This window comes from Arthrobacter sp. P1_B3 (genome assembly GCF_056406615.1).
The window spans coordinates 56,255-112,976 of record NZ_JBFTZV010000011.1 but is presented as its reverse complement, the minus strand read 5'-3'; the positions used below and the strand labels follow the sequence as shown (position 1 = coordinate 112,976).

Sequence of the window (56,722 nt, the reverse complement as noted above, 5' to 3'; positions counted from 1 at the left end):
GGCGGAAGCGCTGGACCTGCCCGCCGAGGGCCGCATAGGCAGCCACCATGAACTGGTTGCCGGTCTGCTCCGCGATCAACCGGTGGAACCGCTCATCGGCTTCCAGATAGTCGCGGTATTCGGCAAACGACGGGCCGCGCGGCGCCTTCTTGAGGTCGGCGACAGCCCTGGCCAGCTCGGCTTGGTGCGCCGGTGTCTGCCGGGCGCACGCCAGGCGGGCATTGACGGGCTCGATGGCCAGCCGCGCTTCCATGAGTTCGGCGAAGTCCTCCCGGGTGAACATCGGCGCCACCCGGTAGCCCTTGAGCGCGACACGGCGGACCATTCCGGTGTGTTCGAGCCGGGCAAGCGCCTCGCGCACCGGCGTCGGGGAAACATCGAGCTCCCTGGCGGTGCCATCGATGCTCACAGCGGCCCCGGGTTCGAGCCGCCCGTCCATCAGTGACGCCAAAAGCTCCTCGTAGACGTGGTCGGCGAGGACCTGGCGGCTGACGGGACGGCCCGCGTAGTGGCCCTCAGGGCGACTCCCGGAGGAAGCTGGTTGCATCTTCAGATCCTATAGGACGCCGGACATGCCCATTCTTTAACGCAAAGAGTGGGCAGAACGGTGTTCTGCCCACTCTTCGTTGCCACGGCTGGACATGTCCAGCCGTGGCGGTGCTGGCGCTGCCTTAGTTCTGGTAGGCCGGGTAGTCGGTGTAGCCCTCGGGGCCGTCGGTGTAGAACGTGGCCGGATTCGCCTCGTTGACCGGCAGGCCTTCGCGCCAGCGGCGGACCAGGTCTGGGTTGGCGATGGCGGGGCGTCCGACGACGACGGCGTCAGCGTGGCCGTCTGCGACCAGTGCGGTCGCCTCGTCGCGCGTGGTGACGATGCCGAAGCCGGTGTTGATCAGGAACGTTCCGTTGAACCGTGCGCGCAGGTCCTGGACCAGCTCGCTGGTGGGGTCCTTGTGCAGGATGCTGAGGTAGGCCAGCTTCAGCGGAGCCAGAGCGTCCACGAGGTGGGCGTAGGTGGCCCGGACATCTGCTGCGTCGAGTTCGAGGGCACCCTGGACATTGTGCTCCGGCGAAATGCGGATGCCGACACGGTCCGCGCCGATGGCGTCCACCACGGCCTGGGTCACTTCAATCACGAAGCGCGCCCGGTTCTCCGGGGAGCCGCCGTAGACGTCGTCGCGCTGGTTGGCGGCCGGAGTGAGGAACTCGTGCAGAAGGTAACCGTTGGCCGAGTGAAGCTCGACGCCGTCGAATCCTGCCTCTACTGCCTTGCGGGAGGCCGTCACGAATTCCTGGACGATGCCCGGCAGTTCCTCGGTGGCCAGGGCGCGCGGGACAGGGAACGCCTTCTTGCCTTCGTACGTGCGGGTCTCGCCGTCGATGGCAATGGCACTGGGGGCGACTACCTCGTAGCCACCGGTCGTGTCCTGGTGGGTAACCCGGCCGGCGTGCATGACCTGGGCGAAGATGCGGCCGCCCTCAGCGTGCACGGCGGCTGTGACGTTGGCCCAGCCCTTGAGCTGCTCGTCGGTCACGAGCCCGGGCTGGCCCGGGAAGCCTCGGCCTGCGTGGCTGGGGTACGTGCCCTCACTGACGATCAGGCCGAGCGAGGCGCGCTGGCGGTAGTGCTCGACCACCAGCGGGCCGGGGATTCCTTCTTTGCCGGAGCGGACGCGGGTAAGCGGCGCCATGACGAGTCGGTTGGGCAGCTCCAGCTCGCCGAGGGTCATCGGGGAAAACAGCATGCGCAGTTCCTTTCACAATGGATTGGTTCATTGACGGTAACTGCACAGCGTTTGCAACTATTCCATCTGAGACTCGAATCACGACGGGTGGACGATAATCTTCACCGCAGTGTCGTTGTGGTTGATCAGCGTGTCGAACCCCTTGTCCACCAAGTCGTCCAGGGCGATTCTCCCGGTGATGAAGGGCTTCAGGTCTACTTTTCCTTCCTGGACGAGCTTGATGGCGGCTTCATGGTCGCCGCAGTATGCGATGGTGCCGCGCAGATCAATTTCCTTCAGCACCACTTTCTGCATATCCACTGTGGCCGGGTGTCCCCAGATCGAGACGTTCACGACGACCCCCGCCGGCTTCACGACGTCGAGCATCGTGTCCAACACGGCATTCACGCCGGCACATTCAAACGCCGCGTTGGCCCCCGCGCCGTTGGTCAGTTCCAGCACGCGCGCCTTGACGTCGTCGGCACTGGGGTCGAGAACGTGATCCGCGACCCCCGACGAAGCCGCCTTCTCCTTGCGGGCGGCCGACAGCTCAGTAACGATCGTGGTGATGCCGATGCCTTTGAGGACCGCGGCGGTCAGGAGCCCGATGGGTCCGGCACCCCCGACGACGGCGACGTCCCCGGCTGTGAGGCCGCTCCTGCCGACGGCGTGGTACGCCACCGCGAGGGGTTCGATAAGTGCGGCCTCGTCCAGGGGAATGTCGCCGACAGGGTGCACCCACCGGGTATCGACAACGATTTTCTCGCTCAAGCCGCCGCCACCGCCCGCCAAACCGATGAAGCCCAACTTGGTGCACAGGTTGTAGTGTCCGCTGAGGCAGGGACCGCATTCATTGCAGACGACGTACGGTTCAACGACGACGTTGTCTCCGACCGCTAGACCGGTGACACCTTCCCCAAGTTCCTCGATAGTGCCGGAGAACTCGTGTCCCAGGGTGACCGGGGCGGCCTCGTGGGTAAGCCCGTGGGGGTGGCCGGGCGGAGGGGTGAAAATGGGTCCTTCGAGGAATTCATGGAGGTCGGTGCCGCAGATACCGCACCAGGCCACGGCGATCTTCACCGTTCCCGGACGGAGTTCGGGCTCTTGAATTTCCTCGATCCGGAGATCCTCGCGGGCGTGGAATCGTGCTGCTTTCATGGGGTTTCACCTTCGGATTCCAGGCCATGGATGCGCCCGATCAGACGCATCCACGGAATGTCGTTGGTTTTCAAAGCGGGGCCGTAACCCCAGTCTGGTGGCCGTACCTGGGATTGTCACGACCCTTGTCACTCAGCGGGTGTGGTCAGCGGGTGTGGTGCGTGGGCTGCAACTCGAAGACCGGCGTCGGCAGTCCTTCCATCCTTGCCTTGAGCTGCAGCGCCAGATAGTTGGAGTAGTGGCGGCTCTGGTGCAGGTTGCCGCCGTGGATCCAAAGGTTCTCCACGTTTGTTGGCTTCCACATGTTGCGCAGTTCCCCCTCCCACGGCCCTGGATCCTTGGGCGTGTCCGATCCGAACCCCCAGCACTTGCCAACGGCGTCGGCCACCTCGGGCGAGACCAAATCAGCCAACCAGCCGTTCATCGACCCATAGCCGGTGGCGTAAATGATGACGTCGGCATCCAGTTCCGTGCCGTTGGCCATCACGACGGAGTTGCCGGTKATCTTGCTGACCTCGCCATTGGCCAGCTTGACGCGGCCGTCGATGATCAGCTGGGAGGCACCGACGTCGATGTAGTAGCCGGAACCGCGCCTCAGGTACTTCAGGAACAGGCCGGAGCCGTCAACGCCGAAGTCCAGGTCAAAGCCGGCAGCCTCGAGCTGGGAGTAGAAATCCGCGTCCCGCCGGGCCATCTCCGCATAAACAGGGATCTGGGCCTCGGGCAGAATCCGGTACGGCAGCGAAGCGAACAGCAGATCGGCTTTCTCCGTGGTGACGCCGTTGGCCAGCGCTTTTTCGGAGTACAGATCGCCGAGGGCCAAGTCCATGAGGGATTCGCTGCGGGCAATATGGGTCGAGGACCGCTGGACCATGGTGACGTCGGCCCCGTGTTCCCAGAGGTCGGCACAGATATCGTGGGCGGAATTGTTGGAGCCGATGACCACGGCCTTCTTGCCGCTCCAGTCTCCGCCGCCCGGGTGCTTGGACGAGTGGTACTGCTCCCCCAGGAAGGACTCGGCGCCGTCGAACGTGGGGACGCTGGGGTACCCCGAAACGCCCAGGGCGAAGACGAGCTGCTTGGGGCGCAGGGTGACCGGTGCGCCGTCGCGCATCACTTCCACCACCCACTCCGCCGAGGATTCATCGAAGCGGGCGTTGGTGCACTCGGTCTTGGACCAGTAGTTCAGCTCCATGATCCGCGTGTAGTTTTCCAACCAGTCGCCGATCTTGTCCTTGGCAGCGAAAACCGGCCAGTCGTCCGGGAACTTCATGTAGGGCAGGTGGTCGTACCAGACCGGATCGTGCAGGTGGAGGGACTTGTAGCGGTTGCGCCACGAGTCTCCCGGGCGCTCGTTCTTCTCGATGATGATGGTGGGCACGCCGAGCCTGCGCAGCCGCGCCCCCAGCCCGATCCCGCCCTGGCCGCCGCCGATGATGACTGTGTAGGGCTGGTCTTCGTACCCGAGGCGCGCCTCTTGCTCTTCCTTCAGTTCCAGCCAGGATTTGCGGCCCTTGGTGATTTCATGGGCGACGCCCTTCGACCGGTTGGGTCCCCTCTTTTCCTCGTATCCCTTGAGCTCCTGCATGGTGGTGAGCAGGGTCCAACATTTGCCGTTCCGGAGGCGCAGATGCGCGTAGCCGCGGGCCTGGGCGGTCTCGAAGTTCACCCAGGCCTCGGCGTTGGCGGCGTCCCCGGTGGCGTCTTCGGCGAGGGTCCAGTTGCTTGGCTGCACGTCATCCAGGGTCGCGTCGAGCATGCGTCTGATGTCTTCCTTGCCCTCAAGGGTCTTGAGGTTCCAGGTGAAGGAGACGAAGTCGCGCCAGTACGAGTCGTCGTCGAAAAGTTCAAGTGCGGCGTCCGTGTTGTGGCCGCGCAGTGCCTCATCGAACTGCGCCAACCACGCCCCGACGACGCCGTTTGGTGTCTCAGGCATGATTCCTCTTTCCGTTGCTGACAGTGGGCCGCTTCCGTTGCGTGACGCCTAGACCACGCAGTGACCCGCATCACAAGTAAAGGTGGCAGGGGGTTACAATCGGGTTACACGGAGCTCTCAAGCTGTCGGCCGGCGCGCACGGTGACCGACGGCGGCAGGGAACCGGCCGGGTGCGACGATTCGAGGGCGAGTTGGGAGAATGAGGATGCGGCAGGGCAACGGCTCCATCACGCATCCCTCAGACCTCAGGTTTTCAGCGCCGGCAGAGTACGCCCGGATACTCCGCGCGGCGCACGAGACCACCATGTCCGGCACTCCGGATTCGCACCTGTCGCCGTCGCTCATCAAGTCCTGGCAGCGTTCCCTCGCGTTGGGCATCAATCCGGACCAGCACCGTCCGCTGCACCGGCACGAAGTCTCCGAGGCACGATCCCTCAGTGCCGGCCATCGGCTGGCTGCGGTCATGCCTGCCCTGTCACAGCTGCTGGCCGATGAGACCGTGACCGGGCGCCATTTGCTCATTGTGACTGACCACGAAGGTGAAGTGCTGTGGCGCGTTGGTAGCAAACAGGCGCTGCGGCTTGCGGACTCCCTGGAGTTCGTGGAGGGTGCCGACTGGTCCGAGTCAGGGGTGGGCACCAACGCCATTAGCGAAGCCTTGGTGACCGGCGCCCCGGCGCAGCTTTTCTCGGCCGAGCACCTCGTGCGGACCCACCATGACTGGGCCTGCACGGCCTCTCCGATTCGCGACCCTTTGACCGGCCAAATCGTTGGCGTCCTCGATGTCTCCGGCCCGTTCGAGTCGGTCACGCCTGACAGCCTGCGGCTGGTGCGTTGTGGAGTGCGGCTTGCGGAGGAGCTCCTGAAATCGGCTCCGGTTCCCGACGCCGGCGTCGGGCGTTCAGGGCAGCTGACACGACGTAATAAGGGGACAGCGCGCGACGGCGGCACCCGGGCACAGCTCATGCTGCGGCTTTTGGGGCACGCGCCGTCCGCGGCGGTCGATGGCGGCAGCAGTCGCCCGCTGACACTCCGCCGTGCCGAGATCCTGGCCCTGCTGGCCTCGCGTGACCAGGGCTGGAGTGCCGATGAACTGGCTTGCGAGATTCATGGCGACGCGGGCACCGGCGCGGCGATCCGGACCGAGATGCACCGGATACGCAGCATGCTGGGCGATGTCCTGGAGGCGAACCCCTACCGATTCTCGTCAACCGTCAACGTCGTGACCGACGCCTCGGTTGTGGCAGCCCATCTTCGGGACGGCCGGGTTGCCGAGGCATTCGCGGCCTACCCGGCAAGGCTTCTCACGCGTTCGGTCAATCTGGCGGTCGGGTTCATGCGCGACGAGCTCAACACAGCCGTGGGAGCGTCCGTACGCTCCAGCGGTGATGCCAGGCTGATGCTGCAGTGGTGCACGAGCGACATGGGGTCCTTCGATACCGCAACTGCTGCTGCCGCGGTGGCACTGATCGGATCGGACGATCCCCGTTGCCAGCTCGTGAGCGCCCGGATGGCACGGGTGGACCGCGAGCTGCGAGCCTAGCCACGAACTGCGGATTAGCGAGGCATTAGGGCGGAGGCGGGGCGACGCCGGGGCAGCCCTGGCCCTGGGGGTTCTGCAGACAGGTATCTGCGTAATTCCTGGTGATCGACCGCCACACGCTGACGGTTTGCGGCGGCGAGCTGAAGGAGCCTTGGCCCGGGATGGGAAGGGGTGGGCCGCCATTGACGGAGTATGTGCCTTGGAAATGCGTTGTCAGAACCACCGGGAAGTCGCCGGTCTGGGCGTAGACGTGGCTCGTCAAGGTCTTCTCGCCCCAGCGGTCCTGCGGCAGCGGTCCACCGGACGCCGTTTGCGGCCCCAGCGAAGTGCCGTCGCCATAGCTCCACGTGTACTGCACGGGCCTGGCAACGATGGCGACATCTTGGCCCAACATGTCCACGCTGAAAGTCTGCTCGGCGGCTTCCGCATAGAAATTTGTCTCAGCGCCTCTGAGAGTGTGCGGACTCGGCTGCGTAACACTGCTTCCCGAGTTGATGGGAAGTTGCTGAAATTTGGTCTGAATCTGGGCGGCAATCTGGCCCAGCACGTCCACGGGTTTCTCAAGGTAGACGCAGCGGTCAGGCGAGATGCGGCTCCAGTCATTCGGTCCCGCAACTACCAGCTTCCACCACCATCGAACTGGGCGGCCGTTTTCGCCAGCGTTACACTCTGCGGTCGCGGCGAGACACGGGAGATCAAAGTTGTTGTTGTTATTTATCAGACACAGGTAGTCAAACCTGTATTGAAATGGGCTTTCAGGAACAGACCCGGGCGCATCCACCCAAACTCCGAACCTCGAGTCATACCGCCACACGCCCACTCCCGTCTCGTTCCAAAAAACGTCGGATGCCCCGGCGTTGGCCGAAGGGCCAAAAGCTAACGAAAATGAAGTGACAGCGGCGAATATAGTCCCGACACCCCACCACCTTCGTCCTGAGCGCGGGAGGCGATTCATGCACCGATCCGGTCAATATCCATCGCCATCCAACGACCGTCAGAAAAGCGGAGAATCATGATATCTGCGAGCACTTGTGAGGCGGGCACGGATTTCTCGACACTTGAGTCAGCTCGATACAGGGTTCCAGCCGATTGCTCCAATTGTGTGGTCACTTGGTAGCCACCCTGGGATGTCTTGACGAAGTTGGTGTAGGCCCCCTTCGCTCGGACCAGCCCTCCCGCGATCCATCGTCCTTCCGAGTTCCACTCCACAATTCCCGGACGCACCTTGGCGCATAATCTGCACGATGAGTCGGTGACCTGATCCATCAGTCGGAATTCCCCGGTCTGATACGCGTAATTCAGCAGTGTGTACCAATGTTTTGCAAAGGCAATGGCCCCTTCCTTCGTCTCCGCCTTAGCAGCTTCCGGCAGCTCGGGAACCGGGACGTTCTGCGCTCTGCCGGTCGCGTCGGCCGGTTTGTAGCTGGCGGTGGGCGTCGGAGCTGCACTCGGAGTGGACGATGCTGACGGACTTTGCGAATCAGCAGGTGGAGACCCGGGAGGTGGCGTTCCGCCCCCGTTGCAAGCTGTGACCGACATCAGCGAGATCGACACCAAAGCGACCGCACAGGCTCGCCAGGGACCGGAAAGCGAAGTGCGAGATGTCATGGTCAGCTACTCCCCCGATAGAAAATCAAGACGCGCGAGTCCAAACAATGCTTAAGAGTAACCGACGTCACATTTTAGACGTCAAAGTTATCCACAGCAGCGCCCAGTCTCGGAGGAGGCCCGATAGAGACCGGCAGTCTGCCCGTCTTGAGTCCTTTAGCCCCTAGCCATCTCCCCATCGAGGCCAGAACAATAGGCCCATGATGTTTGAACACGCAGACGGCGATCCCATCCTCAAGCTGGACGACGAGCAATCCTGGAAGCTGATTGACAGTACAAAACACGGCAGGCTCGTGGTCACCGTGGCCGGAGAGCCCGACATCTTCCCGGTGAACTACGTGACCAGCGGCCGGAAATTGTTCCTACGCACCGCCCCGGGCAACAAGCTCGCCGAGCTCACCATCAACTCCAAAGTGCTATTCGAAACCGATGGAATCCTGTCCGAGGAAGCGTGGTCAGTGGTCCTGCGCGGCACTGCGCGGGTGCTCGATCAGTCGGCGGATATAGCCGACGCCGAGGCCCTCGGACTCAAACCGTGGGTTCCGACGTTGAAGGACTTCTACGTGGAAATTACGCCGACCTCGGTCAGCGGACGCCACTTCCAGTTCGGCGAACACCCGGAGCGGGAGATCTAACGCCCGACGGCGCCCGACGGCTGCCAACACTTGGCACCGGCCTAGACTTAAACAATGGCGGACAGGCTGACCCCGGAGCGGCGCAGCTGGAACATGTCCCGGATCCGGGGTAAGAACACGAAACCGGAAATGCTGGTCCGCAGGCTGCTGCACGCGAAGGGATACCGCTATCGCCTGCACGGCACCGCGGGTGGCGGCAAACTCCCGGGCAACCCCGATATTGTCTTCGCCGGCCGCCACAAGGTCATCTTCGTCAACGGCTGCTTCTGGCATTTCCACGACTGCCGGGTGGGACAGCACGCACCCCAAGCAAATGCCGAGTTCTGGGAAACCAAGCGCACACGGACCCGGAACCGCGACGCCGACCAGCGGATTCAGCTCGAACGCGACGGCTGGGATGTGCTCACGGTGTGGGAGTGCGAGCTGAAGGATCGATCGGCGTTGGAGCTCCGGCTGGACGCATTCCTTCGGGGCCTGCCAACGGACGAACCCACTGAGGACGCCCGATGACCAGCAGAAATCCCGCGTGTCGCAGTGCCCGCTTCCGATGCAGTCTGAACTGCCTCAGCTAATATTCGACTCCGGGGGCCTTAGGCATTATTCGGTCAGTACCACTGCGTACTGCAAACACGGGAGAGCGCACATGCCCCACTTGCTGATGTCCAGCGATGAGCCCGACATGGCTGCTACGCCAGCCGATTCCAGTCCCACGGTTCTTGAGTTCCCCCGCTTCGGCCACACCAGAAACCGGGCCGTTCGGGTCCGCCAGTTCCGCGGAGCGGACCCTGATTTGGAGCCGCTGCGCCGGCAGGCAACCTCGATCATTGACGAGGTCCTCGCGGACACCAACCCGGAAGATGCGCCCGTGCGGGAGAAACTTCGGTGGCATGTCGCGAACAACCCGGGCCAGCCGGAAAAGGCGCTCCTGGATCATCTGCGGACAGTGGCCGACCAGCAAGCATCCGCCTAGCTGGCTGAGCGGTTTAGCTGGCTGAACGATTTAGCTGGCTGACCTGTCGATACTGGCCTGCCGGAGCACTTCGCCCCAGGACTGCTGGGCAAGATCTGCCACGGAGGCCAGGATTTCCGACGGCGGCAGGGACAGATCCAGCGGGAACTCGACAATGTCGATGTCGGTATTGAGAATCCGGCGCAGCTTGATTTCCCCTGCACCCGGGTAAATAATCCACGCCGTCGGCACCCGCAAGGATGTGCAGTAGGCGAGCATCCGGTAGTGGTCGCCCGAGATGGACGCGCCGGTGTCAGCGGCGGCCTTGTACTTGGCGTCGTACACCATCACGGGCCGGCCGCCGAGGAAGTGGACGGCGTCCGGCTGGACCACAATCCGGTCCGAGTCGCGGACGGCCTCATTCAGCAGTGTGTTGTAGCGCAACCGCATTTCCCCTGGGTAGGCGGCCATGGCTTCGCGCAGCGCCGTCCCCACGAAGTCCTCGAACACCTTTGCCATGTCCACTACGAACGACGCCGACTGTTGCTTGCCGTCGCCGGCCTCCGCCGAGGCGTTCCGCAGGATCAGTTCGGCGAGCCGGAGGGCCGCGTGGTAGCGGGTGTTCATCCGGCTGGGCCGCCACTGTGGCAGCGGCGCGCCGGACTGCAGGCGCGTCACGGCGTCGAGCTTTCCCTTCAGCTGGCGCAACCGGCTAAGGACTTCGGGCCGAACGCGCGGCACTTGGGACATCCGTTCCAGCGCGGCGCGCAGAATCCGGTTCTCTGCGATGTCCTCGGTGAACTCGTCGTAGGAGACTTCCAGTGGGACCAGCATCCCCGGCCGGCGGGAGATCTGGTCCGACATCCGGATCCGGCCCTTAACGGTCCTGAGGGATTCTTCCACCATGAGGTACCCCTGCAGCACGCCGCGGCTCAGTGCCCGGTCCGCAAGCTGCGCCAGGGATTCGGCCAGGGCGCTCCAAAGGTCGGTATGCTCCACCGCGGCGACCGAATCGTCCCGGAACCCCTGGTCCCCCGCGTAGCCGAGGAGGAACAGCAGCCGGTTCAGCCCGAGCCGTCCCTTCGGCCGCACCTCCAGCTGCACGGTGGGGGTCCGCACCGAGCCCACGCTGCCCACGGGTTCGATCCGGTACAGTCCCATGCCCATCGGCGAGGCTTTCGCCAGACCGCTGGCGTTGACGTAGGCCGCAGTATCCGGATCAAGCCGCTCCACGACGCCTGCGGAGAGCTCGTCGAGGACAATGTGCCGGCAGGGGTCCTCCGCGCCGCCGCGTCCGGACAAACCCCGCCCGGACAAACCACGCCCGGACAAACCAGATCCGGATAGGCCACGCCCGGCCGAACCGCGGTCCGATGCATTGCGGTCCAGCGCGGCCCGGTCGGCGCCACGGTCCGACGATCTGCGCTCGAGCGCTACGGCATCCCCGGCCAGCCTAGGCATTCGCCAGGCGGCCCATGAGTTGTTCCAGCCCGAACCGTTCCTCGAGCTGGGCACGGTTGAGCTGGCCGTGATAGTGCTCCTCCAGCAGCGGCATGAGCTCGTACTTCCAGATTCTGCGGAGGCCCTTGGGCGTCTGCGCAGACTTCTTCATGAAGTAAGAGGGCCCGATCATGAGGTCGCGGTCCCATTCGTCGATCGCGTTGTTCAACGCGTCAAGCAGCAGGGCCGGCGTCGTGTCCAGGTCGCGGGCCTGGAGGAAACGCAGCAGGGAGCCTTTCACGGGTTCCGTCTTCGGGTGGAGCTCGATGAAGGAGAACCGCCGGCGGATTGCCGCGTCCATCATCGCGATGGAGCGGTCCGCGGTGTTCATGGTGCCGATGATGTAGAGGTTGTCCGGCAGGGTGAACGGCTCGTTGGGGCTGTACTGGAGGTAGATGCGGTCATCGCGGTATTCGAGCAGGAAGTACAGCTCGCCGAACACCTTGGCCAGGTTCGCCCGGTTCATCTCGTCGATGATCAGGAAGTACGGTTTGCTCTCGTTGCCGGGCTTGGCAGCTTCCTCGGCGAGCCGGCGCAGCGGACCTGCCACGAGCTTGAAGGACACCTGGCCCTCGTCCGTCTTGTCCGGCCGGAAGCCCTCGAAGAAGTCCTCATAGGCGTACGACGGGTGGAACTGGACCAGCTTGACCCGCTCGTCCGTGGTGTCGCCGGCGAGCTCGGCGGCGAGGTGCTTGGCAAGGTACGTCTTGCCCGTTCCCGGCGGACCGTAGAGCACCAGCTGCCGGTTCTCCTCGAGGAGTTCGGCGATTTCCTGCAGCGGGTCCAGGTCCATGTGCAAGGACGCGGCGAACTCCGGTGTCAGCGGCCGGAAACCGTCATAGGCAGGTTCGACGGCGGCATCCGGCTCGGCGCCGTCGCCGTCCTCGGCTTCCGCTTCTGCCGGCAGGAGCGTCTCGAGCGCCTGGATCACGCGGGTGATGTCCACGATGTTGCCGGATGTGGTCAGCTGGCGCTGCACGTGGCGGGGCAGCCCGGTGACGTCGTGTTCCTCATCGAACCAGCGGACCTTGCGGCGGAGCTGGCGGTTGTCCTTGCCATGCTCCGGTTCGCCCAGGACCACGCCGATCCGGACCTTGCCCGAACTCTGGAAGAGCGCGAGGTCTCCCGGCTTCATCACGGTCAGGAAGGCGAAGACGGCGGTCTTGGTGTCCTCACGCTCCACGTAGCCGAGGTGCTTGTAGTCCTCGTCCACTGCGTTCTGGACCAGCCCGGCGGTAACGCCGGGGTCCAGCAGGCGGAGGTGTTCGACGTCGAGCGTCACCGCTTCCTCGTCCCGCCACTCCCCCAGCCGCTCGGCGTTGTCGTGGTGGGTGCGCAAAAGCCAGGCGCGGCGGCCGGGGTCGCCGACCTTCCGCCACTGGCTCACCAGCTGGCGGGAGTACCAGTCGATCCGCTGCCCGGCCTGCTGGTCCAGGTGCAGGCGGATCCTGTGGATGTCGGCGGAAATGTCCTCGTCGCTGTCCCCCTTGGCCCCGCCCACCAGGGAAGCGAAGGCGTCTCGGATCTCCTGCCGTTCAACATCGGCCACAACGGGTTCGAAGTAGCTCGGCCAGACCAGGAACTCAATGCTGCGGCGGATGGCCGGCTGGTCATCCGGGGTGCCGGCGACCAGCCGGTGGAAGGCCAGCGGATCCTTCACCGCAGCCTGGACGACGTGGGCCGGCCGCTGTGCGACGTGCTGCACGAAGCGGCAGAGCCATTTCAGGTGGTCCCAGATGGTCCAGTTGAATTCCGCGGTGCGGTCCCGGATCACGCCGTGGTCCGTCATTCCCGCGTAGAGCTCGTCCGGGAGTTCCAGCGCAGGCTCCAGCCAGGACGCCGCCTCGGCGACGCGCGCCCGCTTGACCTTCAGCGACTTGACCTCGTGGGCCAGCGGCAGCGACTGGAGGAAGAGCAGCTCCACGGCCAGTTGCTTCGCCCCGCGGGTGGCACCTTCCAGGTTCTGACGCAGGTTGGTCATCATCGGCGCTTTGGGGTCGGGAACGCCACGTTCGAGGCGTTCCAGCAACTCCGCGGCAGCCTGGACCGACCAGGTTTTGGTGCGGCCGTCCAGGGCGGACGCCTTGCCCAGCAACCCCGGGCCCAGCACAAACCACGCCGCGTCTTCTATCTCCTTGGAGATACCGAGGGCACGGTGCAGGGCAGGCTTCTTGGCTGGGGTCATACGTTCAATTTACAGGCTTAAACTGAACGCGCGCATTTAACGCCGCCCCAAAGCTACCGTCCGGTAAATCTCGCGCGGGCAGCCTGCGGGGCCGATTTCGTGGTAGGGCGGCGCTTCACACCGACGGTGAAATACGTGGCCGGGCCGATGAAGTTCACGAAGGTGGCAACCCGCCACAGCGCCTTGCTGCCCCGGATCTCCCCGGCCGGCCGCCGCGAGAGATCCCGCTGGGCAGCGATGAGCAGCGTCAGCTGAACGGTGGCCGTGACAATGGTTCCGAACCGTGCCATCGGCGAGAGTTCGCTCCACTTCTTCTTGCGTGTGTGCCTCGTGTGCATGTTCCCGTGCACGTTCTTGCCCATGTTCACAGCGACCACTGCTCCTTAAGCGTCGGGAATGAAGCGTCGGGATTGTTCATTCTAGGAGCCCCACCGGCACCGGGGTAGAGGCTATGGGACCGGGTGGGCGCGGGTGTACGGGGCCAGCCTCTCCTTCTGTTCCGGCGTCAGCCGCAGCACCCGGCCGGTTGCCTCATTGACGAAGGCCAGATGGCTCGTGGCCCGGACACAGTCCTCCCGCGTGACGGGATCCTGGACCAGATAGTGGATGTCGAAGCTGGCGCCCTTGACCGCCCCGATCCACAGCTGGACGACGGCGGGCACGTTGCGGTATTCCAGCGTCTTGACGTACCTGATCTTGTGCTCGACCACGAGCGCCAGCGTCCCTTCCGGGATTTCGTTGAAGAGCGACACCAGGGGTTCGGTTCCCGGTAGCCCTGGACCCTGGGGCGGGCCGAACGCCGCGATCCGCGCTTCCTCCAGGATCCGGACAATCTGGACGTTGTTGATGTGCCCATAGGCATCCATGTCGCTCCAGCGCATCGGCACCTCCACCTCGAGGCGCCGAGGCTCCATGCCTGCACTCTCCCCGGGGGTGCCCGCCCCCGCTGTGCCCTCCCCAGCGGCGGGCCCGGCGGCGCTCAGCTGTGCACCGCCGTCGCGTCCTCCGCGGAATCCAACAAGGCGTCGTCCGCGTCCTCGCCGGCGAACTGGGACATGTACAGCCGGTAGTACGCGCCCTGCATGGCCAGCAGCTGGGCGTGCCGGCCCTGTTCGACGATCTGCCCGTCCTCCATGACCAGGATGGTGTCCGCGTCCCGGATGGTGGAGAGCCGGTGGGCGATGACGAAGCTGGTGCGCTCGGTGCGCAACGCGGCCATGGCCTTCTGGACCAGGGCTTCGGTGCGGGTGTCCACGGAACTCGTGGCCTCGTCCAGGATCAGCAGCGACGGGTTCGCCACGAAAGCCCGGGCAATGGTGATCAGCTGCTTTTCGCCGGCGCTGACGTTGTTGCCTTCTTCGTCAATGACCGTGTTGTAGCCGTCCGGCAGCGCGCGGACGAAGCGGTCCACGAACGTGGCCTTGGCCGCCGCCATGATCTGGTCCTCGGTGGCGTCCAGCTTGCCGTAGCGGATGTTTTCGTAGATGGTTCCGCCGAACAGCCAGGCGTCCTGCAGCACCATGCCCACCTTGGCGCGCAGCTCCGAACGGCTCAGCCGGGTGATGTCCACGCCGTCCAGGGTGATGCTGCCGGCGTTCAGTTCGTAGAAGCGCATCACGAGGTTGACCAGGGTGGTCTTGCCCGCCCCGGTCGGTCCCACGATGGCCACTGTGTGTCCGGGCTCGGCCGTGAAGGACAGGTCCTCGATCAGCGGCCTGTCCGGCGTGTAGCTGAAGGTGACGTGCTGGAACTCGACGTGTCCGTCGGTCTTGGCCGGGAGGTGCTCGGTGGCGGTTTCGGCGTCCTGTTCGTCGGCGTCGAGGAATTCGAAGACCCGCTCGGCGGAGGCGACGCCGGACTGCAGCATGTTGGCCATGCCGGCCATCTGGCCCAGCGGCTGGGTGAACTCGCGCGAGTACTGGATGAACGCCGTGGCGTCGCCCAGGCTCATAGCGCCCGAGGCCACGCGCAGCCCACCGACGACGGCGATTCCGACATAGCTGAGATAGGAGACAAACTGCATGACCGGCATGATCATGCCGGAGACGAACTGGGCTCCGAAGCTGGCCTTGTAGAGTTCCTCGTTGCGCTCGTCGAAGCGGGCCAGCATGTCGGCGTCGCGGCCGAACACGCGGACGAGGTCGTGGCCGGAGAAGGATTCCTCAATCTGGCCGTTGAGCTCGCCGGTGTTCTTCCACTGGGCGGCGAAGAGCTTCTGGCTGCGGGCGCCGATGATGCCGGCGGCCACGCCGGAGAGCGGCAGGGCGACGAGTGCGATCAGGGCCAGCTGCCAGGACACGATGAACATCATGATCACGATCCCGATGACCGTGAGGGCCGAGTTCACGAGCTGCGCGAAGGCCTGCTGGAGCGCCTGCTGGATGTTGTCGACGTCGTTCGTAACGCGGGAGAGGATGTCGCCGCGCTGGCGGGTGTCGAAGTAGTTCAGCGGGAGCTTGTTCAGTTTCTTCTCGGTGTCATCGCGCAGGGTGCGGACCACGCGCATGACAAGCACGTTGAGGACATACCCCTGGAGCCACAGGAAGATGTTGGCGACGAAGTACATCACCAGCACCACGCTGATGAGGAACGCGAGCTTCTGGAAATCGATGCCCGCGCCCGGCACTACGTCCATCTTGGCCAGCATGTCGGCGAAGTTGTCCTGGCCCTGGGCGCGCAGTCCTTCGATGAACTGCTCCTTGGTGGCACCGGCCGGGAGCTGCTTGCCTACTACTCCGGCGAAGATCACGTCCATCGCCTGGCCCAGGATCCTCGGGGCAATGACGTTGAGGACGACGGCGACCGTCACCATGGCGAGCACAGCGATGATGCCGGCGCGCTCGGGCTTCAGCAGCCCCATGAGCCGTTTGGCCGAGGGCCAGAAGTGCTGGGCTTTCTTGGCCGGCACGGCGCCGAACATGCCGCCGTCGGCTTCGCCGGGCGTGTACTCCTCCTCGATGAAGTCGTCGTCCGTCACATCAAGGGCGGCTGTTGTGGCCGCGGTGGTGTCGGTTGCGGTGGTGTCGGTTGCGGTCGTGTCGGCTGCGGTCGTGTCGGCTGCGGCCGAAGTGGTGGAGACTTTCTCGTTGGTGCTCATGCCACTGCCTCCGCGCTCAGCTGGGATTCGACGATTTCCTGGTAGGTGCTGGAGCTTTCCAACAGTTCCTCATGTGTTCCGCGGTCCACGATCCTGCCGTTGTCCAGCACGAGGATCTGGTCCGCATCGGCGATGGTGGACACGCGCTGGCCGACGATGATCACCGTGGCATCGGCCGTCTTGGCCTTGAGCGCCCGGCGGAGCCTGGCATCGGTGGCGACGTCAAGGGCCGAGAACGAGTCGTCGAAGAGGAAGACCTTGGGCTCGGTGACGAGGGCGCGGGCGATGCACAGCCGCTGCCGCTGGCCGCCGGAGACGTTAGTGCCGCCCTGGGCGATCCGTGAAGCGAGGCCGCCCTTCTTTTCGCGCACGAAGTCCGCGGCCTGGGCGACGGCCAGGGCCTCCCACAGGTCCGTGTCCGTGGCCTCGGGCTTGCCGAAGCGCAGGTTATGCTCAATGGTTCCGGAGAACAGGTACGGCCGTTGCGGCACCATGGCCACGCGCTGCGTGATCTCGGCCCGGTCCAACTGGGTGACGGGGACGCCGTCGAGCAGGACCTCGCCCGATTCGGCGTCGTAGAGCCGCGGCAGCAGGGCCAGCAGGCTCGACTTGCCGGCCCCGGTGGAGCCGATGATCGCCACCGTCTGTCCGGGCTCTGCCGTGAAGCTGATGTTGCTCAGCACGGGCGCCTCGGCACCCGGGTAGGCGAAGGTCACGTTGCGGAATTCAACGCGGCCGGCCCTCGCGGCCGGCGCCACCGGGGTGAGCGCTTCGTGGATGGTCGGTTCGACGTCGAGCACTTCACCGATCCGGTCGGCGCAGACCGAGGCGCGGGGAATCATCATGGCCATGAAGGTGCCCATCATGACGGCCATGAGGATCTGCAAGAGGTACTGGAGGAAGGCCGTCAGCGAGCCGACCTGCATTTCGCCGGCATCGACGCGCTGGCCACCGAACCACAGCACGGCGGCCGTGGAGACGTGCAGGATCATGCCGATGGCGGGGAACATCAGCACGAACAGCGAACCGATCTTCAGTGAGACGTCGGTGAGGTCCTTGTTGGCCGCGCCGAAGCGCTCGGCCTCGTGGGGTTCGCGCACGAAGGCCCGGACCACGCGGATGCCGATGATCTGCTCACGGAGGACACCGTTGAGCCGGTCGATCTTCTCCTGCATGGAACGGAAGAGCGGCATGAGCCGGACCACAAGGTAGCCCACCACAACTACGAGCAGGGGCACAGAAACCCAGACGAGCCAGGACAGGTTGAGGTCCTCGCGCAGGGCCATGAAGATTCCGCCGATGCACATGATGGGCGTGGCCACCATGAAGTTCAGCGCCATGAGCATGAGCATCTGGACCTGCTGCACATCGTTGGTGCCACGCGTGATCAGGGTGGGCGCGCCGAAGACGTTGACGTCCCGGGCCGAGAAGCTGCTGACCTTGCGGAAGACGCCGCGGCGCAGGTCACGGCCGAACGCCATCGCGGCCTTCGAACCGAAGTAGACGCCGGCGATCGCGGTGGCCACCTGGATCAGGGAGACGCCGAGCATGACGCCGCCGGTGCGCCAGATGTAGTCCGTGTCGCCGCGGGAAACGCCCTCGTCGATGATCTGGGCATTGAGGCTGGGGAGGTACAGCGCCGCGATGGTCGAAGCCAGTTGAAAGATGACCACAGCCGCGATGTATGGCAGATACGGCTTGGAATAGCGCCGCATGAGGGTGACGAGCATGCCCACGAGTCCTTTGGGAAGACCGGACGATACGAAGACCGGATAATGAAGTGAGTTGAAAAGCTGATTGAAGACTATCCGTTGGGGCCGACAGCCTTAGCCACCCAACCCTACGAAATCCCCCGCCCGCGTGGAACACGGAACGCTGAATATCATCCAAACGGAGTACTTTCACGCCTGCCTGCAGCCGGCCGCGGCCTTGCCGCGCTAACGGAGGCCGCGCAGAGACCCCGCGGCCGCCGTTGGGGCGGCCGCGGGGCCTCTGGGATCCGATCCGGCAGACGGACCTTGGGAGACGGGCCCCTGGGATCCGGCACCGGCGGTGCGCAGTCCGGCGGTGCCGGCGCGGGCACAGTCGGACCCTACTCGGTGCGGTGCCGGCCGTGGGTAGCGATGTAGTCGGCAGCCGCGCGCTGCATCTTGCGCTGTTTGGCAAGCTGCCGGCGCAGGACCGTGAGCTCTTCGGCAACCCGGGCCTGTTCCGCGGCGACCGCTCGCTGCTCTGCGGCGTGCTCGTGCACGGCGCGCAGCGCGTCCGCCAGTTGCAGTTGCTGCTCCGCCAGCAACTGCTGGGTCCGCAGCATCACGGGTACGACGTCGGCGGCCTCGGTCCGGTCGTCGGCCACCAAGGTACGGGCCCGCTGGCGGACACCCTCCCTCTCGGCTGCCCGCTCCGCACCGAAGTCCGCCGCTCCGGACCCCGCCGGACCGGAATCGCGGCCGGAGCCACCGCCGGTCCTGAAGCCAAGGTCGGCTTCCCGGCGGGCGGCATCAGGGAAGCGGGATTCGGCGCGCTCCCGGCTGAGCACCTCGATGAATTCCCGGTCCAGGTCCACGATGCCGGTGCCGTTGGCGGAGGAAGCTGTCTTGACGGCGTCGTTCGGGTTGTTCCCCCAAGCAGTTGCGGCGGTGGCGCCACCGGCGGCGGCCGCAGCAGCGCCGGTGGCGGCGTCCCCTGCGTGCTCTGCGGACTCCGGACGGATATCGACGGTGCGCCGCAGCGGGCGTTCCTTGATGAACAAGATGGCGACCAGCGCAACGAGGCCGATGATTGCAGAGATCAGGAAGACCTCGGCGATCGCGTCGCCGTAGGCGGCCCGCATGATGTCGCGGATCGGTGCCGGCATGTCCTTGAGGTCCATGCTTGCACCCGTCGATCCGGCCGGAACCTGGATTCCGGCGGAGGCGAGTCCCTCCACGGCCAGCTCCTTGACCCGGTTGCCCAGCACGGCGCCGAGGACCGAGACGCCGATTGCTCCGCCGACGGACCGGAAGAAGGCGACCGAGGCGCTGGCCGTGCCGATGTCCTTGGCCTGGACCGTGTTCTGGACGGCGAGGACGAGGTTCTGCATCAGCAGGCCCAGACCCACGCCGAGGATGGCCGTATAGATTCCGGTCAGAAACAGGTCAGTGGTGTGATCCATGCTGCCGGCCAGGCCGAGGCCGCCGATCAGCAGGATGGCGCCGGCCACCAGGTAGCGCTTCCACTTGCCGGTGCGGCTGATGAGCATGCCCGAGGCGACCGAACCGATCAGGTTGCCCGCGATCATGGGCAATGTGAGGAGACCGGCTTCGGTGGGGGTGGCACCGCGTGCCACCTGGAAGTACTGGCCAAGGAACGTCGAGGAACCGAACATGCCCACGCCGACGGCCACCGAGGCGAGGATCGCGAGGGCGGTGGTCCGCTCCGAGATGATCTTGAGCGGGATGATGGGCTGGGCCACCCGGGATTCCACCAGCACCAGCAGGCCCAGGAGCAGGACGCCGCCGCCCACCATGGCCACAGACTGCCACGACCACCAGTCGTAGTAGTCAGGGTTGCCGGCGAAGGAAACCCAGATGAGCAGCAGGCTGACGCCGGAGGTCAACAGGATGGAGCCGAGCCAGTCGATCTTGGCGGGGCGCTTGACGTGCTGGATCTTCAGGGTGATCTGCAGCAGGATCAGCGCAACCACCGCGAGCGGGACGCAGACGAAGAACGTCCAGCGCCAGCCCAGCGGGCTGTCGACGATGAAGCCGCCGAGCAGCGGGCCGCCGGCCGTGCCCACGGCCATGACGCCGCCCATGTAGCCGGAGTACTTTCCGCGGTCGCGCGGCGGGATCATGGAGCCGATGATGGCCTGGGCCAGGGCGGTGAGGCCGCCCATGGCGATGCCCTGGATGACACGGGCGGTCAGCAGCAGCGGGATGGTCTCGGACAGGCCGGCCATGACGGAGCCGGCCACGAAGATCACGATGCTCAGCTGGACGAGGACCTTCTTGTTGAAGAGGTCCGCCAGCTTGCCCCAGATCGGGGTGGTGGCCGCGTTGGCCAGGAGCGCGGCCGTGATCACCCAGGCGAAGTCCGTCTGGGTGCCCTTGAGCTCGGACATGATGGTGGGCAGCGCGTTGGCAACGATCGTGCTGCTCAGGATGGCGGTGAAGAACGCCGCCAGCAGTCCGGTGAGCGCTTCCATGATCTGGCGGTGGGTCATCGCGGCAGGTTCTGCGGCGGGCTGGGATGCACGGGGCGCCCTCGGGTGAAGGTCCGACGGGGCCGGGGACGGTCCCGTGGCGGCGGCGTGGCTAGCCATATATCTACTCCTCAACAATTTCGGTCGTATTCGTGGGTCCGGCCGTCGTTGCCCGGGCTGAGGTCCTCAGGGACTCAGCAAGTTTTTCGAGGGTGCGCGCCGTCAGTTCGACGTCGTCCTGGCTCCAGTCCTGCAGCAAGCCCTGGAGGGTGGCCGTCCGCTGGTCCTCGATGATGCGCAGTTTCTCCGCGCCGGTGGCGGAGAGGGCGATCAGTTGCGCGCGGCCGTCTTCGGGGTCCGGGCGGCGGACCACGTAACCGTGCTCTTCGAGATCGGCGATGTGCCGGCTAAGGACAGGTGCGCTGACGCCGAGCCGCTCCGCAAGATGCGTGGCCCGGGATTCGCCCTCCCCCACAAAGCGAAGAACGCCCTGAAGTGCCACTCCGGTGTCCTGGCCGCGCAGGCTGGCCGCGGCAACGCAGCGGACCGCGCGCTGGAGGTCGAAGATCTGGTAGACGAGTTTGGCTGCAGCGTTGGGTTCGACTGACATGTTGGACACCCCTCTTTTGTTTGCCCCAGGCAACTATATACTAAATTGGTTACTTCGGGAAACTAACTCTCTCGTGGGAGGTGCCGCACGGCCCCGAAAGGGCACTTAAAGTCAAAAACGGACCGGCCGGGCCTGCCCATCAAGGTGAGGGGCAGACCCGGCCGGTCCGCTGTTGCAGTGCGGTGCTGTGCTGTGTTGTTTAGGGTGGTGTCGCCCGGGCCGACTACGTGGCCAGGTGGGTGGGGCCGAACATCTTGAGCAGGGTTTCGACGACGACGACGTTGGGGCCGTCCGCGGCGAAGCCGGCCTTCAGGGCGTCCCCGACATCCTCGGGGGCCACCCGCACGGCCGGCACACCGAAGGCTTCGGCCAGCTTGACGAAGTCGGGCCGGGCGAGCTCGGTGGCCGTGGCCTTGCCGAACGCGCCCACCATGTATTCGCGCAGGATGCCGTAGCCGCCGTCGTCCACGATCAGCCAGGTGACCGGGACGTTGTGCTGCTTGGCAGTGGCGAGTTCGGAGATGGAGTACATGGCCGAGCCGTCGCCGGAGACGGCCAGCACTCTGGCGTGTCCGGCAGATGCGCCGCCGGGCGTGCCGGTGGTTTCGAGCCCGACGGCGCCGCCGATCGCCGCGGGGAAGCCGAAGCCCAGCCCGCCGGCGCCCTGCGCGGAGTGGAACTGGCCCTCACGGGCATCCCAGCAGCTCCAGCCCCAGTAGGCGGAGATGGTCATGTCCCAGAACGTCTGCATGCCCGCGGGAACGGCCTCGCGGATATCGGCCATGAACTTCAGTTCCTTGCCGAGGTCCTGGGACTCGAGCCGGGCCGTGACCTTCGCCAGGGTGTCCTTGACGAGCGTCTCGGGAGCTGTGCCGTGCCAGTCGGCGCGTTCGCCGTGCGGTTCGATCAGGGCGGCGTCGAGGGCGGCGAGGGCCTGGCCGGCGTCGGCACGGATACCCAGCCCGGGGCGGTTGGACTCCAGGACCCGGGGTTCGGCGTCGATCTGGATGATCCGGCCGCGCGGTTCAAAGGTGAAGTAGTTGGACGTGACCTCGCCCAGGGAGGAGCCGATGACGATCAGCACGTCGGCGTCCTCGAGCACCTCCGTCATGTACTGGTCCTCGATCCAGGACTGCAGCGAGAGCTCATGGTTCCAGGGGAACGCGCCGTTGCCCCCCGGCGTGCAGATCACCGGCGCGCGCAGCTTCTCAGCAATCGAAAGCAGCGACTGCTCGGCGCGGCCACGGCGGGTGCCGCCGCCGGCGATGATGGCGGGACGTTCCGCCGTCGAGAGCCATTTCACGGCTTCGCGGACCAGCTCCACCCGGGGCGGGTTGTCAGCCGCTTCGGCGAGGGCGTCCTCCACCGGAGGCACCATGATGGGGTCCAGCAGAACGTTCTGCGGGATTTCCAGCCAGACCGGGCCCTGCGGCGAGGAGATCGCCTCGGTCCAGGCATCCTGGATGGCGGAGGGAATGCCGGAGGCGTGCTGGATCAGGCGCTGGGACTTGGTGACGTTCGCGGCCGAGGCCTTCTGGTCATCGAGCTGGTGCAACATGCCTTTGCGGCGCGCGCCGAGGCCCTCGAGCGGGATCTGGCTCGCCACAACCACCATGGGCACGCCCGTGGCGTAGGCCTCCTGCAGCCCGGCCAGGGACGTCAGCGCGCCCGGGCCGGTGGACAGGAACAGCACGCCGACCTCGCCGGTGGCGCGGGAGTACCCGTCCGCGGCGAACGCCGAGTTGTTCTCGACCCGGGAGGAGACGAAGTGCAGGTTCCCGCGGCCCATCGCGTCGAACAGGCCCAGGGCGTGCTGGCCCGGGATACCGAAGACCGTCTTGGCGCCGAGCGCCTCAAGGGTCTCGACGACGAGGTCTCCACCGTTGCGCACGCCGGTCATCGTGAAGCCACCGGGGAGCCGAAGCCGGCGGGGCGGCGGGATTCCTGGCCGAGGGCCTGGGCCGCGTAGCCGTTCGGGGTGCCGAAGCGGTCCCCTTCGACGGCGCGGTCCGCCATCAGCGTCACGAGTTCGTAGGCGACGTGGCTTGCCGCCACGCCGGTGATCTCGGCGTGGTCGTACGCCGGGGCAACCTCGACGACGTCGGCCCCGACGAGGTTCATGCCGCGGAAACCGCGGATGATTTCCAGCAGTTCGCGGCTGGTGATGCCGCCGGCTTCCGGCGTGCCGGTGCCCGGCGCATGCGCGGGGTCAAGGACGTCGATGTCCACCGAAATGTAGAGCGGGCGGTTCCCGATCCGGTCCCGGACCTTGGCCACCGTCTCCAGGACACCCTGGTAGTAGACGTCGGCGGAGGTGACGATGCCGAAGCCGAAGCGGTGGTCGTCGTCGAGGTCCTTCTTGCCGTAGAGCGGACCGCGGGTGCCGATGTGGCTGATGGCCTCGGTGTCCAGGATGCCTTCCTCGACGGCGCGGCGGAAGGGTGTGCCGTGGGTATACTCGGCGCCGAAGTAGGTGTCCCAGGTGTCCAGGTGCGCATCGAAGTGCAGCATGGCAATGGGGCCGCCGGCGCGCTCGGCGGCGGCGCGCAATAGCGGCAGGGCGATGGTGTGGTCGCCGCCGAGGGTCAGCAGCTTGCTGCCGGACGCCGTCAGGTCCAGGGCGTTCTGCTGGATGGTTTCGATGGCGTCGTTGATGTTGAACGGGTTGACGGCCATGTCGCCGGCGTCGGCCACCTGGATGTTCTCGAAGGGGCTGACGTCCCATGCCGGGTTATACGGCCGCAGCAGGCGGCTGGCCTCGCGGATGTGGTTGGCCCCGAAGCGGGCGCCGGGGCGGTAGGAGACGCCGGAGTCGAACGGCACGCCGACCACCGTGACATCAGCCTTGGCCACTTGGTCCAGGCGCGGCAGGCGGGCATATGTGGCAGCCCCGGCGTAGCGTGGGACGCGGGATGAATCGATGGGGCCAAGGTTGCCATTGGCCTCGATGCGCAGCTCTTCCAAAAGAAGCCTCTCCTTCGAGGATTGACCGACGGTTGTGACAACCATCATACACTCGAAGTTTCGCATTGCGCATCATTTGTTTACCAAAGGCCTCATAGTGGCAGGCCTCCCACGATGGCCAGCCTCACGCGATAGCAGAGGCGCCCCGCTCCCCCGTCCGGACGCGGACGGCGTCGCGCACATCCATAATCCAGATCTTGCCGTCGCCGAAACGGCCGGTGCGGCCGCCCTCTTCGATGGCGGCCATGACGGCGCCGAGGGCGTCCTCGTTGACCAGGACTTCCAGCCGCACTTTGGGCAGCAGGTCCGAGCTGTACTCGGCACCCCGGTACACCTCGGTGTGGCCCCGCTGCCGGCCATAACCGCTGGCCTGACTCACGGTCAGGCCGTTGACTCCGGACCGTTCCAGGGCCGCGCTGACGGCGTCGACCCGCTCAGGCCGCACAATGGCCGTGACGAGCTTCATGACGACACCCTGCCGCGGGCGGCCTCACCTTCGGCGAGGGCGGCCCCACCCTCGGCCTCGGCGTGGGCATCGGCCTGGGCGTGGGCAGCATCAGCCCTGGCATGCGGGTCACCGGGGTGGAAGCTGCCGCCAACCATGAGGAGTTCGTACGCCGTTTCGGCGTGTTCCGTCACGTCGATGCCGGAGAGCTCGTCGGCCTCGGAAACGCGCATGCCGATGCTCTTGTGGATCGCGAAGCCAATCAGCGTGGTCATGGCGGCGCTCCATGCCGTGACAATGAGCGCGGTGAGGATCTGAGGCCAGAACTGCGCCAGGCCGCCGCCGTAGAAGAGGCCGCCGCCGGTCTTGGCGGACGGAAGTGCGAAGAATCCGAGAGCCAGGGTCCCCCAGAGGCCGCCAACGAAGTGCACGGCCACGACGTCCAGGGAGTCGTCGAGTCCGATCTTGAACTTCAGCCCGACGGCGAGCGCGCAGACGGCTCCGGCGATCGCGCCGATCAGGATGGCCCCGACAGGGTCGATGAACCCACAGGCCGGGGTGACTGCCACGAGTCCCGCGACGGCACCCGAGGCGGCTCCGAGCGAGGTGGCGTGCCCGTCGCGCAGCCGCTCCACGAGCAGCCAGCCCAGCAGGGCGGCGCTGGTGGCAAGCAGGGTGTTGGTCCAGGCCAGGGCGGCCGTGGCGTCGGCGGCGAGTTCCGAGCCGGCGTTGAAGCCGAACCAGCCGAACCAGAGCAGCCCTGCGCCGAGCATGACGAACGGCAGGTTGTGCGGGCGGATGTTGGGGTCTTTCATGAAACCGAGCCGCTTGCCCAGAACCACTGCCAGCATGAGTCCGGCTATGCCGGCGTTCATGTGGACCACTGTGCCGCCGGCGAAGTCGAGGGCCGAGATCTTGCTGCCAATGAGGCCGGTGGGCCCAAACAGGCCGCCGCCCCAGACCCAGTGCGCGATCGGCGCGTAGACGAGTGTGACCCAGAGGGCGGCAAAGAGCAGCCAGGGTCCAAACCTGACGCGCTCGGCCACCGCCCCGCTGATCAGCGCAACGGTGATGATGGCGAACGTGGCCTGGAAGCCGACGAAGATCATGTCCGGCAGGCCCGCCGCCTTGGTGCCGATGCTGGTGGTCAGCCCGTTCAGACCGAAATTAGTGAAGGGATCCCCGACGAATCCGCCCAACGCATCCGGGCCGAACGCCAGTCCGTAGCCCCACAGGGCCCAGACGACGCCCACCACGCCCATGGCGCCGAAGCTCATCATCATGATGTTGAGGACGGACTTCATCCTGACGAGCCCGCCGTAGAAGAACGCAAGCCCGGGGGTCATCAGGAGGACGAGGGCGGACGCCGTGAGCATCCACGCGGTCGATCCGGGGTCAAGGACCTGCGGATCTGCTGCCATTCCTACTGCAAGCACAGAGAACTTCATAGCGGGAGCCTTCCTCGAGTGCCGGCGCTCCGAGGGCGCCGATTCGGCGAGACCATGTGACGTTCGGGACGGTTGTACGTCCCCCCGCAGATGACGCTACCCACGGCGTGTTTCTGGAAGGCTTTCCGATTCTTGCTGGCACGTTACGCGACGGCCCCGGGCATTAATTTGCCGTTTCCGGCAGATTGCCGGAATGTGACGCAAGTCTCACCCAGGCCAATCTCGCGCAGGAACGGGGGGTCAGCTGTACTTGAGGCTGAGCAGCAGGCGCTTGAGCTGGCTGTACTGCTCCGTGGTCATCCAGGCCTTGGCGGCGTCGACGGAGGCGAACGCAGGGCTGCCGAAGAGCACTTTGGCCTCGGCCCCGCCGTTGGCAAAGCTGACGTAGGCGGAGCCGGAGTCAGAGACCGGCGGCGTAAAGTCGCGCTGCTTGCGCACGCTCATGTGGAAGTCGGACTGATCGGCGAAGGAATCAAACGCGAAGCCGAAGGCCAGCTGTTCACCGTCCATATCTTTCAGCCCCGGCACCGGAGCGGCGTCCAGCACGGTGCGGGCCACCGGGCCCGAAGCGTTGCTGGCGCTGGTGCTGCTGATGATGGAAGCCAGTTCGTTGCCCGTGGCGTCGGCGATGACCGCTTGCACGCCCTGCAACTTGCCGGCGTTCTTGGCTGAGCCCACTGTCCGGATGGACCAGTCACTCGGATACGAAAAGGACAGATGCCCGTCCGGGAAAGTAAAGGTTTTCCCGCCGGCCACCGCGCTGGCCGTCGGCGTGGCCGGGACGGGAGTGCCGGAGGTGGGTCCGGGCGTGGCTGCAGCGGTGGAGGACGCGGCTGATGCCGCCGGGCCGGATTCCTGTTGCGCCGGGGCGGTCGTTGCGGCGCTGGCAGGGCCGGTTCCGGTCTCGCCGGCACGCTGGCCGGCCGCGGCGCACGAGCTGAGGCCAAGGGCGGCCGCGAGCACGGCGGCCAGCGACAGGGACAGAAAGATGTTCTTGCGGTTCATGGAATCCCCCAGTTGAAACTGACGCGAGCGGCATCCGCTCGTTCTGTACATTTCCGGATTGCGCGGAGTGGTTACATTGGCGTGGTTACGTTTGCGGTGGTTGCATTGCGGCCCCGCCCTCAGCGGCTGGCGGCAGGCACCAGCACCCACAGCACCTCGACGGCGTCGTCCGTGGGATTGACCCAGGTGTGTGGTTCCCGGCCGGGGAACGTCACGGTGTCCCCGGTGCTGAGCTCGAATTCCTCGTTGGTCAGGATCAGCCGGATGCTGCCCTTGACCACATGCAGGACGTCGACATCGCAGTCCACGGCGTAGAGTTCGGACTCGCCGCGCCCGCGCGGCTCGATCACCGCCTGGATGATCTGGACGCGGCGCTCGGAGCGCGCGGTCAGCAGCCGCTCGACGATCCCCTCGCCGCCGAGGGAGATCCGGGGGCCTTCGTTCTGCTTCGTGAGGTGCGTTTCGGGGGCGGCAAAGAGGTCGCCGATCGAGATGGACAGGACCTGGCACAGCGTCACCAGGGAGGCTACCGAGGGCGAGGTGAGGTCCCGCTCGACCCGGCTGAGGAATCCCTTGGTGAGCCCGGTGGCATCTGCGACCTGTTCAATGGTGAGCCGCTGGGACTGCCTGGCGGCGCGGATCCGTGAACCGATGGCAACGGGAACATTGCTCGGTTCAACTGGTAGAGCCTTCATCTAGGAACCTTTCACGGCCGGCCGCTTGGCCCCATCATTGGAGCAATCCTAGCGGGAGCAGGCCTTCGTGACGCGGATGCGGCGGCGGCACGTACTGCGCCTTGACTGTTACCGGGGTCACAACATACTCTTTTGGGCAACATGTGTTGCCTATTAGGCAATACCGGAGGTTCCGACGGACATCCTCCTCCAACCACTTCACGCAGCAGCAGCCTTGCCGAACACACTGTTGAGGCCCGGCAATGCCCGCATCCCGCTGCCAACCAGCTCCAAGGAGCCCCATAATGGACGCAAGTTTCGTCAACATCGCAATCGTGGTGGTGTACCTGGCCGCCATGCTGGCGTTCGGATGGTGGGGCAAGTCCCGCACCAAGAACAATAGCGACTTCCTCGTCGCCGGTCGGCGCCTCGGCCCGTTCCTCTACACCGGCACCATGGCCGCCGTCGTCCTGGGCGGCGCCTCCACCGTCGGCGGTGTGGGCCTTGGCTACAAGTTCGGCATCTCCGGCATGTGGCTCGTGGTCGCAATCGGCGCCGGCGTGCTGCTGCTGAGCCTGCTCTTCGCCCCCACCATCCAGAAGCTCAAGATCTACACGGTTTCGCAGATGCTGACCCTGCGTTATGGCAGCAAGTCCACGCAGACTTCCGGCATCGTCATGCTCGCCTACACGCTGATGCTGTGCGCCACCTCCACCAGCGCGTACGCCACCATCTTCGTGGTGCTCTTCGGCTGGGACCGCGCCCTCGCCATCGCCGTCGGTGGCTCAATCGTGCTGATTTACTCGACCATCGGCGGCATGTGGTCCATCACCCTGGCGGACCAGGTCCAGTTCGTCATCAAGACGGTCGGTATCTTCGTCCTGATGCTGCCCTTCACGCTCAACGCCGCCGGCGGACTCGACGGCATCCGTGCCCGTGTCGACGCCAGTTTCTTCCAGATTGACGGCATCGGCGTCCAGACGATCATCACCTATTTCGTCGTCTACACCCTGGGCCTGCTGATCGGCCAGGACATCTGGCAGCGCGTCTTCACCGCCAAGACCCCGACAGTTGCCCGCTGGGGCGGCGCCACGGCCGGCGTCTACTGCATTCTCTACGGTGCGGCCGGCGCCCTGATCGGCCTCGGCGCCCGCGTCGCGCTGCCGGACATCGACGTCGCCAACCTCGGCAAGGACGTTGTCTACGCCGAGGTCGCCACGCAGATCCTGCCGATCGGCATCGGCGGCCTGGTGCTCGCCGCGGCCGTCGCCGCCATGATGTCCACTGCCTCCGGCGCACTGATCGCTGCCGCCACGGTGGCCCGCGCCGATGTGCTGCCGTTCGTCGCCAGCTGGTTCGGCAAGAACATCAACACCGACGACACGGACAACCCGGAGCACGACGTCAAAGCCAACCGCATGTGGGTCCTGGGGCTCGGCATCGTGGCGATCCTCATCGCCGTAATCACCAAGGATGTAGTCGCGGCGCTTACCATCGCCTACGACATCTTGGTCGGCGGCCTCCTTGTGGCCATTCTCGGCGGCCTGGTCTGGAAGCGCGGCACCGGTCACGCAGCAGCGGCTTCCATGGCCGTGGGTTCAGTCATTACCCTCGGCACCATGATCGTCCTGGAGATCAACGCCGAGGTACCGCTGGACGGCATCTACGCCAACGAGCCGATCTACTTCGGCCTGGCGGCCTCGGCGATCGTCTACATCGCCGTGTCACTGCTGACCAAGCCGACGGATCCCGCGGTCATGAAGAACTGGAAGCGGCGGGTTGCCGGCGAGGCATCCGAGGACGAATCGATTACCGTTCCGGCGCACTAGGTTCCGCTGGTTTACTTTCCGCGGGTTAATGACGGCGGTGCCTCCCCTCGCAGGGGGAGGCACCGCCGTCGGACTTTAAGGCCTTTGGCGAATCATTCATTCTCCTCCGGCTCAAGGAATTCTTCCCCTTCCAGGGGCACCACCGGCTTCTCGTCGCCCAGGAAGTCCTCCGCGTCCAGGGGAACGAGCCGATCGGCCTCTTCGAGAAGCTCCTCGTCCTCGGTCTCCGCGGCATCGCTGACGGGCGCGTCCTCGGCGTAGTCGTAGGCGGGATCGGACTCGAGTGACTCCCGGGCCGGCTGGATGGGATGTGATGCGGTGCTATCCATGGTGCAACCTCCGTGCGGCTTCGGTGGCGGCAGAGGCCCGGGGACCCCGCCCTGGGTTTCATTCGAACACCGCGGACACGGACGGTCAAGGGCCCACAATTGCTGCCGGAAAGCAGCCGCGGACGGCTCCGCCGCGGCAGGGCAGTTACGGCCTCCCTAAACTTTCCGCTGAGGATGGCCAGCCGGAAAAGCGCGGAATTACGGGGTACTCTGGAGTCGCAATGGGGCCGGACCACGCCCGACCAAACCCAGGAGTTTTTCGTGTCTCAGCACACCGAATCGGACTGCAACGATTCCTCGCAGCAACACCCGACACCAGCCTCTTCGGACCGCACGGATCCGCGTCCCGCCCCGCCACACGCCGCCACTGCCCCCGCCGCAACTCCCAGCACAGCACCAAGCTCGGCTCCCAGTTCAGAACCGAGTTCAGAACCGAGCGCCGCGGACGTCAAGCGCTGGCGCCAGTATCTCGCCGATGAGCGTGCCGAGGCGGCCGTCTACCGGGACCTCGCGCAGAACCGCTCCGGCGAGGAGCGCGCCATCCTGCTGGCGCTGGCCGAGGCCGAGGGGCGCCATGAGGCACACTGGCTCCAGCTGCTGGGCGAGCACGCCGGCAAGGACCGGCATGCCTCACTGCGGAGCCGCCTCCTGGGCTTCCTGGCCCGGCACTTCGGCTCGGTCTTCGTCCTGGCCCTGGCCCAGCGGGCGGAGAGCCGCTCCCCGTACGCCACTGAATCGTTCGCCACGCCGGCCATGGTCGCCGACGAGCAGATCCATGAAGAAGTGGTCCGCGGGCTGGCCACCCGGGGCCGCAACCGGCTGGCGGGAACGTTCCGGGCCGCCGTCTTCGGCGCCAACGACGGGCTGGTCAGCAACCTGTCCCTCGTCATGGGCATGGCTGCCTCGGGCGTGGGAAGCCAGGTGGTGCTGCTCAGCGGCGTCGCCGGGCTGCTGGCCGGCGCACTGTCCATGGGGGCCGGCGAGTTCATCTCCGTGCGGTCCCAGCGGGAGCTTCTCGCCGCGACCCGTCCCACCCAGATCACGTTGGCGGCGGCGCCGCTGCTGGACATCGAGCACAACGAACTCCTGCTCGTCTACCTGGCCCGCGGCATGTCCCGGGAGGCCGCAGAGCACCGCGTCGCGGAGCGGATGGGCCTGCTGGACTGCGACTGCGATCCGAGCCTGTCCCTGCGGCCGGAACTGCCCGAAAGCGGGGACCAGCACGAGGCAGTCGGCACCGCGTGGGGCGCGGCGGCGTCGAGCTTCTGCTTCTTCGCCTCCGGTGCGATCGTGCCCATCATCCCGTTCCTGCTCGGCATGACGGGACTCGCCGCACTGCTGGTTTCCGCGGGCCTCGTCGGCTTGGCACTGCTGCTCACTGGTGGTGTCGTGGGCCTGCTCTCGGGCACTTCGCCCGCCACCCGCGGCCTGCGCCAACTGGCCATCGGCATGGGCGCCGCCGGCGTGACGTACTTGCTGGGCATGGCCTTTGGCGCTGTGGTTGGCTAGTGGACGATCCTGTTTTTCGGGACCGCGGGCCACGGCACAGCCGGGGCACCACGGCGCTGCGGGTTGTCAGAAACCTTGCCGCCGCCGCAGTAATCGCCGGCGGAGCCTTCCTCACGGCCGGACTAATCTACGGCGACCCCCGGTTCACGGGCCTCTTCGAGGTCAACCGCGGAACGCACAACGCAGGCCGTGACCTGCCGGTGGCGCCGCGGTCCGGCCAGGAGTCCGGCCAGCCTGCCGTGCCGGCCGGAGGGGACCGGACGGACACTCCCCCGCCCGGGCTCGAGGAGCAGGACCAGCCCCTCGGCACGCCCCGGAAACCGGAGGCGGCCAGCACCTCCTATAAGTTCCTCGCGACGAACGACGACGGCGCCCCGGTGGGTTACTCGCCGTGCCGGCCGCTGCACTACGTCATCAACGCCGCCCTGGCCCCGCAGGGCGCCGAGCGGCTCGTGGAAGACTCCATCCGGACGATCTCGGAGGCTACCGGGATCACGTTCATCAATGACGGCCCCACGTTTGAGTCGCCCTCGCCAACCCGCGCGCCCTACCAGAAGGATCTCTACGGGGACCGGTGGGCGCCGCTGCTGATCGCCTGGACCACGCCGGAGCAGGCCCCGCAGCTCAAAGGTCCGGTGATCGGCACCGGCGGCAGCACCCACTTCAGTTTCGGCGACGGTCCCAAAAGCTTCGTCACCGGCAGCCTGGAACTGGATGCCCCGCAAATCGCGGAAGACCTGGACCGGTCCGAGGGTGCGGCCTATGCCACGGCCGTGATCCTGCACGAACTCGGCCATGTGATGGGCCTGGAGCATGTCGATGACCCGGCCCAGCTGATGTACCCGGAGATCGGAGCCCCGGACGGGCTAGCCGACGGCGACCTGAACGGGCTCTACGAGCTCGGCCACGCCCAGTGCCGCAAGGACCTCTGACACCCGTTGCGCTATCACTTTTGGTGGCCATTCCGGGGTTTTAAGGCCTGGAAGTGATAGCGCAACGGGGTGGGGGGAGGTCGGTCAGGAGACCTGGAGGCCGCCGTTGATGTCGTACGTGGCCGCGGTGATGTAACCGGCGTCCGGCCCGAGCAGGAAGGCGATGAGGGCCGCCACTTCCTCGCGGCTGCCGACCCGTCCCATCATGATGCCCTCGGACATCTGCGCCTTGCGGTCCTCGCTCAGCGTTCCGCCCATGATGTCGGTGTCGATGGGGCCGGGGGCGATGGCGTTGACGGTGACGCCGAATTCGCCCACTTCGCGGGCCAGAGCGCGGGTGAAACCGATGATCCCGGCCTTGGACGCGCTGTACGCGACCTTGGAGTAGGTGCCGCCGCCCCGCTGGGCAGAAATCGAGGAGATGCTCACGATCCGCCCGAGCTTGCGCTCGATCATGCCCTTGAGCACCCGCTGGGAGACGATGAAGGATCCGCGCATGTTGATGGCGAAGACCTTGTCCCATTCTTCGACAGTGGTTTCCATGAACGTCGTCGGGGAACTGATGCCGGCCAGGTTGGCCAGGGCCACGATCGGGGGCAGCGAGCCCTCGATTTCCGTGATGGCCCGGTCTACCGACGCGGCGTCGGAGACGTCCGCGCCGACGCCGATGGCCTTGACGGCACGGTTGGAACCGATTTCGGCGGCAGCCGCGGCAGCATCCTCGGCGTTGATGTCCAGGATTGCGATGGACCAGCCCTCGCTGGCCAGGCGGTCGGCGGCGGCGCGGCCGATGCCGCGGGCTGACGCGGCGCCGGTCAGGACCACGGTGCGTTCGGTGGGGAAGGGGGTAATTGATGTCATGACGAAGGTTCCTTCAGGGAGTTCGGGATCAGGGTACTTTGGCCGTGTCGACGGCGGCGGCCGCTGCGACCGCGGGGTCCAGGGCGGCGTCGCCTTCGGGGCGCTTACGGGCATACAGGTAGGTGGCCACGGCGGTGAGGCACAGGCAGAGGGAGAGGAACAGCAGCCCGCTTTGGTTGCTGCCGGTAGCGTCCTTGAGGAGCCCGACGGCGTACGGGGAGACGAAGCCGCCGAGGTTTCCGAGGGAGTTCACCAGGGCGAGGCCGGAAGCGGCGGCCGCACCGGTCAGTGCGGCAGAGGGCATCGAGAGGAACGGGGCAATGGCACCGTAGATCCCCATGGCCGAGAGCGTCAGGCCGACCATCGCGAGGAACGGGTTGACGGGCAGCAGGTAGCCGGCGGCGAGGAGTCCAACGCCCGCGAGCACCATGCTGACCGCTGAGTGCCAGGCACGCTTGCCGGTCCGGTCCGCGCGCTTGCTCCAGAAGTAGACGAATACTGCGGCCACGGCATAGGGGATGAAGACGATGAAGCCGACTTCAGCCGTGGAGAACTTGCCGAGGGCTGCGACGATGGTGGGCATCCACAGGCCCAGACCGTAGATCCCGCACACCAGGCCGAAGTACAGGGCGGAGTAGACCAGGGTGCGCTTGTCCTTGAGCCCGGCCATGAAGTTGTGCTTCCCGGACTGGGACTTGGCCGCCAGTTCGGCGTCCATGGTGGCGGTGAGCCAGTTGCGCTCGTCGACGTTGAGCCATTTGGCGTCCCGCGGGCGGTCCGTCATGAGGATGGGCGTCAGCAGTCCCAGGGCGATCGCCGGGATGCCTTCGATGATGTAGAGCCACTGCCAGCCCTGGAGGCCCATGATGCCGTCCATCTGCAGCAGGAGCCCGGAGACCGGGGCGCCCAGCGCATTGGATACGGGCTGGGCGAGGATGAAGATGCCCAGCACGGTGACGCGCTGCGCGGCGGGGAACCACAGCGTCAGGTAGAACAGGATCGCCGGGAAGAATCCGGCCTCGGCGGCACCGAGCAGGAACCGGATGATGTAGTAGGTGGTTTCACCGTTGACCAGGCACATCGCGGTGGCGAAGATGCCCCATGTGATCAGGATGCGGGCCAGCCACTTGCGGGCGCCGAACCGGTACATGCCGGCGTTGCTGGGAACCTCGAGGAGGGCGTAGCCGAGGAAGAAGATGCCGGCGCCAAGGCCGTAGGCAGCGGCGTTCAGGCCAATGTCCTCGCTCATGGTGAGCTTGGCGAATCCGACGTTGTTGCGGTCCAGGTAGGCAACGAAGTAGAGCAGGACAATCAGGGGCATGACGCGGCGGCGGACCTTACGGAGCGTGCGGTCGCCCAGTTCGCCGAGTCCGGAAGACTTGGGGGCTAATGAAGTCATCATCGACCTTCTTACGTGGTTTCCTGCCCTGCGGCTGTGCCGGGCCAGGAAATCGGTGGATTGGGGTAGGTCATCCTGCCCGCTTGGAAGCGCGTGCTGCAGGAATCTTGTTGAGTCAGATGTCAGACATCTGATTCAAGAACTAGGCACGATCCTAGAATGTGATTCGGGTTACGTCAAGAGCCCGGGGGTGGACGTCAGGACTTGGCGCCCCGCACGTAGCGTTCGTAGTCAGCATTTGTCTGGTCCATGTGCTCGTCCATCGCCTGCCGCGAGCGCTCGGCGTCACCGCTGAGGATGCTGTCCATAACCCGTTGGTGGTAATCGATGGCGTGCTGCTGGATCACGCCGACAGCCGACGTTTCGCGTCGGGTGATGTACAGCAACTGGCCCAGCTGGCCGAACAGGGCACGGACGAACGGGTTGCCGGAAGCCCTCAGGACGGCGTCGTGGAAGCCAATGTCCGCTTCGACGAAGCGGTCCAGATCGCCTGACTCGTGGAAGCGCTTCATGTCCTCAATGCACTCGCGCATCCGCTCGGCGTGCTCCGGGGTGTAGCGTTTGGCGGCAAGCGCGGCTGCCCCGGTCTCCACCATGCGGCGCATCTCGATCAGTCCCACCGAGACCTGTTCGGCCGCGTTGCCGTGCGAGGCCGCCTTGAAGATCGCGTCCAGGCCGGTCCAGTTGTCCGTGGGGTTGACGAAGGTTCCCCTGCCGGCCTTCACGTAGAGGATGTTTTGTGCGCGGAGCGCCTTGAGGGCTTCGCGCACGGTCAGCCGGCTGACGCCGTAGGCCTTGGCGATGTCTGCTTCCGGCGGAATCGTGCTGTGGGGTTGGAGCTTTCCGTCAAGGATTTCGTTTAGCAGGCCGTCGACGAGATCGTCGACCAGTGTCCTGCGGCCCATCCCAGTTCCCACCTTCAGTCGCCTTTCGTGCTGCCATCCACATTACCCAAGTCCGGGTGCGCGGCCATGTATGCGTCGAGCAAGGCCAGTGTCTGTTCCAGGTTGGCCGGATGGCGGCGCAGGTAGCCGGCCAGCCGGAGCAGGCTCTTGCCGCGGACCGGCCGCGCGTCCCATTGTTCGGTGACCAAGGTGCCGGCGGTGCCGTCAGGGCCAGTGGATGGTTCGAGCAGGTAGCGCCACGCGTGGCCGTAGAAGTGCCGCCACGCGATCCGGCGGCCTTCGTCGAACTCGCAGACCCTATTGAGGATCTTGTAGTTCACCCGCATGTTCATTTGCATGCCGAACCTGGCGCCGAGGTACAGCCGCCGGGGCCCGCGCGGCTGGGCGCCCTTGACGGTGCCCGAGCCGTCAATCACGCTGTGAAGGGCGGGCGTGGCGAGCACGTCGAAGATGGCACTGGGGGCAGCGGCGATGTACCGGCTGCGGGACACAAGATAGCGGGCGTTCATCTGGCAATCCTAGTCCGGGATCATGTTGCAGAATGAGGCATGCAGACTTCCCGCAACCTCCTTGGCGGCCGGCCGCGCATCGGCGTTCCCGTCCGCCTGACCAGCTCCTCCGATCCGGACCCGCGCGTGGCGAAAGCCAACGGATTGTTCGGATACATCGTGGAGTTGCTGCGTGAGGGCGGCGCCGAACCGGTGCCGCTCACCGCTGCCGGAATGCACGACGGCGGTCCCGCGGCAAAGCTGGCGTCTCTCGACGGCGTGGTGCTTCCCGGCGGCGGCGACCTCGCCCCCGGCCTCTACGGCGAGACACAATCCGATCTCTGCTACGACGTCAGCCATGCCCAGGACGAGCTGGACCTCGCGGTGGCGCGGCACGCGATCGATGCCGGGGTGCCGGTACTGGGCATCTGCCGTGGGCATCAGCTGCTCAACGTGCTCTACGGCGGGACCCTGGTCCAGGACATGGAGCCGGGAATGGTGGCGCACCGCGTTCCCGCACCGGCGCACGGGTCCGGTCCGTGGGCCTGGCACGAGGTGACGGTTGGGGCCGGTTCCAAGGTGGCCGCCCTGTACGGGAGCGGATCCGGTGCCGTAAGCGTGAAGATCGCCTCGGGTCACCATCAGGCTGTGGCCCGGGTGGCCGGTGGGTTGCAGGTGACGGCCGTGGCGGAGGACGGGACGGTCGAGGCGCTGGAGGATCCGGAGCGCTGGGTGGCCTCGGTCCAGTGGCACCCCGAAGCCTTGGAACTCCCCGCCGGGGAGCGGCTCGCGCCGTTCCGGGCCTTCGTGGAGGTGTGCCGAACCCGGCCCTGAGATCAGACCGGAAACCCCGGTGCCCTGGGCTCCGGGGTTTCCGTTTCACTGCATTCGATCCGGGCCAGTGGCCTCGCCCGAGGCCGCGCTCACCCGGCGACGCTCAGCCGGCCGCGCTCAGGGCCACGCTCACCTGGCGACGCTCAGGGCCACGCGGACCGGCACGCCGGTGGCCAGCGATTCCTGCGCGGCATCGGCCACCCGGGACGCCGCCACGGCGTCTTCGGGGGTGCAGGGGTTCTCCCGGCGGCCAAGGATCAGTTCCACGAAGGCARCCATCTCGGAGCGGTAGGCCTGGTCGAACCGCTCGGCAAACGTCAGGTGCGGTTTCCCGGCGGGGAACGTGATCCCGGCTTCGGCGGAGGCCAGCGCCGCCTTGTTGTCCAGACCCACCATCAGCGAACTCCGGGAGCCCTGGATTTCCAGCCGGACGTCGTGGCCGGCCCCGTTGTAGCGGGTGGCGGAAACTGTTCCCACGGTGCCGTCGTCGAACGTCACCAGCGCCAGGGCCGTATCCACATCACCGGCCTCGCCAATGGCCGGATCCCCGTTGTTGGAGCCTTTGGCGTACACCTCGACGATTTCGCGGCCCGTGAGCCAGCGCAGGATGTCGAAATCGTGGACCGAGCAGTCCCGGAACAACCCGCCCGAGCCGGCCAGGAACTCGACCGGCGGCGGCGTCATGTCGCAGGTGACTGCGCGCAGGGAATGGATCCAGCCCAGCTCGCCGGCCTGGTAGGCGCGGCGGGCTTCCAGGTAGCCGGCGTCGAACCGGCGCTGATGCCCGATCTGGACCACGCCTTGCCGGTCCCGGATGTAGTCGAGCACCGGCAGGGCATCGGTCACGTTCAGGGCTACGGGCTTCTCGCAAAAGACCGGGATCCCGGCGTCCACACCCGCCTTGATGAGTTCGGGGTGGGTTCCCGTTCCGGTGGCGATGACCAGGCCGTCGAGCCCGGAGCCAAGCAACGCCTGCACCGACGGCAGGAATTCCGCGCCGAGACCGGAGGCCACCGTCCGGGCATGCTCGTCGGCGACGTCCGTGAGCCGGAGCCGGACGTTGATGCCCTGCGGATTCATGACCTCGTTGAGGGCGGCGATGTTGTTGGCATGCATGACGCCGATCCGCCCGACCCCGACGAGTCCGAGAACGACGTCCTTCATGCGGCTGCCTTGGCGGTCACGGTGAACGCTGAACGGAAGGCCTCCAGGGCCGCGTAACTGTCTCCACTGGCCCAGGCTTCCATGCCCACTGTCCCTTCGTAGCCTTCCTCCGCGAGCGCCCTGGCGACGGCCGCATAGTTGATTTCCCCGGTTCCGGGTTCACAGCGGCCGGGAACGTCCGCCACCTGGATTTCGCCGATGTACGGCAGGGCACTGCGGACGAGCTCGATCAGGTTCCCCTCCCCCATTTGGGCGTGGTACAGATCCAGCATGAGCCTGGCGTTCGGGTGCCCGGCGGCCTGCACGAGCGCCAGGGTGTCCTTGGCCCGGGCCAGCGGGATACCGGGGTGATCCAGGATCGTGTTGAGGTTCTCGAGGCAGTACGTCACCCCGTACTTCTCACCGAGCTGCCCGAGCCGTTCCAGGGTCCGGGCGCCGGTGGCCCACATGTGGCCGCTGGACCGGTAGACCGGCCTGGCGGCATGGCCGTCGACGAGTTCCGCCGGGTGGACCACCAGCCGGCTGACGCCAAGCTCCAGGGCAGTAGGGATCAGGGACTCGGCGGTCCGCACGACGTCGTCCGCGGTGTCGGGATCCACGAGGCTGCCGGAGATGTATCCGGTCATGGACGAAAACACCGCCCCGGTGGCCTTGAGCGCGCCGATGTCTTTGGACCGCGAGTCCCAGAGCTCGACGTCGAAGCCGGCTTCGTGGAGCCGGCGCACCCGCTCCGTGAACGGCAGGTCCGTGAAGACCATCTCAGCGCAGACGGCGAGCCGCATCAGAGGACCGCCCTCTCGTTGACGGCCACCGGCGTGCCCTGCTTGACCGACTCGATGCAGGCCAGCGCCATGGCCAGTGCGCGCCGGGCGTCATTGGCGCCCGGCGTGAGCGTGAACGGCTTCGACGCCGGCGCTGTATCGTCACTGCGGCCGTCGCGCCGGGCGCGCACGGCGTCGGCGAAGTCCACGAGCTCGTCCGTGTAGGCCTGCCGGAAGAGCTCGACGTTCAGCCGTGGGGTGTCGGCGGACATCCCCTCGGCGGTGTACCGGCGGGCGGCGGTTTCGGTGGCGCGGCCGGCCTGGACCATGCCGCGCGAGCCGAAGACCTCCCCACGGATGTCGTAGCCGTACAGTGCGCTGAAGTTCGCCTCGGCGACGGCGATTGCGCCGTTGCTGTACCGGATGGTCACGACGGCGGTGTCCAGGAAGCCCTGGTCCCGCAGGCCCGGTTCCACCAGCGCGTCCGCGACGGCGTAGACCTCCACGGGTTCGGCGCCTTCGTTGAACCAGTTCAGGGTGTCGAAGTCGTGGATCAGGGTCTCGAGGAAGATGGTCCACGCCGGGATCCTTGCGGCGTGGCCAATGCTTCCGCTGCCCGGGTCCCGGGTCAGCGAACGCAGCAGTTGCGGCTCCCCCGCGATTCCCGCGGCGAGGTCCTTCTTGGCTGCTTGGAAGTCCGCGGCGTACCGGCGGTTGAAGCCGATCTGGAAGTGCACCCCGGCGGCTTCGACGGCGGCCAGGGCCGCGTCGAGCTCCTCGAGCCCCAGGCCCGCGGGCTTCTCACAGAAGACGTGCTTTCCGGCGGCTGCGGCCTGGCTGATCAGGGCGGAGTGGAAGCGTGCGGGGCTGGCGATGACGACCGCGTCAATCTCCGGGTCGGCCAGGAGGTCGGCGGCGTCGGCGGTCACCTTCGTGGTGCCCAGCGCGCCGGCCAGCGCTTCGGCGGATTCAAGGTTCGGATCCGCGATGGCGGCAAGGACGGCACCGGGGACGCGGCGGGCGATGCTCTCGGCGTGGAAGGCGCCCATCCAGCCCGAGCCGATGAGCCCGATCCGCACGGGCAGGGCGACGTCGGACGGGTTGCGGTTGAGGTAAGCCAAAGGCTTGTCCTTTCAGGAATTGGGACGGCAGTTACTCGTAGGTCTTGCCGGTGGTCTGGGACACGTCGGCGACTTCGCTCTGGACTTCCTTGACCACGTCGCCGTGGCCTCCGAGTTGTTCAAGTTCGTGGGCGAGTTCGGCGAGTTCGGCGCCGCCGGCCATTTGGGCCGTGAGTTCGTCGAGGGTGATGTCCTTCTTGTCGTAGTAGCCGATCGATTTGCCGCGTTTGAGCAACAGGAAGCGGTCCCCGACCGGGAAGGCGTGGTGCGGGTTGTGGGTGATGAAGATGACGCCGAGGCCGCGGTCGCGGGCCTGCAGGATGTAGCGGAGCACCACGCCGGACTGCTTTACGCCCAGGGCCGCGGTGGGCTCATCCAGGATCAGGACCTTCGCGCCGAAGTACACGGCACGGGCGATCGCGACACACTGGCGTTCACCGCCGGAGAGCTGGCCGATGGGCTGCTCCACGTCGCGCAGGTCGATGCCCATCGCGGCGAGTTCCTTGAGCGTGATCTCCTTCATCTTTTCGACGTCCATGCTCTTGAACGGGCCGAATCCAGAGGTCAGTTCCGAGCCGAGGAAGAAGTTCCGCCAGATCGGCATCAGCGGCACCACCGCGAGGTCCTGGTAGACGGTGGCGATGCCCACATCGAGGGCGTCACGGGGCGAGCTGAACTTCCGCTCCTCCCCCATGACCTTCAGGATCCCGGCGTCGTGCTGGTGCAGGCCGGCGATGATCTTGATCAGCGTGGACTTGCCCGCGCCGTTATCGCCCAGCACGCAGGTGACGCGGCCGTTGTCCACTGCCATGGTGACATCGGACAGGGCGATGATGTTCCCGTAGTGCTTGGCGACCCCGTCGAGGGAGAGCAGGTGCACGGGGGTGTGGGTGAGTGGGTCTTTTTCGTTCTGGAGCAACGTTTGCTGGTCGATCTCTTTGGCATTCATTTTTCCGGGCCCCTTTACTTCAGTTCCGCGCGGCGCTTGACGATGAGGTTGACGATGGTGGCCAGCAGCAGCATCAGGCCCAGGAAGAACTTGAACCAGTCCGGGTTCCACTGGGCGTAGACGATGCCCTTGTTGGCCATGCCGAAGATGAACGCGCCGATCGCGCCGCCGATCGCCGAGCCGTAGCCGCCGGTGAGGAGGCAGCCGCCGATCACCGCGGCGATGATGTAGAGGAACTCGTTGCCCACGCCCTCACCGGACTGCACGGTGTCGAAGGCGAAGAGGTTGTGCATGCCCAGGACCCAGGCGCAGAAGCCCACGGCCATGAACAGGCCGATCTTGGTGGCCTTGACCGGCACACCCACGGCGCGGGCCGCGTTCGCGTCGCCGCCGACGGCGAAGATCCAGTTCCCGACCCGGGTCCGCATCAGCACCCAGGTGGCCACCGCGACCAGCGCAAACCAGTAGAACACGGTGATTTTGATGTCGACGCCGCCGATGTTCACCGAGGAGGCGAAGACCGCCCGGGCGGAGGCGAAGCCGTCCATGTTGGAGATCGAGGGTGAGGACACGGAGCCGCCGATCAGGCGCGTCAGGCCCAGGTTCAGGCCGGTCAGCATCAGGAACGTGGCCAGGGTGACGATGAAGGACGGCAGCTTGGTCTTGATCAGGATCCACCCGTTGATGAACCCGATGGACAAGGAGACCACCAGGGCCAGGGCGACGCCGACCCAGACGTTCGTGGTGAAGTACCAGCTAAACAGCGACGCCGTCAGCGCCGAGGTGATCACCGCGACACCGGTGGAGAGGTCGAACTCCCCGCCGATCATGAGCAAGGACACCCCCACCGCCATGATCCCGATCGTGGAACTGCCGTACAGGATGGTTGCCAGGGCACCGGGCTGGGTAAAGGTCGGGGACACCAACGCGAAGAAGATGAAGAGGACGATCGCGCCTACCAGGGCACCGACCTCGGGACGTCCGAGCAGTTTCTGGAACGGACTGCGCTTGGCGACGCGCTCATCGGGCGCCGGCGACTTTGTCTTTGTCTGGGTGATGGTCATGATGATTCTCCTTGCTGCCGGGCCGGCGCGAACCGGCCCGGCCAGCGGGCTGTTAGCGGACGCCCTGCTGGGCGAAGGTCAGGACATCGGCCGCATTTGATTTGTCGATGACCGCCGGGCCCGTCAGCACAGGCTGGCCGCCGCCGATCTTGAAGCCGCCGCGCTTGTTCTGCCAGATGGCGTCGACGGCTCCGTAGCCCTGCAGCCACGGCTGCTGGTCCACGGTGAACAGAACTGCACCATCCGCGATCTTCTGGGCGAGATCCGCGTTCAGGTCGAAACTTGCAACCTTGGCAGAGCTGCCGGCGTCGGTGACCGACTTGAGGAGAGTCAGCGTGATGGGGGCGCCGAGGCCGATGATGACGTCGGCGTCCTTGGAAGCCTGGAGCTTGGCCGTCGCGGTGGACTGAACGGAGGTCATATCCTTGCCATCGACGTAAAGGATCTCCGTTCCAGGCACCTTCGCCTTGACGCCCGCGCAGCGTGCTTCAAGTCCCACGTGGCCCTGTTCCTGAATCACGCAGACCGGGTGCTTGAAGTTCTCTGCCGCGAGCCGGGTGCCGACTGCCTCACCGGCGAGCTGCTCGTTGGAGCCGAAGTGGGTGAAGGCTCCGAGCGCCTGGGAGACCCCTTCGCCGGCGTTGAGGCTCACAATGGGGATGCCGGCGTCCGTGGCCTTCTTCAGGACGTCTTTGAGGGCTTCAGGCTTGGCGAGCGTGACCGCGATGCCGTCGACCTTCTGGTCGATAGCCTGCTGGATGAGTTGGGCCTGGCGCCCGGCTTCGGGATCCGACGTGTAGAGGAGCTCAACGTTGTCCTTCGCCGATGCTTCCTCGGCGCCCTTGCGAACAATGTCCCAGAAGGTGTCACCTGCTGCTGCATGGGTGATCAGGGCGATCTTGATCCGGTCTGTAGTGGCAACTTGGCCTCCGCCAGCCGCATTGCCTGAGTCTGCGGGCTTCCCGCCGGTGCTGGAACACGCGCTCAGGGCCAGCATGGGTACAACGGCCGCCACGAGGGTCGCCTTCCGCCACGAGAACTTGGTCACGATCAATCTCCTTTGATTCCGGGCCACGCCGGCCGCTTCATCGCGTCGGTCCATGAGCCATCTACAACCGATCATGGTGACTCCAATCACAGTTGTCAATAGTTTGTCCTGACATTAGGATGTTTTGACGTAATACAATGCCGAAGAGTCGACAAATTTTCGGACCTGACCATGCCGAACGCGTCCGCCCGGCCCCTACACCCCCGGCCCCTCAGGGTGGCCCTTGGCTGCCCGTGGCGGCCCTGCTACTATCAGAAAAAGGCAGTATGTCCTATCAAGCGAACATAGCCTGACATGCGCGGATAGGCCGGCACTTCGGCCGCCGCGGAGCACAAGGGAGCACGCCCAGTGACGAATCAACTTAATCTGCGGATCGACCGCTCTTCCCCAGTGCCGCTGTACCACCAAGTGGTGCAGGGCATCGAGGCCGCGATACACACGGGGCTGCTGGAACCCGGCAGCCGGCTGGAAAATGAGATCGACCTGGCCGCCCAGCTGAACCTTTCCCGGCCCACCATGCGCAAAGCCATGGATGAGCTGGTCCGCTCCGGCCTGCTGGTCCGCAAGCGCGGCGTCGGCACCCAGGTGGTCTCCAGCCAGGTCCGCCGCCCGCTGGAACTGTCCAGCCTCTACGACGACCTCAGCAACAACGGCAGCAAGCCCACCACCGACGTGCTCAGCTTCTCGCACGAGGAGGCGGACGCCGTGACCCGGACAGCACTGCACCTTCCGGCCGGCGCCAAGGTCTACCACTTCACCAGGCTCCGGAAAGTGGGCGGCAAGCCGCTGGCCCTGATGGAGAACTGGGTGCGGGACGACATCACGGCCATCGACGAGGCGAGCCTGGGTTCGCAGGGCCTCTACGCCATCCTGCGCAACGGCGGCGTGAACTTCCGCCTCGCCTCGCAGCGGATCGGCGCCATGATCGCCAACGACTACCAGGCGCCGCTGCTCGAGACCACGCCCGGCTCCGCCCTGGTCACCATGGAGCGGACCGCCGTGGACGACACCGGACGCAATGTGGAAACCGGCCACCACGTCTACCGGGCGGATTCCTACAGCTTCGAAATGACACTGGTTCAAAGATAAGAGTTCAGCGACGGGCGCCACCGGCTCCACCCCCGCACAACACACGCGCCTTCCTCCGGCGCGACAACGAAAGGGCAGCTTCCATGGCCAACTGGGTCTATCCGCTCGGCACCGCCGCCGAAGGCAAGTGGGACATTTCCATCGGGACGTCAGATTCGGGACTGGAGGTGGACGGCTGGGCGCACACCGGGCTGAAGGTCGCCACACTGGCGGCCGGCGGCGCCGTCGCGCTGGACGCCGCGGCGGAGGAACGCATCGTGATCCCGCTCAACGGCTCCTTTGTGGCGACCGTGGACGGGCAGGACTATCCCCTGGCCGGTCGGGACAGCGTCTTCAGCGGCCCCAGCGATGTGCTCTACACCGGAGCCGCCAAGGCAGTGACCATCACCTCGGCCGACGGCGGACGCGTGGCGGTAGCCACCGCCCCGGCCAAAGCCTCCTACCCGACCCGCCTCATCACCGCCGCCGAGACGCCGGTGGAACTGCGTGGAGCAGGCAACTGCTCCCGCCAGGTGCACAATTTTGGCACCCCCGCCGCGCTGGAGGCGGACCGTTTCATCGTCTGCGAGGTCCTCACCCCGGCCGGAAACTGGTCCTCCTATCCCCCGCACAAGCACGATGAGGAAAAGGACGGCGAGACCAGCCTCGAGGAGATCTACTACTTCGAAACCCGCGTGACGCCCGGAGCGCCGCAGCGGCCCGGCGCCGACGACGCGATCGGCTACCAGCGGGTCTACGCCTCCGACGACCGGCCCATCGACGTTGCGGCCGAGGTTCGGACCGGCGACGTCGTCCTGGTGCCCTACGGCTGGCACGGACCCGCCATGGCCGCCCCCGGCTACGACATGTATTACCTCAACGTCATGGCCGGCCCGGGCCCGGTCCGCGACTGGCTGATAAGCGATGACCCGCACCACAGCTGGATCCGCCAGACCTGGGAGGGCCAGGACCTGGACCCGCGGCTGCCGTTCGGCCGCCAGTCCGGCGGCTGGGCCGGCAGTTAGGCCGCTAGGCCGCACAGGCCCGGACGGTTAGCCGTTAAACGTGGCCGGGTGTGGTCCGGTGCGTCCGTTTCGCTCCAGGGAATTCACGGCTTCCAGTTCGCCCATGGCAAGATCAAAGCCGAAAACCTCCAGGTTCTCCCGGATCCTGGCCGGCGTCACTGACTTCGGGATGACGATCCTTCCCTGCTGCAGGTGCCAGCGCAGAATGATCTGCGCCGGGGTTCTGCCGTGCCGGGCAGCGATCTCCCGGATGGCCGGATCTGCCAGCAGGGCACCCTGGGCCAGCGGGCTCCAGGCCTCCGTCGCAATGCCCTGCGCCGCGTTGAACACCGTCACTGCGTGCTGCTGCAGGGCCGGGTGCAGCTCCACCTGGTTGACGGCCGGCACCGTTCCGCCGAGGTCGATGAGCCGCTGCAGGTGTCCCGGCTCGAAATTGGAGACGCCGATGGCCCTGACCCGGCCGTCGGCAAGGAGTTTCTCAAGTGCCAGCCAGGAGTCGGCGTACTGGTCCGATGCCGGCGCGGGCCAGTGGATCAGGTAAAGATCCAGGTAGTCGAGACCCAGTTTGTCCAGGCTGGCGTCGAAAGCAGCCAGGGCCGGCTCGTAGCCGAGGTCGTCGATCCAGAGCTTGGACGTGATGAACAGGTCCTCCCGGCCGATCCCGGATTCGGCGAGCGCGCGGCCAGTTCCGGTCTCGTTTCCGTAGATGGCGGCCGTGTCGATGCTCCGGTAGCCGGCCGCGAGCGCCGCTGCTACCGCCTCGGTGGTCTCGGCGTCGGGAATTTGAAAGACGCCGAAGCCCAGCTGTGGCATGCGTACCCCGTTGTTGAGGACGATATTGGGGATCGAGTTCATGGTGTCTCCTGTTGTTGTGGTCGGGCGGTCAGCGGGCAACGGCTGCAGCCTCGGTGGCCGGAAGGTCGGTGCTGGATTCCGCCGCTGCTGCGGCGGGAACGGTGGATCCGCCGGCCGCCGGCAGGTCGGCGTCGTTCTTCTTGGCAGCGGCTGCCGCGAACGCCATCACCGCCAGGCCCAGCAGGGTAATTCCGGCGCCGGCCCAGATGGGCGAGGTGTAGCCGAGGCCGGCGGTGATGGTGACGCCGCCCATCCAGGCTCCCAGGGCATTGCCGACGTTGAAGGCGCCGATGTTCGCGCCGGAGGCCAGGGTGGGAGCACTGCTGGCGTACTTCATGACGCGCATTTGCAGGCCCGGAACCGTGGCGAAGCCGAAGCCGCCCAGCAGCACCATGGAGGCGATGGTCACCGGCTGGTTGCCGGCGGTCAGGGCGAAGACCACGAGCACCACCACCAGGACGGCGAGCACGACGAGCAGCGTGTGGTCCACATTCTTGTCGGCCGCCTTGCCGCCGACGGTGTTGCCGATGAAGAGCCCGACGCCGAAGAGGATCAGCAACCACGGGACCGTGGTGGCGGAGAAGCCGGTGACCTCGGTGAGGGTGAAGGCAATGTAGGTGAAGGCGCCGAACATGCCGCCGTAGCCGAGGATGGTGACGAGGATGGAGAGCCAGACCTGTCCGGACCGGAAGGCGCGGAGTTCCCCGCGAAGGCTGCCAGCGGCGTCGCCGGAGCCGGTCTTCGGCACCAGGGCCAGAATGCCGGCCAGGGCGAGGACGCCAATGACCGTGATCGCCCAGAACGTGGAGCGCCAGCCGGCGGCCTGTCCCAGCATGGTGCCGAACGGGACACCGAGCACATTCGCCGCCGTCAGGCCGGTGAACATGATCGCAATCGCCCCGGCCTTCTTGGTGGGCGCCACCATACTGGCGGCCACCACCGCGCCGATGCCGAAGAACGCGCCGTGCGAGAGCGCGGCGATGATGCGGCCGGCCATCATCATCGAATAGTCGGGCGCGAGCGCCGAGACGAGGTTGCCCGCGATGAAGAGCACCATCAGCACGGCCAGCACAGGCTTGCGTTCGAACCGCGTCACGGCCGCAGTGAGGCCAAGCGCCCCGACCACGACGGCGAGCGCGTAGCCGGAGATGAGCCAGCCGGCAGTGGCCTCGGTGACGCGGAAGTCTGCGGCCACTTGCGGCAGCAGGCCCATGATGACGAACTCGGTGAGTCCGATGCCGAACCCGCCGAGGGCGAGGGCTATCAGGCCAACAGGCATGGAGGTGCTCCTTACAAAGCTGTACGGGATGGGGTATGGCGCGTAAGCTAGTAGTTGCAGACGCGTTATTTATTGTTGCACAAGCAGATACAGCGCGCAAGCAACTATTATTTGATGTGCCCGGCAGCACCCCGCCGGGCACACGAGCTGAAGGGAAACACACCTGATGGGCATCAAGGACGACGCCGTCGAGGTCCGGGCGCAAGGCTGGCGGACCCTGGCGGCCCTGCACGGGCTGATCGAGGCCGAGCTGGAGCGTTCCCTGCAGGCCGAGGCGCAGCTCTCCGTGGTGGAATACACCGTGCTGGACGCGCTGAGCCGGCAGGACGGCTGGCATATGCGGATGCAGCAGCTGGCCCGCGCCACCGCGTTGAGCGCGAGCGCCACCACGCGCCTGGTCAACAGGCTCGAAGACCGCGGGCTGCTGACCCGGATCCTGTGCGCGGATGACCGCCGCGGGATCTACACCGAGCTCACTCCCAGCGGCATCACGTTGCTCGAGCAGAGCAGGCCGGTCCACGACGCCACGCTGGAGCGGGCACTGGCCGAGGCCCAGGAGGTGCCGGAACTGGCGCCGCTGGTCGACGCCCTCCCCCGCCTGCACGCCGCGCTCTAGCTCTGCACCCCCGCGCGGGAACGCAGAAAGCACGCAGAAAGCCCCGCCCCGGAACGAACCCGGCGGGGCTTGCTGCGTTGGAGCTAGGCGGTGGCGGGTTCCCTGGCGGCCGCCTGTTTGAAGAAGTGTTCCAGGTCTTCCAGGCTCTGGTCCTTGGTCTCCGGGACCACGCGCTTGACCCAGACGATGGCTGCCAGCTGGAGCCCGACGAAGATGAAGAACGTCGCGGAGACGCCAATCCAGGACACCATCTGCGGGAAGAAGAACCCGATCAGGAAGTTGATCATCCACAGTACGAAGACACAGATGCCCATGGCAATGCCGCGGACATGCAGCGGGAAGATCTCGGCCATGGTCAGCCACGTCACGGTGCCGATGCACGACTGCATCGAGGCGAGGAACGTCACCATGAACAGCAGCACCAGATAGCCGCGAAGGATGCCTTCCGGGATGAGCATGGAGATGATGCCGATGGCCAGCAAGGATCCTGCCGTGCCGGTCAGGCCAGCGATCAGCATGGACTTCCGGGGCATGCGCGACATGAGGGACATCCCGACGACGACGGCGGCCACCGAGGTCACGCCGTTGACGACGTTGGCGATCAGGGCGCCTTGGTCGCCGAAGCCGGAGCTCGAGAGGATGGTGGTGCCGTAGTACATGATGGCGTTGACGCCGCTGATCTGGTTGATCACGGCCATGCCCAGTCCGACGACGAAGATCCGCCGGATCCACGGCACCGTGAGGTCACGGAAGGTGCCGAGCTTGGATTGGTAGTCCTCCCTGGCGGCCTGCCGGACCTCATCGAACTCGGGGGAAACGTCCTCCGCGGTGCGCGTCCGGCTCAGCACCTCCAGGACTTCCCCGAATCGGCCGGCCGATGCCAGCCAGCGCGGGCTTTCCGGCAGCAGCAGCATGCCAAGCCACAGCACGACAGCCGGCAGCGTGGCAATGACCAGCATCCACCGCCACACGTGCGAGGCCTCCGGGAAGGCATTGCCCAGCACGGCGTTGAACGTGAAGGCAAGGAACTGTCCGGTGACCATCATGAGCTCGTTCTGTGTCACGATTCGTCCGCGTTGGGCCGCCGGGGACATTTCGGCCAGGTAGACCGGGACGATCACCGACGCCCCGCCGACCGCAAGGCCGAGAAGGGTGCGGGAGGCGACGAGCAGTTCGGTGCTGGGCGAGAGCGAGCAGGCGATGGTGGCCACCGCAAAGATTATCGCGAGCCCCATGATGGTCCTGCGCCGGCCGAAGCGGTCCGACAGCCTGCCCGCCGAGATGGCGCCGAAGGCCGCGCCGAACAGCAGGGTGGAGGTCACCAGCCCCTCGGTCAGCGGGGTGAGGCCGAGGTCCCGCTGCATGAACGGCAGGGCACCGTTGATGACGCCGGTGTCGTAACCGAAGAGGAGGCCGCCAAACGTGGAAAAGAGCGCCACGCGTCGCATGTACCTCTTGGGATTCGAGGCGCCACCGGCAGTCCGGGCCGCCTTTGCCTGGCCCGCAGAATCAGATGCTGCCGCGGGCGGAACTGAGTTTGGCGCCGTTCTGTCGGACTCTGTGATGTCGTACGACGTTCTGTCGGGCGCCGTCATAGGCTGACCTTCTGGATCTGCTGCTTCATGGTCTCCAGCTGGTACCGGGAGACGTCAGCGGCGTTGTCGTCCTCGGCGAAAACGCTGGACACCATCACCGTGTCGTCACGGTCGAGGAAGCCGATCTCCTGCAGGCCGCCGAAGAACTCGTCCCAGTTGACGTCGCCGTCGCCGATTTTCAGGTGCTGGTGCACCCGGACGGGGTTGCCGGGCGGGTTGGTGATGTAGCGCAGTCCGTGCGAGGCGTGGTGGTCCATTGTGTCGGCGACGTGGACCAGACGCAGCTTGTCGCCGGCGGCCCGCATGATCTCCAGCGGTGCGTTCTTCATGTGGAAGCTGTGCGAGGCCACGTAGACCAGGCCCACATTCTTCGAGTTCAGCCCGCGGATCACCCGGATCGCGGCCAGGCCCTCCTCGACGAAGTCGTCCGGGTGGGGATCGATCAGCAGGTCGATCCCCTCCCGTTCGATGATGGGGAGCAGCTCCTCCATGGAGCGGTAGAAGGCCCGCTCGGATTCTTCGGCCTTCTCCGGCCGGCCGCTGAACTCCGTGTTCATGGTGCTCACACCGAGGTCCACGGTGATCTGGATGGCGCGCTTCCAGTAGCGGACGGCGGCCTCGCGGGCGTCCTCGTCCGGCCCGGACCAGCGCAGCACGGGCAGCACCGACGCGATTTCGATTCCCGCGTCCTTGCAGGCCGCCTTCAGCTTGCCCACGAGCTCGTCGTCGGCCTTCGGGTGGTTGAAGAAGGGGATGAAATCGGCGTGCGGGGTCATCTGCATGTACTTGTAGCCGAGGTCGGCCACCACGCGCGGGAACTCGAGTAGTCCGTGGCTGTGGTGGARCGGGGTGGGGTCAAGGGCGATTTTCACGGTGAACACTCCATTGTGGATCTGGCGGACGCGCGGCCGGCCGGCGCCGTCTTAGCAGTAGAGGGCGCCGGCCGGCAGGGTTCCTAGCGGTAAAGGGCGGGCTTGGCGTTGAGCTTCACGGCGACCTTTTCGCCGTTCTTCTGCGCCTCGACTCCGGCCTCGCAGCAGGCGGCCGTGGCGTAGCCGTCCCAGGCGGTGGGGCCGCCGATCTCATCGCGCAGGGCCGCGTCCACCCAGGACTGGATTTCGACGTCGTACGCTGCACCGAAGCGTTCCTCGAAGCCGGGGGTGACCTCGCCGCCCCAGCGGCCGCAGCTGCGGGTGTACGGGCCCTTGTCCCCGCCGATGCTGACGATGCCGTCCTCGAAGGAAGCCTGGGTGGCCACCTCGTAGCCGAACTTCGCGTTGACGTAGATCTCGACGTCGGCCAGAACACCGGACTCGGTCTCAATCAGTACGTGCTGCGGGTCGTGCTGCCCGGCCGGCGCGTTCCGTGTGGCCTTGCCGAGGCGGACCTGGACCGAGGTGATTTCCTCGCCGGTGAAATAGCGGATGGCGTCGAATTCGTGCACCACGGAGTCGTTGATCAGCATCTCGTTGGTGAAGCCCGCCGGGGTGGTGGGGTTCCGGTGCTGGTGGTGCAGCATGAGCAGCTCACCGAGTTCGGAGTCGCGGATGATCTTGCCAAGCGCGGCGTATTCGGCGTCGAAGCGGCGCATGAAGCCGACCTGGATGCGTTTGCGGCCCAGCTTCTGCTCGGCCTCGACAACCTTCCAGGAGGACGTGGCGTCCGGGGTGAGCGGCTTCTCGCAGAGGATCGGGATGTCCTTGGCGATCGCCTTGAGCAGGATGTCCTCGTGCAGGAAGCCGGGGGTGGCGATCAGCACGGCGTTGACGTCGCCGTTGTTGAGGGCTTCCTCGGCGTCGGCCAGGGCAACGGCGCCCGGGATGCCCTCGATGGCGGCCTGCGCCCGGGCGAGGTCGACGTCAACGACGGCGGCGACTTCCGCGCCGTGGATGCGGGTGCTGAGCCGCTGGATGTGGTCTGCGCCCATACGGCCGGCGCCGATGACGGCCACGCGGAGGATCTTTGTCATGGTGGGTTCCTTCGGGTTCTAGTTGACGGCGGTGCGGGAGCCGCAGGAGAGCAGGTAGTTGCGGGTGCGCTTGGCGATCGGCATCGGAACGTCGAAGGCCACGGGGTACATGTCCTGTTCCACAATGCCAAAGATCGGCCGGTTCAGGGCCTCCACGGCTTCGATGACGGCGCGCAGGTCCGGCAGGCCGTTCGGCGGTTCGGTCATGACGCCGGCCAGGTTGGCGGCGGCCCAGGTCATGTTTTCGGCGTTGACCTTTTTGAGGATGTCCGGGTTGATCTGCTTCAGGTGCAGGTAGCCGATCCGGTCCGGGTAGTTCTTGATCAGCTCAAGGCTGGAGGCCCCGCAGTATTCGGCGTGGCCGGTGTCCAGGCAGAGGTTGAGGTACTTGGCCTCCGTTGCGGCGAGCAGGGTTTCGATGTCCTCCTGCGCGCCGACGTGGGAGTCGGCATGCGAGTGGAACTGCTGCTTCAGGCCGAAGTCCTCCAGCAGTGTCTTGCCCAGGCGGTTGTGGCCTATGAAGAGGTCGCTCCACGCCTTTTCGGTGAGCTCGCCGCTCTCAACGGCTTCCCCGGTGACGTCGTCGCGCCACATGGCCGGGATGACCACGATGTGTTCCCCGCCCATCGCTGCCGTGAGTTCGGCGACCTTGCGGGCCGGTTCCCACGCGGTGTCCCACTGGTCCAGGCCGCGGTGGAAGGACGTGAACACGGTGCCGGCCGAGATCTTCAGGTCACGCTGTTTGAGCTCTTCGGCGAGGCGGGCCGGATCGGTGGGGAGGTAGCCGTAAGGGCCCAGCTCGATCCACTTGTAGCCGGATTCGGCGACCTCGTCGAGGAAGCGTTCCCACGGGGTCTGCTTGGGGTCATCCGGGAACCAGACGCCCCAGGAGTCCGGCGCGGTGCCAATGATCAGCTTGTTGTCAGTCATTCCGATTCCTTCTCATCGATTGCTCCGCAAGTGCCCTTTTGGACGTTCAAAACGGCGGCTACGGAGCAGTCGATCGTGGTTGTTGGGTGGGCCCACGCCGCCAGCGGTTCCCTGGCCGTGGGGCCCCACCGGCGAGGGCCCCTGCCTGAGCTTGCGAAGGCTGGGAGCCGGTGGGGACTTGCGAGGCCAGGGTGGCGGTGGGGAGTCAGTTGGAGGGGAAGTTGTAGGAGGCGCCGGAGGCGTGGGTGGGTTCGGGCCACCGGGAGGTGACCACCTTGCCGCGGGTGTAGAAGGACACGCCCTCGGGGCCGTAGATGTGCTTGTCGCCGAAGAGCGAGGCCTTCCAGCCGCCGAAGGAGTGGTATGCCACGGGCACGGGCAGCGGGACGTTGATGCCGATCATGCCCACGGTGACGGAGCGCTGGAACTTCCGCGCCGCGGCGCCGGAGGAGGTGAAGATCGCGGTGCCGTTGCCGTAGGGGTTGGCGTTGATCAGGGCGATGCCGGCGTCGAGGTCCTCCACGCGGACCACCACGAGGACGGGTCCGAAGATTTCCTCGGTGTAGGCGGTCATTTCGGTCTTGACGTGGTCCAGGACGGTGGGGCCGACCCAGAAGCCGTCTTCGTGGCCGGGGACCACGAGGTCGCGGCCGTCCACCACCATGGCGGCGCCGGCCGTTTCGGCTTCGGTGACGATCTTCACGATCCGTTCCTTGGACGCCGGCGTGATGACCGGTCCCATGTCCGCGCCCGGCGCGGTGCCGTTGTTGACCTTGACGGCCAGGGCACGCTCTTCGACCTTCTTGACCAGCAGGTCGGCTGCTTCACCGACGGCGACGGCGACCGAGATGGCCATGCAGCGCTCGCCGGCGGAGCCGAAGGCCGCGGCGGCGAGGTGGTCGGCGGCATTGTCGAGGTCGGCGTCGGGCAGGATGATCGCGTGGTTCTTCGCCCCGCCCAGGGCCTGGACCCGCTTGCCGTGGGCGGTGGCGGTCTCGTGGACGTACCGGGCGATCGGGGTGGAGCCGACGAAGGAGATGCCGTCCACGTCCGGGTGGGTCAGCAGGCCGTCGACCGTTTCCTTGTCGCCGTGCAGGACCTGGAAGACGCCGTCGGGCAGGCCCGCGTCCTTCCACAGCTTGGCGAGCAGCATGGAGGCGGAGGGGTCGCGCTCGGAGGGCTTGAGGATGAAGGCGTTGCCGGTGGCGATCGCCATCGGGGCCATCCACAGCGGGACCATGACCGGGAAGTTGAACGGGGTGATGCCGGCGACGACGCCGAGGGGCTCGCGGAAGGAGAAGACGTCAATGCCGGTGGAGACCTGGTCCGAGTAGTCGCCCTTGAGCAGCTGCGGGATGCCGCAGGCGAATTCGATGACCTCGAGGCCGCGGCCAATCTCGCCCTTGGCATCGGAGAGGACCTTGCCGTGCTCGGCGGTGATCAGTTCGGCGAGCTCGTCCACGTGGGCTGCGACGAGTTCGCGGAACTTGAACAGCACGGCGGTGCGCTTGGCCAGGGAGATGTCGCCCCAGGAATCGGCAGCTTTGCGGGCCGCGGCGACGGTGGCGTCGAGATCTTCACGGTTGGCCAGCCGCAACTCTGCGGAGATGGCGCCGGTGGCGGGGTTGTAGACGGGCTGGGTGCGGGTGCCCACGCCTGCGGTTTCGGCGCCGTTGATGAAGTGGTGGATGGTTTTGGTGCTCTGGTCAGTGGTGCTCTGGTGCGTGGTGGTAGTCATGGGACTCTTCCTTGAGTGGTTGAAGTTCGAGGGGGGATCAGCCGAGCAGCTTGCGCTGGCGGCTCTTGTGGTCGGTGTAGGTCTGGAAGGCCTGTTTCGTGGAGTCGAGCTCGGAGACCTGGGAGACCGGAACGTCCCACCAGGACTCGGAGCTGGGCGCATCCAGCAGCGGGTCGGATTCGACGTGGATGACGATCGGGCCGCCGCGTTCGGGGGCGGCCTTGGCGTCGCGGATGGCCTGTTCGAGCTCCGCGATGACCTTCTCCCCCGGTTCGATCCGGATCACCTTCACGCCGAGGCTTTCGGCGTTCAGGGCCAGGTCCACCGGGAGCCGGTCGCCGTCGTCGAAGCTGTGCTGCTCCTCGTCCAGGGCGCGGTACTGGGTGCCGAAGCGCTGGGAGCCGAGGGACTCGGAGAGCGAGCCGATCGAGGCGTAGCCGTGGTTCTGGATCAGGACCACGATCAGCTTGATCCGCTCGGCGACGGCGGTGACGAGTTCGGTGTGCATCATCAGGTAGGAACCGTCCCCCACCATCACGACGACGTCGCGCTGCGCCCCGCCCTTCGCGGCCTCGGCCAGGGTTGCGCGCTTGACGCCGAGGCCGCCCGGGATCTCGTAGCCCATGCAGGAGTAGGCGTATTCGACGTGGTAGCCGAACGGGTCCCGGACGCGCCACATCTTGTGCAGGTCACCGGGCAGGGAACCGGCGGCGCAGATGACGACGTCCTGGGCGTCCATGGCGCGGTTGGTGGCGCCGATGATCTCGTTCTGCGCCGGCAGGGGCGTGAAGCGGGTGTCGAAAGCCTCGTCCACGGTGGCGTCCCAGCGCTTCTTCTCGTTCGCGATCTGCTGCTCGAGGTCCGCGCCGATCCGGTAGCCGCCGAGGGCCTGGTTCAGCTTCACCAAGGCCTTGCGGGCGTCCGCCACGATCGGCAGCGAGGTGCCGTGCTTGTAGGCGTCGATCGCGGCGACGTTGATGTTGATGAACTTAACGTCCGGGTTCTGGAACGCCGTCCGGGACGCGGTGGTGAAGTCCTCGTACCGGGTGCCGATGCCGATGATCAGGTCCGCTTCGGCGGCGATGGCGTTCGCCGCCGTCGTGCCGGTGGAGCCGATCGCGCCGAGGGAGAACTTGTGGTCCCAGGGCAGGACGCCGACGCCGGCCTGGGTGTTGCCCACCGGGATGCCGGTCAGCTCGGCCAACCTGGCGAGTTCCTCGTTGGCGTAGGCGTAGAGCACCCCGCCGCCGGCGATGATCAGCGGGCGTTTGGCGGCACGGATGGCCTCGGCGGCGCGGCGGATGTCCTCGTCGTCGGCGTCCGGACGGCGGATCCGCCATTCGCGTTCGGCCAGGAACTCCTCGGGCACGTCGAAGGCCTCGGCCTGGACGTCCTGGGGCAGCGAGATCGTGACCGCGCCGGTCTCGGCCGGGTCGGTGAGGACGCGGAGGCCGTGGTGGAACGCGGAGAACAGCTGCTCGGGCCGGGAGACGCGGTCAAAGAACTTGGACAGCGGACGGAAGGCATCGTTGACGGTGATGTCGTAGGCGTAGGGCTGTTCGAGCTGTTGCAGCACGGGGTCTGCGGCGCGGGTGGCGAACGTGTCACTCGGCAGCAGCAGGACGGGCAGCCGGTTGGTGGTGGCCAGCGCCGCGCCGGTGAGCAGGTTCGAGGAACCCGGGCCGATCGAGGTGCTGATCGCGAAGGTCTGGCGGCGCCGGGTGTGGCGGGCGAAGCCGACGGCCTGGTGGGACTGGGCCTGTTCGTTGCGGCCCTGGTAGTAAGGCATGATCGTCGGATCGAGCTGCTGGTACTGCTTGAGGGCCTGGCCGACGCCGGCAACGTTGCCGTGGCCAAAGATGCCGAACGTGCCCGGAATCAGGCGTTCCCGGAAGTCCTGGCCGCCGACCGAATCGACGGTGTACTGCTTGGACAGGTATTCGACGACGGCCTGGGCGACCGTCATCCTGCGTGTTCCTGGTGCAGTGCTGATTCCCATGGGAAGTTACTCCGATACTTCTTCGGTGCGGGTGGATTCGGTGTGGCCTGGCTTCGTGCGCGTGGATTCGGTGTGGTGCAGCAGCGAGGCAGCGGTTGCCACGGCTCCGGCGACGTCACCGTCCTGCGGGTAGAGCAGCGTCCGGCCCACGGTCAGGCCCTGGACGCCGGGCAAGGCGAGGGCGGCCTGCCAGCTGGAGAACACGTCGTCCTGGCTGCCCTCCGGGTCTCCGCCCAGGAGCACGGTGGGCATGGTGGTGGACGCCATGACGCGTTCCATCTCGGCCACCACGGGGAGCTTCATCCAGGTGTAGGCGCTGCTCGCGCCGAGGCCTTCGGCGATGGCGACTGACTTGATGACGGCGTTGGTGGAGAGGTCATTGCGGACCTTGCCGTTCTCGCGGACGGAGAGGAACGGCTCCACCATGGCGATCAGCTTGCGCTCTGCGAGGGAGTCGATCGCCCTCGCGGTCGCTTCGAGGGTGGCTACCGTGTCCGGATCGCCGAGGCAGATGCGGGTGAGCATCTTGCCGCCGTCGGCGCCCAGGGCCTGGAGCGCGGCCGCGGTGTGGCCGGTAAAGCGGTCATCGAATTCGTTCACCAGGCCTGAGAGGCCGCCGCGGTTCATCGAGCCGAAGAGCAGCTTGCCTTCGAGCGCGCCGAGCAGGAGCAGATCGTCCATGATGTCCGGCGAGGCCAGGACACCGTCCACGTCCGGGTTGGCCAGGGCAATCTGCAGGCGGTCCAGGAGTTGGCGGCGGTCGGCCATGGCCACGGGATCATTGCCGACCGCGA

The 56,722-nt window shown here is 66.4% G+C and carries 51 protein-coding genes (2 of these 51 cut by a window edge); 11 read left to right on the top strand and 40 right to left on the bottom strand.

Annotated features, from left to right (window positions below; genetic code table 11):
* The 4 genes from AC1D2F_RS13715 to AC1D2F_RS13700 all read right to left on the bottom strand — a co-directional run.
* Window positions 1-547: the 5' portion of a GntR family transcriptional regulator gene (locus AC1D2F_RS13715; protein ID WP_229994549.1), read on the bottom strand. 164 nt of this gene lie to the left of the window's left edge; the window shows 547 of its 711 coding nt (coding positions 1-547); the start codon lies at window positions 545-547; its stop codon lies beyond the left edge, outside the window.
* Window positions 548-671: 124 nt separating this feature from the next.
* A complete protein-coding gene (locus AC1D2F_RS13710; protein WP_229994550.1) occupies window positions 672-1,742 on the bottom strand; it encodes an alkene reductase in 1,071 nt (356 codons plus the stop codon).
* Window positions 1,743-1,820: 78 nt separating this feature from the next.
* Entirely contained in the window at window positions 1,821-2,879 is a 1,059-nt protein-coding gene (locus AC1D2F_RS13705; RefSeq protein ID WP_229994551.1) for a 2,3-butanediol dehydrogenase, read from the bottom strand.
* Between the two features lie 145 nt (window positions 2,880-3,024).
* Window positions 3,025-4,815 (bottom strand): NAD(P)/FAD-dependent oxidoreductase, encoded by a 1,791-nt coding sequence (locus AC1D2F_RS13700; RefSeq protein ID WP_229994552.1) that lies wholly within the window; start codon window positions 4,813-4,815, stop codon window positions 3,025-3,027.
* Between the two features lie 205 nt (window positions 4,816-5,020).
* Between AC1D2F_RS13700 and AC1D2F_RS13695 the strand changes: the two genes are divergently transcribed.
* Window positions 5,021-6,358: a GAF domain-containing protein gene (locus AC1D2F_RS13695; RefSeq protein ID WP_476966952.1), complete on the top strand. Its 1,338-nt coding sequence runs from the start codon at window positions 5,021-5,023 to the stop codon at window positions 6,356-6,358.
* Window positions 6,359-6,383: 25 nt separating this feature from the next.
* Here the strand turns inward: AC1D2F_RS13695 and AC1D2F_RS13690 are convergent, their stop codons facing one another.
* Entirely contained in the window at window positions 6,384-6,752 is a 369-nt protein-coding gene (locus tag AC1D2F_RS13690; protein WP_476966945.1) for a PKD domain-containing protein, read from the bottom strand.
* 557 nt (window positions 6,753-7,309) lie between these two features.
* Complete coding sequence (locus AC1D2F_RS13685; RefSeq protein WP_476966944.1) at window positions 7,310-7,966, bottom strand: DUF6318 family protein; 657 nt, start codon at window positions 7,964-7,966, stop codon at window positions 7,310-7,312.
* Between the two features lie 200 nt (window positions 7,967-8,166).
* Between AC1D2F_RS13685 and AC1D2F_RS13680 the strand changes: the two genes are divergently transcribed.
* The 3 genes from AC1D2F_RS13680 (at window position 8,167) to AC1D2F_RS13670 (ending at window position 9,571) form a co-directional block, all read left to right on the top strand.
* The gene (locus AC1D2F_RS13680; RefSeq protein ID WP_364747651.1) at window positions 8,167-8,601 is read left to right on the top strand and encodes a pyridoxamine 5'-phosphate oxidase family protein; all 435 of its coding nucleotides are present in this window, start codon (window positions 8,167-8,169) and stop codon (window positions 8,599-8,601) included.
* 54 nt (window positions 8,602-8,655) lie between these two features.
* Complete coding sequence (locus tag AC1D2F_RS13675; RefSeq protein ID WP_229994556.1) at window positions 8,656-9,111, top strand: very short patch repair endonuclease; 456 nt, start codon at window positions 8,656-8,658, stop codon at window positions 9,109-9,111.
* Window positions 9,112-9,280: 169 nt separating this feature from the next.
* Window positions 9,281-9,571 carry a hypothetical protein gene (locus tag AC1D2F_RS13670; protein WP_476966943.1) on the top strand — a complete coding sequence of 97 codons (291 nt, stop codon included), beginning with the start codon at window positions 9,281-9,283 and terminating at the stop codon, window positions 9,569-9,571.
* 30 nt (window positions 9,572-9,601) lie between these two features.
* Here the strand turns inward: AC1D2F_RS13670 and AC1D2F_RS13665 are convergent, their stop codons facing one another.
* The 14 genes from AC1D2F_RS13665 to AC1D2F_RS13600 all read right to left on the bottom strand — a co-directional run bounded on the left by AC1D2F_RS13665 (window position 9,602) and on the right by AC1D2F_RS13600 (window position 27,682).
* On the bottom strand, window positions 9,602-11,011 hold the full coding sequence (locus AC1D2F_RS13665; RefSeq protein ID WP_476966942.1) for an McrC family protein: 1,410 nt from the start codon (window positions 11,009-11,011) through the stop codon (window positions 9,602-9,604).
* Window positions 11,004-13,235 carry an McrB family protein gene (locus AC1D2F_RS13660; RefSeq protein ID WP_229994559.1) on the bottom strand — a complete coding sequence of 744 codons (2,232 nt, stop codon included), beginning with the start codon at window positions 13,233-13,235 and terminating at the stop codon, window positions 11,004-11,006. The genes AC1D2F_RS13665 and AC1D2F_RS13660 overlap by 8 nt, the downstream gene beginning before the upstream one ends.
* Window positions 13,236-13,288: 53 nt before the next feature.
* Window positions 13,289-13,612, bottom strand: a complete 324-nt coding sequence (locus tag AC1D2F_RS13655) for a hypothetical protein (protein ID WP_229994560.1) — start codon at window positions 13,610-13,612, stop codon at window positions 13,289-13,291.
* A 72-nt stretch (window positions 13,613-13,684) separates the two neighbouring features.
* The gene (locus tag AC1D2F_RS13650) at window positions 13,685-14,116 is read right to left on the bottom strand and encodes an acyl-CoA thioesterase (RefSeq protein ID WP_229994561.1); all 432 of its coding nucleotides are present in this window, start codon (window positions 14,114-14,116) and stop codon (window positions 13,685-13,687) included.
* A gap of 98 nt (window positions 14,117-14,214) precedes the next feature.
* Complete coding sequence (locus tag AC1D2F_RS13645) at window positions 14,215-16,155, bottom strand: ABC transporter ATP-binding protein (RefSeq protein ID WP_476966951.1); 1,941 nt, start codon at window positions 16,153-16,155, stop codon at window positions 14,215-14,217.
* 173 nt (window positions 16,156-16,328) lie between these two features.
* Window positions 16,329-18,062 carry an ABC transporter ATP-binding protein gene (locus AC1D2F_RS13640; protein ID WP_476966941.1) on the bottom strand — a complete coding sequence of 578 codons (1,734 nt, stop codon included), beginning with the start codon at window positions 18,060-18,062 and terminating at the stop codon, window positions 16,329-16,331.
* Window positions 18,063-18,424: 362 nt separating this feature from the next.
* Window positions 18,425-20,536: an MDR family MFS transporter gene (locus tag AC1D2F_RS13635; protein WP_476966950.1), complete on the bottom strand. Its 2,112-nt coding sequence runs from the start codon at window positions 20,534-20,536 to the stop codon at window positions 18,425-18,427.
* A 103-nt stretch (window positions 20,537-20,639) separates the two neighbouring features.
* Window positions 20,640-21,125, bottom strand: coding sequence for a MarR family winged helix-turn-helix transcriptional regulator (locus AC1D2F_RS13630; RefSeq protein ID WP_476966940.1), 486 nt, complete (start codon window positions 21,123-21,125; stop codon window positions 20,640-20,642).
* Window positions 21,126-21,348: 223 nt separating this feature from the next.
* Window positions 21,349-23,025, bottom strand: a complete 1,677-nt coding sequence (locus tag AC1D2F_RS13625) for a thiamine pyrophosphate-binding protein (protein WP_476966939.1) — start codon at window positions 23,023-23,025, stop codon at window positions 21,349-21,351.
* On the bottom strand, window positions 23,022-24,089 hold the full coding sequence (gene speB / locus AC1D2F_RS13620; protein WP_476966949.1) for an agmatinase: 1,068 nt from the start codon (window positions 24,087-24,089) through the stop codon (window positions 23,022-23,024). Before speB ends, AC1D2F_RS13625 begins: the two co-directional genes overlap by 4 nt.
* A gap of 124 nt (window positions 24,090-24,213) precedes the next feature.
* A complete protein-coding gene (locus AC1D2F_RS13615) occupies window positions 24,214-24,555 on the bottom strand; it encodes a P-II family nitrogen regulator (protein ID WP_229995649.1) in 342 nt (113 codons plus the stop codon).
* Window positions 24,552-25,982 (bottom strand): ammonium transporter, encoded by a 1,431-nt coding sequence (locus tag AC1D2F_RS13610; RefSeq protein WP_476966938.1) that lies wholly within the window; start codon window positions 25,980-25,982, stop codon window positions 24,552-24,554. The genes AC1D2F_RS13615 and AC1D2F_RS13610 overlap by 4 nt, the downstream gene beginning before the upstream one ends.
* Before the next feature lie 240 nt (window positions 25,983-26,222).
* Window positions 26,223-26,987, bottom strand: coding sequence for a hypothetical protein (locus AC1D2F_RS13605; protein WP_476966937.1), 765 nt, complete (start codon window positions 26,985-26,987; stop codon window positions 26,223-26,225).
* Between the two features lie 119 nt (window positions 26,988-27,106).
* Window positions 27,107-27,682: a helix-turn-helix domain-containing protein gene (locus AC1D2F_RS13600; protein WP_018775913.1), complete on the bottom strand. Its 576-nt coding sequence runs from the start codon at window positions 27,680-27,682 to the stop codon at window positions 27,107-27,109.
* A 284-nt stretch (window positions 27,683-27,966) separates the two neighbouring features.
* On the opposite strand from AC1D2F_RS13600, the gene AC1D2F_RS13595 reads away from it, so the two are divergent.
* Entirely contained in the window at window positions 27,967-29,490 is a 1,524-nt protein-coding gene (locus AC1D2F_RS13595; protein WP_364747635.1) for a sodium:solute symporter family protein, read from the top strand.
* Window positions 29,491-29,582: 92 nt separating this feature from the next.
* Here AC1D2F_RS13595 and AC1D2F_RS13590 read toward each other — a convergent pair whose 3' ends face one another.
* Window positions 29,583-29,819, bottom strand: coding sequence for a hypothetical protein (locus AC1D2F_RS13590; RefSeq protein ID WP_229995645.1), 237 nt, complete (start codon window positions 29,817-29,819; stop codon window positions 29,583-29,585).
* Between the two features lie 261 nt (window positions 29,820-30,080).
* On the opposite strand from AC1D2F_RS13590, the gene AC1D2F_RS13585 reads away from it, so the two are divergent.
* Window positions 30,081-31,328 (top strand): VIT1/CCC1 transporter family protein, encoded by a 1,248-nt coding sequence (locus AC1D2F_RS13585; protein ID WP_476966936.1) that lies wholly within the window; start codon window positions 30,081-30,083, stop codon window positions 31,326-31,328.
* Complete coding sequence (locus tag AC1D2F_RS13580) at window positions 31,328-32,260, top strand: matrixin family metalloprotease (protein WP_476966935.1); 933 nt, start codon at window positions 31,328-31,330, stop codon at window positions 32,258-32,260. The genes AC1D2F_RS13585 and AC1D2F_RS13580 overlap by 1 nt, the downstream gene beginning before the upstream one ends.
* 84 nt (window positions 32,261-32,344) lie before the next feature.
* Here AC1D2F_RS13580 and AC1D2F_RS13575 read toward each other — a convergent pair whose 3' ends face one another.
* The 4 genes from AC1D2F_RS13575 to AC1D2F_RS13560 form a co-directional block, all read right to left on the bottom strand.
* On the bottom strand, window positions 32,345-33,121 hold the full coding sequence (locus AC1D2F_RS13575; protein WP_229995767.1) for an SDR family NAD(P)-dependent oxidoreductase: 777 nt from the start codon (window positions 33,119-33,121) through the stop codon (window positions 32,345-32,347).
* Window positions 33,122-33,149: 28 nt separating this feature from the next.
* Window positions 33,150-34,523 carry an MFS transporter gene (locus AC1D2F_RS13570; RefSeq protein ID WP_414645539.1) on the bottom strand — a complete coding sequence of 458 codons (1,374 nt, stop codon included), beginning with the start codon at window positions 34,521-34,523 and terminating at the stop codon, window positions 33,150-33,152.
* 194 nt (window positions 34,524-34,717) lie between these two features.
* Entirely contained in the window at window positions 34,718-35,425 is a 708-nt protein-coding gene (locus AC1D2F_RS13565; RefSeq protein ID WP_229995765.1) for a FadR/GntR family transcriptional regulator, read from the bottom strand.
* A 14-nt stretch (window positions 35,426-35,439) separates the two neighbouring features.
* Window positions 35,440-35,934 (bottom strand): SRPBCC family protein, encoded by a 495-nt coding sequence (locus AC1D2F_RS13560; protein ID WP_476966934.1) that lies wholly within the window; start codon window positions 35,932-35,934, stop codon window positions 35,440-35,442.
* A 39-nt stretch (window positions 35,935-35,973) separates the two neighbouring features.
* Between AC1D2F_RS13560 and AC1D2F_RS13555 the strand changes: the two genes are divergently transcribed.
* Complete coding sequence (locus AC1D2F_RS13555; RefSeq protein WP_364747624.1) at window positions 35,974-36,747, top strand: gamma-glutamyl-gamma-aminobutyrate hydrolase family protein; 774 nt, start codon at window positions 35,974-35,976, stop codon at window positions 36,745-36,747.
* 129 nt (window positions 36,748-36,876) lie between these two features.
* Here AC1D2F_RS13555 and AC1D2F_RS13550 read toward each other — a convergent pair whose 3' ends face one another.
* Genes AC1D2F_RS13550 through AC1D2F_RS13525 form a run of 6 tightly spaced genes read right to left on the bottom strand, consistent with a single transcriptional unit; the run spans window position 36,877 to window position 42,854 of the window.
* Window positions 36,877-37,911: a Gfo/Idh/MocA family protein gene (locus tag AC1D2F_RS13550; RefSeq protein ID WP_476966933.1), complete on the bottom strand. Its 1,035-nt coding sequence runs from the start codon at window positions 37,909-37,911 to the stop codon at window positions 36,877-36,879.
* Window positions 37,908-38,693, bottom strand: a complete 786-nt coding sequence (locus tag AC1D2F_RS13545; protein WP_476966932.1) for a TIM barrel protein — start codon at window positions 38,691-38,693, stop codon at window positions 37,908-37,910. Before AC1D2F_RS13545 ends, AC1D2F_RS13550 begins: the two co-directional genes overlap by 4 nt.
* The gene (locus AC1D2F_RS13540) at window positions 38,693-39,793 is read right to left on the bottom strand and encodes a Gfo/Idh/MocA family oxidoreductase (RefSeq protein ID WP_229995760.1); all 1,101 of its coding nucleotides are present in this window, start codon (window positions 39,791-39,793) and stop codon (window positions 38,693-38,695) included. Before AC1D2F_RS13540 ends, AC1D2F_RS13545 begins: the two co-directional genes overlap by 1 nt.
* Window positions 39,794-39,824: 31 nt before the next feature.
* Window positions 39,825-40,742, bottom strand: a complete 918-nt coding sequence (locus AC1D2F_RS13535) for an ATP-binding cassette domain-containing protein (protein WP_229995759.1) — start codon at window positions 40,740-40,742, stop codon at window positions 39,825-39,827.
* Window positions 40,743-40,756: 14 nt separating this feature from the next.
* Window positions 40,757-41,806, bottom strand: coding sequence for an ABC transporter permease (locus tag AC1D2F_RS13530; RefSeq protein ID WP_229995758.1), 1,050 nt, complete (start codon window positions 41,804-41,806; stop codon window positions 40,757-40,759).
* A 52-nt stretch (window positions 41,807-41,858) separates the two neighbouring features.
* Entirely contained in the window at window positions 41,859-42,854 is a 996-nt protein-coding gene (locus AC1D2F_RS13525) for a substrate-binding domain-containing protein (protein ID WP_229995757.1), read from the bottom strand.
* A gap of 348 nt (window positions 42,855-43,202) precedes the next feature.
* On the opposite strand from AC1D2F_RS13525, the gene AC1D2F_RS13520 reads away from it, so the two are divergent.
* Complete coding sequence (locus tag AC1D2F_RS13520; protein ID WP_229995915.1) at window positions 43,203-43,943, top strand: GntR family transcriptional regulator; 741 nt, start codon at window positions 43,203-43,205, stop codon at window positions 43,941-43,943.
* An 83-nt stretch (window positions 43,944-44,026) separates the two neighbouring features.
* Window positions 44,027-44,947 (top strand): 5-deoxy-glucuronate isomerase, encoded by a 921-nt coding sequence (gene iolB / locus AC1D2F_RS13515; protein WP_229995914.1) that lies wholly within the window; start codon window positions 44,027-44,029, stop codon window positions 44,945-44,947.
* A gap of 27 nt (window positions 44,948-44,974) precedes the next feature.
* On the opposite strand, the gene AC1D2F_RS13510 is transcribed toward iolB, so the two are convergent.
* Window positions 44,975-45,802: an aldo/keto reductase gene (locus tag AC1D2F_RS13510; protein ID WP_476966931.1), complete on the bottom strand. Its 828-nt coding sequence runs from the start codon at window positions 45,800-45,802 to the stop codon at window positions 44,975-44,977.
* A 28-nt stretch (window positions 45,803-45,830) separates the two neighbouring features.
* Window positions 45,831-47,081 (bottom strand): MFS transporter, encoded by a 1,251-nt coding sequence (locus AC1D2F_RS13505; protein WP_476966930.1) that lies wholly within the window; start codon window positions 47,079-47,081, stop codon window positions 45,831-45,833.
* Window positions 47,082-47,247: 166 nt separating this feature from the next.
* Between AC1D2F_RS13505 and AC1D2F_RS13500 the strand changes: the two genes are divergently transcribed.
* Window positions 47,248-47,697, top strand: a complete 450-nt coding sequence (locus AC1D2F_RS13500; RefSeq protein ID WP_229995911.1) for a MarR family winged helix-turn-helix transcriptional regulator — start codon at window positions 47,248-47,250, stop codon at window positions 47,695-47,697.
* An 83-nt stretch (window positions 47,698-47,780) separates the two neighbouring features.
* Here the strand turns inward: AC1D2F_RS13500 and AC1D2F_RS13495 are convergent, their stop codons facing one another.
* From AC1D2F_RS13495 to AC1D2F_RS13465, 7 genes are all read right to left on the bottom strand, one after another.
* Window positions 47,781-49,292 (bottom strand): sugar porter family MFS transporter, encoded by a 1,512-nt coding sequence (locus AC1D2F_RS13495; protein ID WP_476966929.1) that lies wholly within the window; start codon window positions 49,290-49,292, stop codon window positions 47,781-47,783.
* Entirely contained in the window at window positions 49,289-50,164 is an 876-nt protein-coding gene (locus AC1D2F_RS13490) for a sugar phosphate isomerase/epimerase family protein (RefSeq protein WP_476966928.1), read from the bottom strand. The genes AC1D2F_RS13495 and AC1D2F_RS13490 overlap by 4 nt, the downstream gene beginning before the upstream one ends.
* Before the next feature lie 83 nt (window positions 50,165-50,247).
* Entirely contained in the window at window positions 50,248-51,261 is a 1,014-nt protein-coding gene (locus tag AC1D2F_RS13485) for a Gfo/Idh/MocA family protein (protein WP_476966927.1), read from the bottom strand.
* 18 nt (window positions 51,262-51,279) lie between these two features.
* The gene (locus AC1D2F_RS13480; RefSeq protein ID WP_476966926.1) at window positions 51,280-52,191 is read right to left on the bottom strand and encodes a sugar phosphate isomerase/epimerase family protein; all 912 of its coding nucleotides are present in this window, start codon (window positions 52,189-52,191) and stop codon (window positions 51,280-51,282) included.
* A gap of 205 nt (window positions 52,192-52,396) precedes the next feature.
* Window positions 52,397-53,929, bottom strand: a complete 1,533-nt coding sequence (locus AC1D2F_RS13475) for a CoA-acylating methylmalonate-semialdehyde dehydrogenase (RefSeq protein WP_476966925.1) — start codon at window positions 53,927-53,929, stop codon at window positions 52,397-52,399.
* A 37-nt stretch (window positions 53,930-53,966) separates the two neighbouring features.
* Window positions 53,967-55,895, bottom strand: a complete 1,929-nt coding sequence (iolD, locus tag AC1D2F_RS13470; protein ID WP_476966924.1) for a 3D-(3,5/4)-trihydroxycyclohexane-1,2-dione acylhydrolase (decyclizing) — start codon at window positions 55,893-55,895, stop codon at window positions 53,967-53,969.
* Window positions 55,896-55,934: 39 nt separating this feature from the next.
* A protein-coding gene (locus AC1D2F_RS13465; protein WP_364747600.1) for a Cgl0159 family (beta/alpha)8-fold protein crosses the window boundary here: on the bottom strand, window positions 55,935-56,722 show its 3' portion. The gene runs 193 nt beyond the window's last position; 788 of the gene's 981 nt are visible here — the last part of the coding sequence; its start codon lies beyond the right edge, outside the window; the stop codon is at window positions 55,935-55,937.

Bases quoted from the DNA above. Each gene is read 5' to 3' on its own strand.
- AC1D2F_RS13665 (WP_476966942.1), bottom strand. From the start codon at position 11,011: ATGCCTAGGCTGGCCGGGGATGCCGTAGCGCTCGAGCGCAGATCGTCG.
- AC1D2F_RS13595 (WP_364747635.1), top strand. From the start codon at position 27,967: ATGGACGCAAGTTTCGTCAACATCGCAATCGTGGTGGTGTACCTGGCC.
- AC1D2F_RS13685 (WP_476966944.1), bottom strand. From the start codon at position 7,966: ATGACATCTCGCACTTCGCTTTCCGGTCCCTGGCGAGCCTGTGCGGTC.
- AC1D2F_RS13670 (WP_476966943.1), top strand. From the start codon at position 9,281: ATGGCTGCTACGCCAGCCGATTCCAGTCCCACGGTTCTTGAGTTCCCC.
- AC1D2F_RS13630 (WP_476966940.1), bottom strand. From the start codon at position 21,125: ATGTCAGTCGAACCCAACGCTGCAGCCAAACTCGTCTACCAGATCTTC.
- iolD (WP_476966924.1), bottom strand. From the start codon at position 55,895: ATGACGGTCGCCCAGGCCGTCGTCGAATACCTGTCCAAGCAGTACACC.
- AC1D2F_RS13705 (WP_229994551.1), bottom strand. From the start codon at position 2,879: ATGAAAGCAGCACGATTCCACGCCCGCGAGGATCTCCGGATCGAGGAA.
- AC1D2F_RS13500 (WP_229995911.1), top strand. From the start codon at position 47,248: ATGGGCATCAAGGACGACGCCGTCGAGGTCCGGGCGCAAGGCTGGCGG.
- AC1D2F_RS13695 (WP_476966952.1), top strand. From the start codon at position 5,021: ATGCGGCAGGGCAACGGCTCCATCACGCATCCCTCAGACCTCAGGTTT.
- AC1D2F_RS13645 (WP_476966951.1), bottom strand. From the start codon at position 16,155: ATGTTCGGCGCCGTGCCGGCCAAGAAAGCCCAGCACTTCTGGCCCTCG.
- AC1D2F_RS13545 (WP_476966932.1), bottom strand. From the start codon at position 38,693: ATGCGGCTCGCCGTCTGCGCTGAGATGGTCTTCACGGACCTGCCGTTC.
- AC1D2F_RS13690 (WP_476966945.1), bottom strand. From the start codon at position 6,752: ATGTTGGGCCAAGATGTCGCCATCGTTGCCAGGCCCGTGCAGTACACG.
- AC1D2F_RS13570 (WP_414645539.1), bottom strand. From the start codon at position 34,523: ATGATGACTTCATTAGCCCCCAAGTCTTCCGGACTCGGCGAACTGGGC.
- AC1D2F_RS13635 (WP_476966950.1), bottom strand. From the start codon at position 20,536: ATGACCCACCGCCAGATCATGGAAGCGCTCACCGGACTGCTGGCGGCG.
- AC1D2F_RS13610 (WP_476966938.1), bottom strand. From the start codon at position 25,982: ATGAAGTTCTCTGTGCTTGCAGTAGGAATGGCAGCAGATCCGCAGGTC.
- AC1D2F_RS13675 (WP_229994556.1), top strand. From the start codon at position 8,656: ATGGCGGACAGGCTGACCCCGGAGCGGCGCAGCTGGAACATGTCCCGG.
- AC1D2F_RS13615 (WP_229995649.1), bottom strand. From the start codon at position 24,555: ATGAAGCTCGTCACGGCCATTGTGCGGCCTGAGCGGGTCGACGCCGTC.
- AC1D2F_RS13485 (WP_476966927.1), bottom strand. From the start codon at position 51,261: ATGACAAAGATCCTCCGCGTGGCCGTCATCGGCGCCGGCCGTATGGGC.
- AC1D2F_RS13565 (WP_229995765.1), bottom strand. From the start codon at position 35,425: ATGGGCCGCAGGACACTGGTCGACGATCTCGTCGACGGCCTGCTAAAC.
- AC1D2F_RS13575 (WP_229995767.1), bottom strand. From the start codon at position 33,121: ATGACATCAATTACCCCCTTCCCCACCGAACGCACCGTGGTCCTGACC.
- AC1D2F_RS13535 (WP_229995759.1), bottom strand. From the start codon at position 40,742: ATGAATGCCAAAGAGATCGACCAGCAAACGTTGCTCCAGAACGAAAAA.
- AC1D2F_RS13505 (WP_476966930.1), bottom strand. From the start codon at position 47,081: ATGCCTGTTGGCCTGATAGCCCTCGCCCTCGGCGGGTTCGGCATCGGA.
- AC1D2F_RS13555 (WP_364747624.1), top strand. From the start codon at position 35,974: ATGCAGACTTCCCGCAACCTCCTTGGCGGCCGGCCGCGCATCGGCGTT.
- AC1D2F_RS13530 (WP_229995758.1), bottom strand. From the start codon at position 41,806: ATGACCATCACCCAGACAAAGACAAAGTCGCCGGCGCCCGATGAGCGC.
- AC1D2F_RS13625 (WP_476966939.1), bottom strand. From the start codon at position 23,025: ATGACCGGCGTGCGCAACGGTGGAGACCTCGTCGTCGAGACCCTTGAG.
- AC1D2F_RS13605 (WP_476966937.1), bottom strand. From the start codon at position 26,987: ATGAACCGCAAGAACATCTTTCTGTCCCTGTCGCTGGCCGCCGTGCTC.
- AC1D2F_RS13680 (WP_364747651.1), top strand. From the start codon at position 8,167: ATGATGTTTGAACACGCAGACGGCGATCCCATCCTCAAGCTGGACGAC.
- AC1D2F_RS13510 (WP_476966931.1), bottom strand. From the start codon at position 45,802: ATGAACTCGATCCCCAATATCGTCCTCAACAACGGGGTACGCATGCCA.
- AC1D2F_RS13600 (WP_018775913.1), bottom strand. From the start codon at position 27,682: ATGAAGGCTCTACCAGTTGAACCGAGCAATGTTCCCGTTGCCATCGGT.
- AC1D2F_RS13710 (WP_229994550.1), bottom strand. From the start codon at position 1,742: ATGCTGTTTTCCCCGATGACCCTCGGCGAGCTGGAGCTGCCCAACCGA.
- AC1D2F_RS13650 (WP_229994561.1), bottom strand. From the start codon at position 14,116: ATGCGCTGGAGCGACATGGATGCCTATGGGCACATCAACAACGTCCAG.
- AC1D2F_RS13660 (WP_229994559.1), bottom strand. From the start codon at position 13,235: ATGACCCCAGCCAAGAAGCCTGCCCTGCACCGTGCCCTCGGTATCTCC.
- AC1D2F_RS13640 (WP_476966941.1), bottom strand. From the start codon at position 18,062: ATGCTCGTCACCCTCATGCGGCGCTATTCCAAGCCGTATCTGCCATAC.
- AC1D2F_RS13590 (WP_229995645.1), bottom strand. From the start codon at position 29,819: ATGGATAGCACCGCATCACATCCCATCCAGCCGGCCCGGGAGTCACTC.
- AC1D2F_RS13560 (WP_476966934.1), bottom strand. From the start codon at position 35,934: ATGAACGCCCGCTATCTTGTGTCCCGCAGCCGGTACATCGCCGCTGCC.
- AC1D2F_RS13495 (WP_476966929.1), bottom strand. From the start codon at position 49,292: ATGACGGCGCCCGACAGAACGTCGTACGACATCACAGAGTCCGACAGA.
- AC1D2F_RS13480 (WP_476966926.1), bottom strand. From the start codon at position 52,191: ATGACTGACAACAAGCTGATCATTGGCACCGCGCCGGACTCCTGGGGC.
- iolB (WP_229995914.1), top strand. From the start codon at position 44,027: ATGGCCAACTGGGTCTATCCGCTCGGCACCGCCGCCGAAGGCAAGTGG.
- AC1D2F_RS13475 (WP_476966925.1), bottom strand. From the start codon at position 53,929: ATGACTACCACCACGCACCAGAGCACCACTGACCAGAGCACCAAAACC.